Origin of the sequence: Nocardia sp. NPDC051981 (assembly GCF_040680715.1) — a bacterium.
Taxonomy (GTDB): Bacteria; Actinomycetota; Actinomycetes; order Mycobacteriales; family Mycobacteriaceae; genus Nocardia.
Window position 1 is genome coordinate 173,015 of sequence record NZ_JBFAXK010000014.1, and the last position, 47,510, is coordinate 220,524.

36 protein-coding genes and 1 tRNA gene (1 of these 37 cut by a window edge) are annotated in these 47,510 nt (G+C 69.0%); 20 read left to right on the top strand and 17 right to left on the bottom strand.

Annotated features, from left to right (window positions below; all coding sequences use genetic code 11):
• Window positions 1-346 carry the 3' end of a GTPase Era gene (gene era, locus AB0L60_RS24260; protein ID WP_364617722.1) on the top strand. The gene continues 608 nt to the left of window position 1, outside the view, so the window shows 346 of its 954 coding nt (coding positions 609-954); its start codon lies off the left edge, out of view; the stop codon is at window positions 344-346.
• Between the two features lie 191 nt (window positions 347-537).
• Here era and AB0L60_RS24265 read toward each other — a convergent pair whose 3' ends face one another.
• Window positions 538-1,953, bottom strand: a complete 1,416-nt coding sequence (locus AB0L60_RS24265) for an amidase (protein WP_364617724.1) — start codon at window positions 1,951-1,953, stop codon at window positions 538-540.
• 301 nt (window positions 1,954-2,254) lie between these two features.
• Here AB0L60_RS24265 and recO point away from each other — a divergent pair, with 301 nt between their 5' ends.
• Genes recO through AB0L60_RS24285 form a run of 4 tightly spaced genes read left to right on the top strand, consistent with a single transcriptional unit; the run spans window position 2,255 to window position 4,553 of the window.
• On the top strand, window positions 2,255-3,046 hold the full coding sequence (gene recO / locus AB0L60_RS24270) for a DNA repair protein RecO (protein WP_364617726.1): 792 nt from the start codon (window positions 2,255-2,257) through the stop codon (window positions 3,044-3,046).
• A gap of 16 nt (window positions 3,047-3,062) precedes the next feature.
• The gene (locus AB0L60_RS24275) at window positions 3,063-3,302 is read left to right on the top strand and encodes a hypothetical protein (protein WP_364617728.1); all 240 of its coding nucleotides are present in this window, start codon (window positions 3,063-3,065) and stop codon (window positions 3,300-3,302) included.
• A gap of 43 nt (window positions 3,303-3,345) precedes the next feature.
• Window positions 3,346-4,149 (top strand): isoprenyl transferase, encoded by an 804-nt coding sequence (locus AB0L60_RS24280; RefSeq protein WP_364617730.1) that lies wholly within the window; start codon window positions 3,346-3,348, stop codon window positions 4,147-4,149.
• Window positions 4,146-4,553: a hypothetical protein gene (locus AB0L60_RS24285; protein ID WP_364617732.1), complete on the top strand. Its 408-nt coding sequence runs from the start codon at window positions 4,146-4,148 to the stop codon at window positions 4,551-4,553. The genes AB0L60_RS24280 and AB0L60_RS24285 overlap by 4 nt, the downstream gene beginning before the upstream one ends.
• A gap of 29 nt (window positions 4,554-4,582) precedes the next feature.
• On the opposite strand, the gene AB0L60_RS24290 is transcribed toward AB0L60_RS24285, so the two are convergent.
• Window positions 4,583-5,215 (bottom strand): TetR/AcrR family transcriptional regulator, encoded by a 633-nt coding sequence (locus AB0L60_RS24290; RefSeq protein ID WP_364617734.1) that lies wholly within the window; start codon window positions 5,213-5,215, stop codon window positions 4,583-4,585.
• A gap of 101 nt (window positions 5,216-5,316) precedes the next feature.
• Between AB0L60_RS24290 and AB0L60_RS24295 the strand changes: the two genes are divergently transcribed.
• Window positions 5,317-6,282, top strand: a complete 966-nt coding sequence (locus AB0L60_RS24295; RefSeq protein WP_364617736.1) for a hypothetical protein — start codon at window positions 5,317-5,319, stop codon at window positions 6,280-6,282.
• A 70-nt stretch (window positions 6,283-6,352) separates the two neighbouring features.
• Here the strand turns inward: AB0L60_RS24295 and AB0L60_RS24300 are convergent, their stop codons facing one another.
• From AB0L60_RS24300 to AB0L60_RS24310, 3 genes are all read right to left on the bottom strand, one after another.
• The gene (locus tag AB0L60_RS24300) at window positions 6,353-6,763 is read right to left on the bottom strand and encodes a Fur family transcriptional regulator (RefSeq protein ID WP_354835448.1); all 411 of its coding nucleotides are present in this window, start codon (window positions 6,761-6,763) and stop codon (window positions 6,353-6,355) included.
• A gap of 3 nt (window positions 6,764-6,766) precedes the next feature.
• The gene (locus AB0L60_RS24305; protein ID WP_040861788.1) at window positions 6,767-7,162 is read right to left on the bottom strand and encodes a metalloregulator ArsR/SmtB family transcription factor; all 396 of its coding nucleotides are present in this window, start codon (window positions 7,160-7,162) and stop codon (window positions 6,767-6,769) included.
• 80 nt (window positions 7,163-7,242) lie between these two features.
• On the bottom strand, window positions 7,243-8,040 hold the full coding sequence (locus AB0L60_RS24310; protein ID WP_364617739.1) for a hypothetical protein: 798 nt from the start codon (window positions 8,038-8,040) through the stop codon (window positions 7,243-7,245).
• Between the two features lie 311 nt (window positions 8,041-8,351).
• Here AB0L60_RS24310 and AB0L60_RS24315 point away from each other — a divergent pair, with 311 nt between their 5' ends.
• The 6 genes from AB0L60_RS24315 (at window position 8,352) to AB0L60_RS24340 (ending at window position 27,484) form a co-directional block, all read left to right on the top strand.
• Window positions 8,352-9,743 (top strand): glycine--tRNA ligase, encoded by a 1,392-nt coding sequence (locus AB0L60_RS24315; protein ID WP_364617741.1) that lies wholly within the window; start codon window positions 8,352-8,354, stop codon window positions 9,741-9,743.
• Window positions 9,744-9,933: 190 nt separating this feature from the next.
• Window positions 9,934-10,644, top strand: a complete 711-nt coding sequence (locus AB0L60_RS24320; protein WP_364617743.1) for a DUF6875 domain-containing protein — start codon at window positions 9,934-9,936, stop codon at window positions 10,642-10,644.
• A 9-nt stretch (window positions 10,645-10,653) separates the two neighbouring features.
• The gene (locus AB0L60_RS24325) at window positions 10,654-24,051 is read left to right on the top strand and encodes an amino acid adenylation domain-containing protein (protein ID WP_364617745.1); all 13,398 of its coding nucleotides are present in this window, start codon (window positions 10,654-10,656) and stop codon (window positions 24,049-24,051) included.
• An 84-nt stretch (window positions 24,052-24,135) separates the two neighbouring features.
• Window positions 24,136-25,575, top strand: coding sequence for a molybdopterin-dependent oxidoreductase (locus AB0L60_RS24330; RefSeq protein ID WP_364617747.1), 1,440 nt, complete (start codon window positions 24,136-24,138; stop codon window positions 25,573-25,575).
• Between the two features lie 170 nt (window positions 25,576-25,745).
• Entirely contained in the window at window positions 25,746-26,882 is a 1,137-nt protein-coding gene (locus AB0L60_RS24335; protein WP_364617749.1) for a sensor histidine kinase, read from the top strand.
• The gene (locus AB0L60_RS24340; protein WP_364617751.1) at window positions 26,879-27,484 is read left to right on the top strand and encodes a response regulator transcription factor; all 606 of its coding nucleotides are present in this window, start codon (window positions 26,879-26,881) and stop codon (window positions 27,482-27,484) included. The genes AB0L60_RS24335 and AB0L60_RS24340 overlap by 4 nt, the downstream gene beginning before the upstream one ends.
• A 72-nt stretch (window positions 27,485-27,556) precedes the next feature.
• Here the strand turns inward: AB0L60_RS24340 and AB0L60_RS24345 are convergent, their stop codons facing one another.
• The gene (locus AB0L60_RS24345) at window positions 27,557-29,551 is read right to left on the bottom strand and encodes a TPM domain-containing protein (RefSeq protein WP_364617754.1); all 1,995 of its coding nucleotides are present in this window, start codon (window positions 29,549-29,551) and stop codon (window positions 27,557-27,559) included.
• Between the two features lie 78 nt (window positions 29,552-29,629).
• On the opposite strand from AB0L60_RS24345, the gene AB0L60_RS24350 reads away from it, so the two are divergent.
• The 4 genes from AB0L60_RS24350 (at window position 29,630) to AB0L60_RS24365 (ending at window position 33,011) form a co-directional block, all read left to right on the top strand.
• A complete protein-coding gene (locus AB0L60_RS24350) occupies window positions 29,630-30,307 on the top strand; it encodes an MBL fold metallo-hydrolase (RefSeq protein WP_364617756.1) in 678 nt (225 codons plus the stop codon).
• Between the two features lie 119 nt (window positions 30,308-30,426).
• Window positions 30,427-31,005 (top strand): YdcF family protein, encoded by a 579-nt coding sequence (locus AB0L60_RS24355; RefSeq protein ID WP_364617797.1) that lies wholly within the window; start codon window positions 30,427-30,429, stop codon window positions 31,003-31,005.
• A 3-nt stretch (window positions 31,006-31,008) separates the two neighbouring features.
• Window positions 31,009-32,277, top strand: a complete 1,269-nt coding sequence (locus tag AB0L60_RS24360) for a deoxyguanosinetriphosphate triphosphohydrolase (protein WP_364617758.1) — start codon at window positions 31,009-31,011, stop codon at window positions 32,275-32,277.
• Between the two features lie 5 nt (window positions 32,278-32,282).
• Window positions 32,283-33,011 carry a hypothetical protein gene (locus AB0L60_RS24365; protein ID WP_354835423.1) on the top strand — a complete coding sequence of 243 codons (729 nt, stop codon included), beginning with the start codon at window positions 32,283-32,285 and terminating at the stop codon, window positions 33,009-33,011.
• Between the two features lie 56 nt (window positions 33,012-33,067).
• On the opposite strand, the gene AB0L60_RS24370 is transcribed toward AB0L60_RS24365, so the two are convergent.
• The 3 genes from AB0L60_RS24370 to AB0L60_RS24380 are packed head-to-tail and all read right to left on the bottom strand — an operon-like array spanning window position 33,068 to window position 34,917.
• Window positions 33,068-33,748 (bottom strand): ABC transporter ATP-binding protein, encoded by a 681-nt coding sequence (locus AB0L60_RS24370; protein ID WP_364617760.1) that lies wholly within the window; start codon window positions 33,746-33,748, stop codon window positions 33,068-33,070.
• The gene (locus tag AB0L60_RS24375) at window positions 33,745-34,293 is read right to left on the bottom strand and encodes a biotin transporter BioY (RefSeq protein WP_364617762.1); all 549 of its coding nucleotides are present in this window, start codon (window positions 34,291-34,293) and stop codon (window positions 33,745-33,747) included. Before AB0L60_RS24375 ends, AB0L60_RS24370 begins: the two co-directional genes overlap by 4 nt.
• 33 nt (window positions 34,294-34,326) lie before the next feature.
• Entirely contained in the window at window positions 34,327-34,917 is a 591-nt protein-coding gene (locus tag AB0L60_RS24380) for an energy-coupling factor transporter transmembrane protein EcfT (RefSeq protein ID WP_364617764.1), read from the bottom strand.
• 252 nt (window positions 34,918-35,169) lie between these two features.
• On the opposite strand from AB0L60_RS24380, the gene dnaG reads away from it, so the two are divergent.
• The gene (dnaG, locus tag AB0L60_RS24385) at window positions 35,170-37,083 is read left to right on the top strand and encodes a DNA primase (RefSeq protein WP_364617766.1); all 1,914 of its coding nucleotides are present in this window, start codon (window positions 35,170-35,172) and stop codon (window positions 37,081-37,083) included.
• Window positions 37,084-37,207: 124 nt separating this feature from the next.
• On the opposite strand, the gene AB0L60_RS24390 is transcribed toward dnaG, so the two are convergent.
• Complete coding sequence (locus AB0L60_RS24390) at window positions 37,208-37,453, bottom strand: hypothetical protein (protein ID WP_354835413.1); 246 nt, start codon at window positions 37,451-37,453, stop codon at window positions 37,208-37,210.
• A gap of 175 nt (window positions 37,454-37,628) precedes the next feature.
• Here AB0L60_RS24390 and AB0L60_RS24395 point away from each other — a divergent pair.
• Window positions 37,629-37,701, top strand: a tRNA-Asn gene (locus AB0L60_RS24395).
• Between the two features lie 71 nt (window positions 37,702-37,772).
• On the opposite strand, the gene AB0L60_RS24400 is transcribed toward AB0L60_RS24395, so the two are convergent.
• The 4 genes from AB0L60_RS24400 to AB0L60_RS24415 all read right to left on the bottom strand — a co-directional run bounded on the left by AB0L60_RS24400 (window position 37,773) and on the right by AB0L60_RS24415 (window position 41,768).
• Window positions 37,773-38,183: a tyrosine-type recombinase/integrase gene (locus AB0L60_RS24400; protein WP_364617799.1), complete on the bottom strand. Its 411-nt coding sequence runs from the start codon at window positions 38,181-38,183 to the stop codon at window positions 37,773-37,775.
• Entirely contained in the window at window positions 38,128-38,352 is a 225-nt protein-coding gene (locus AB0L60_RS24405) for a hypothetical protein (RefSeq protein WP_364617769.1), read from the bottom strand. Before AB0L60_RS24405 ends, AB0L60_RS24400 begins: the two co-directional genes overlap by 56 nt.
• 1,282 nt (window positions 38,353-39,634) lie before the next feature.
• The gene (locus AB0L60_RS24410) at window positions 39,635-40,681 is read right to left on the bottom strand and encodes a hypothetical protein (RefSeq protein WP_364617771.1); all 1,047 of its coding nucleotides are present in this window, start codon (window positions 40,679-40,681) and stop codon (window positions 39,635-39,637) included.
• Window positions 40,682-41,258: 577 nt separating this feature from the next.
• Window positions 41,259-41,768, bottom strand: a complete 510-nt coding sequence (locus AB0L60_RS24415; protein ID WP_364617773.1) for a hypothetical protein — start codon at window positions 41,766-41,768, stop codon at window positions 41,259-41,261.
• Window positions 41,769-42,473: 705 nt separating this feature from the next.
• Here AB0L60_RS24415 and AB0L60_RS24420 point away from each other — a divergent pair.
• Together AB0L60_RS24420 and AB0L60_RS24425 are read left to right on the top strand one after the other, a co-directional pair.
• Window positions 42,474-43,058 (top strand): DUF1877 family protein, encoded by a 585-nt coding sequence (locus tag AB0L60_RS24420; RefSeq protein WP_364617775.1) that lies wholly within the window; start codon window positions 42,474-42,476, stop codon window positions 43,056-43,058.
• A 203-nt stretch (window positions 43,059-43,261) separates the two neighbouring features.
• A complete protein-coding gene (locus tag AB0L60_RS24425; RefSeq protein ID WP_364617777.1) occupies window positions 43,262-43,993 on the top strand; it encodes a hypothetical protein in 732 nt (243 codons plus the stop codon).
• A 276-nt stretch (window positions 43,994-44,269) separates the two neighbouring features.
• On the opposite strand, the gene AB0L60_RS24430 is transcribed toward AB0L60_RS24425, so the two are convergent.
• The 3 genes from AB0L60_RS24430 to AB0L60_RS24440 all read right to left on the bottom strand — a co-directional run bounded on the left by AB0L60_RS24430 (window position 44,270) and on the right by AB0L60_RS24440 (window position 47,407).
• The gene (locus tag AB0L60_RS24430; protein ID WP_364617779.1) at window positions 44,270-44,710 is read right to left on the bottom strand and encodes a hypothetical protein; all 441 of its coding nucleotides are present in this window, start codon (window positions 44,708-44,710) and stop codon (window positions 44,270-44,272) included.
• Window positions 44,711-45,149: 439 nt separating this feature from the next.
• Window positions 45,150-46,184: an NAD(P)-dependent alcohol dehydrogenase gene (locus AB0L60_RS24435; protein ID WP_364617781.1), complete on the bottom strand. Its 1,035-nt coding sequence runs from the start codon at window positions 46,182-46,184 to the stop codon at window positions 45,150-45,152.
• 641 nt (window positions 46,185-46,825) lie between these two features.
• Window positions 46,826-47,407 (bottom strand): hypothetical protein, encoded by a 582-nt coding sequence (locus AB0L60_RS24440; protein WP_364617783.1) that lies wholly within the window; start codon window positions 47,405-47,407, stop codon window positions 46,826-46,828.
• Window positions 47,408-47,510 lie beyond the last annotated feature (103 nt).

Genomic DNA, 47,510 nt, shown 5'->3' on the forward strand with positions numbered 1-47,510 from the left:
GCTCATTCGCGAGGCGGCCCTCGAGGGCGTCCGCGACGAGCTCCCGCACTCGCTGGCGGTGGTGATCGAGGAGGTCCTCGAGCGCGAGGAGAACGAGGATCAGGAGACCGACGGCCGCCGCTCCGCCGAGGGCATGCTCGACGTCCACGCCCTTCTCTACGTCGAACGCCCCAGCCAGAAGGCCATCATCATCGGCAAGGGCGGCGCCCGCCTCAAGGAGGTCGGCACCAACGCTCGCAAGCAGATCGAGCACATCCTCGGCACCCGCATCTACCTGCACCTGCACGTGAAGGTCGCCAAGGACTGGCAGCGCGACCCGAAGCAGCTCGGCAAGCTCGGCTTCTGACCTGCTGCCTGCCCGCGGCCACCTGGGCGGCCGCGGGCAGATTCAGCGGATCGCCCTGTGCTGTCGGCGATTTCGGCGTCGCCGCGGCGTGGGACCCGGCGTCGCCTGGGCGTATGTCCCTGTGGGGCGGACGCGTCGGCGCGTAGTCCAGGCCGTCAGTGCGTCGGACAGGGCCGCCTCCTGGCTGCCGGTCAGGGCTGGGGCCACCAGGGTGTCGGGCGGTTCTTGTGCCATTCCAGCTCCGATTCTAATTGGGCCGCAACGGAAACCAGGAGCGGTTCGGAGTTGGCGGGGCCCATGAGCTGGGAGCCGACGGGGAGGCCGGTGGCGGTGAAGCCGGAGGGGATGTTGACGGCGGGCCAGCCGACGACATTCCAGGGCCAGGTGTAGGGGCAGGCCGCGGTGATGAGTTCGTCGGTGGCCCAGCTGCCGATGTCGTCGATCTCGTGGACGCCCGGCGGCGGGGTGGCCGTGGTGGGGGCCAGCACCAGGTCGAAATCGTCGAAGATGCGGCCGGTTCGCAAGCGCAGCAGGGGTTCTGCGCGGCGGGCGGCGGACAGCAGCGGCGAGAGGATGCGGCCGACGGCGGCATTGTGGGTGGTGCGCGGATCCACCTGCGCGCCGGGGAGGCGGTCCAGCGCCTCGCGGATGCCGACCATGGAGCGCGGGAGGAAGGTCGCACCCATCAGCACGCCGTAGTGGACGTCGGCGACGGTGACCTCGTGACCGAGGCGGCGCAGCGTGGCGGCGGTGGCGTGCACCCGGGCCTCCACCTCGCGGTCGAGCGTGGTCCTGGTGGCGGTGAACGGGATTCGCAGGGAGAGCGCGATGCGCAGGCGGCCGGGATCGCGGCCGACGGCGTCGGAGACGCGCAGTGCGGTCGGGGTGTGCAGGTCGCCCGGATGAGGTCCGGCGGCGGCGTCCAGCAGGAGCGCCGCATCGGCGACGGTGCGGGCCAGCGGGCCGTTCACGGTGAGCCCGTAGAAGGCTTCCGGCAGCGGCCAGGTGGAGATGCGGCCGCGCTGCGGCTTGATGCCGACCAGGTTGTTCCAGGCGGCCGGGATGCGCACCGAGCCCGCGCCGTCGGATCCCAGTGCGGCGGGCACCAATCCGGCCGCCACCGCTGCGCCGGATCCACCGGACGACCCGCCCGGGGTGTGGCCGGCGCTCCAGGGATTCGTGGTGTGCCCGAAGGCGTCTCCGCTGGTGAACGGCAGCTGTCCGAGCTCGCAGGTATTGGTCTTGCCGACGATGACCGCCCCGGCCGCGCGCAGCCGCCGCACCGACTCCGCGTCCTCGGTCTTGGCGGGGAATTCGCCGCCGCAGCCGAAAGCCGTTGGGGTGCCGGTCAAGTCGGTGTCGTCCTTGATGGCCAGCGGCACTCCGAGCAGGGGCTCGCGGTGTCCGGCGGCGAGTTTGCGGTCGGCGTCGGCGGCCTCGGCGAGCGCTTCGGCCCGTCGCACGATCCGGAAGGCATTGAGCGTCCCCTGGCTGGCCTCGATCCGGTCGAGCGCCGCGCTGGTCGCCTCGACCGAGGTGAGTGTGCCTGCCGCCAGTGCCGCCGCGAGTTCCGCCAGCCCGAGTTCGCCAACCGACGCCAGTGTCATGTGAATCCCGTCTCTCCCGTACTCGGGAGTAACCTAGCGCGATTCTGGTCACACGTCCAACGTGTGGCGGCGTGATCGACCGGGCAGTGGCCGATCACGCCTCATCGGCGGCGAGGGCGCGGCCGATGCGTCCCACGGCGATCCACACCAGCGGTGTGCCGGTGTAGCGCATCCGACTCCTCGGTCCGAGGGTCGCGCTCAGCGTGCGTCGCGCGGCCAATCGCCGGCCAACGAACTTCTAATCGGCACACACCCGGTAACTCGTCGTGGTCCGGTCGGTCGCGCGTGCGAGACTGTTGCGGTGCGGTTGTATCGGGATCAGGCGGTGGTGCTGCGCCAGCACAAGCTGGGCGAGGCGGACCGCATCGTCACGCTGCTGACCCGCCAGCACGGCCTGGTGCGCGCGGTCGCCAAGGGTGTGCGGCGCACCCGCTCCAAGTTCGGGGCGCGGCTGGAACCGTTCGCCTACGTGGATGTGCAGCTGCATCCGGGCCGCAATCTCGACACCGTCACCCAGGTGCACACGGTCGAGACCTTCGCCGCCGACATCGTCGCCGACTACGGCCGCTACACCACCGCCTGTGCCGTGCTCGAGACCGCCGAGCGCCTGGCCGGCGAGGAGGGCGCACCCGCCGCCCGCCTGCACACCCTCACCGCCGGCGCGCTGCGCGCCATCGCGCTGGGCCGTCGTCCCCACGAACTGATCCTGGACGCATACCTGTTGCGCGCCATGGCTTTCGCCGGTTGGGCCCCCGCCCTCGACGACTGCGCCCGCTGCGCCACCCCCGGCCCGCACCGCGCCTTCCATGTGGCCGCGGGCGGCGCGGTGTGCGTGCATTGCCGTCCGCCCGGCGCGGCCACGCCCATGGTCGGCGTTCTCGACCACATGAGTGCTCTCAATCGGGGCGACTGGTCCGGCGTCGACGCCGTCTCCGACGCCATGCGACGCCAGGCCAGCGGTCTCATTGCCGCGCATCTGCAGTGGCACCTGGAACGGCAGCTGCGCACGCTGCCGCTCATCGAGCGCACCCGCCCGCACGAGGCCGTCGAGCGCGATGCGGTGGCCGGGCGTCCCCGTGCCGCCATCGGCTGATGCTGACACCCCCGCCATGGGCAACGCCCAGGCCCTGCCGAACGGCAATACCCTGGTCAGCTGGGGCATGACGCCCCGCATCTCGGAGTTCACCCCGAGCGGCGAGCTGGTCTACGACGCCGTCCTGCCCTTCGGGAGCTACCGCGCCTACCTCGACAGTCTCCCCAGCTGGCCGGCCAGGCGCTCGGCGGCGGGGAAATGCCGGTTTCCCTGCCGCCGTACGCCGTCCGGTGGAGGAAATGTGGAGGTCCAGTAGCAATGGTGTGGGCGCCGTCCGGCCGCACGGAGCGTCGGGCAGGATGGTGGTCGTGATCGGGAACCGGAAGTCATCGACTGAGCAGCGTGTTGTGCGGCCGCCGTCGCCGCATCCGTCGGGGGCGAAGCCGCCGGCGATTCCGGCGGAATTCGTGCCCAGGCATGTGGCGCTGGTGATGGACGGCAACGGCCGTTGGGCCCAGGAGCGCGGGCTGCCCCGCACCGCGGGCCACGAGCGCGGCGAGGCGGTGCTCATGGACACCGTCGAGGGCTGTATCGAGATGGGCGTGAAGTGGCTGTCGGCCTACGCTTTCTCCACCGAGAACTGGCGGCGCAGCCCCGACGAGGTGCGCTTCCTGATGGGCTTCAATCGCGATGTGATCCGCCGCCGCCGCGACGAGATGCACGAGATGGGTGTGCGGGTGCGCTGGGCCGGCCGCCGACCGCGCCTGTGGCGCAGCGTGATCAAGGAATTGGAGATCGCGGAGGAGCTCACCCGGGACAATACGGTGATGACCCTCACCATGTGCGTCAACTACGGCGGTCGTGCCGAGATCGCCGACGCCGCACGGGAAATCGCGCGCCGGGTGGCCGCCGGGGAACTCGATCCGGAGAAGATCACCGAGGCCACCGTGGCCCGCTACCTCGACGAACCCGATATGCCGGACGTGGACCTGTTTCTGCGTCCCTCGGGTGAACTGCGCACCTCCAACTTCCTGATCTGGCAGGCCGCGTACGCCGAATTCGTGTTCCAGGAAACGCTTTTCCCCGATTTCGACCGCCGCAACCTCTGGGACGCGTGCCTGGAGTACGCCAAGCGTGACCGTCGCTTCGGAGGCGTGAAATGACCGACCAGCTCACCCCCGCCGAGGCGCTCCAGGACCGCGCCCGCGCCCTGCTGCTGCGCTACGGCGTGGAGGTTCGCGAGGAGGACGGCGGCCTCGGCTTCGAGTACGAGGGCGCGCTGTGCTCGCTGCGCGGCGTCAACCTCTCGCCCGGCCTGGATGTGCTGGCGCTCATGTGCATCCTGGCCTGGGATCGTCCGGTGAAGCCGCAGCTGCACAAGCGGGTCGCCGAACGCAATGCCGCGCTCCAGTTCGGCACGCTCACCGTCGTGTCCCGCGAGAAGCTCGCGGACGTCATCCTGCGCTACACCTTCCCGGCCGCCGGACTCGAGGACGAGCCCCTGGCCACCATTCTGCTGCTGACCCTCTCCGGTGCGGGCCGGGCGCGCCAGGGCCTGCTGCCCTGACGCCGGTACCCGGTGCCGCCGGGATCGGTTCAGGCTCGGGCGGATTCGGCCGCGGCCTCGGCGGCGCGGCGGTAGTCGGGGAGGATCTCGGTGATGCCGTGCGCGAAGGTGTCGGGGTCGACGTCGCCGAGGATGAGGTGCTGCAGGATGAAGCCGGGTAGTAGGCCGAGGAAGATCTTGGCCACCGCGTCGGTGTCGGCGTCCGGGGGGAGCCAGCCGACGTCGCGCATGCGCTCGGCGTAGTCGAACCAGAGGCGGCGGATGCCGAGGATATTGGTGCGGACGTAGTCGGCGATATTGGCGTCTGTCAGGGCCAGCGACCATGCCTGCGGGATGATGCGGACCGGCCCGCCGGGGACGCTGAGCCGGACGATGGCCTCGCACATGATGCGCACCAGGTCCGGTGGCGTGGGGAGCGGATCGCTGTAGACGGCTTCGCTGAGGGCCGCGCGCAGGTCGACGGTGGCGTCGGTGGCGAGGTCCTTGATGATGTCGTCCTTGGACTTGAAGTACCGGTAGACCGCCCCGGCCGAGAGGCCGGATTCGGCGAAGACGTCCTGCATGGTGGTGGCGTGCAGTCCCTTGCGGGCGAAGCAGGACTGCGCGGCGTCGAGAATCTGCTGCCGACGGCGTTCCAGGTGTTCCTCGCTGACTCTGGGCATGGGCCCAAAGTAAAACGAATATCCGTTCTTGACAAGGGGACATTGGGGTGTCAGCCTTGTCCTCAATAAAAGAACGAACCTTCGCTTTCTTTGGATGTGTCATGAACACACTGCAGCGCTCCCTCGCCCTCGGTCTCGCCGCGGCCGCCATTCAGGCCCTGATGCTCATCGCCTTCGCCTGGCCCGCCGCCCGTGTCGCGCCCCGGGATCTGCCCATCGCCATCACCGGCCCGCAGGCCGCCGCGGTCGCGAAGCAGCTGACCGATCGCGAGCCCGGCGGCTTCGACATCCGCACCGTCGCAGACGAATCCACCGCTCGCGACGCCATCGAGCATCGAGATGTATACGGGGCCATCCTGACCGGTGGGCAGCCCCGGGTGCTGATCGCCTCGGCCGCGAGTCCGATTGTGGCCCAGCAGCTCTCGGCCTTCGCGCAGCAGCTGGACGGCGCGCAGGCGGCACCGGTGCAGGACGTGGTCGCCGCGGACGTGCACGATCCGCGCGGAAGCGGTTTCGGCGCAATGGTTCTCCCGCTGGTCATGTCCGGCCTGGCCGGTGGCGTGCTGCTGACCCTGCTGGTGCCGTCGCTGCGCGCCCGCGCTCTCGGTCTGGCCGTTTTCGCGATCGCCGGTGGGCTGCTGAGCATGTCGATCGTCCAGGGCTGGCTGGACCTGCTCCCCGGCGCGTACCTGGCCATGGCCTCGATCAGCGGCCTGGTCTCCCTGGCTGTCGCCGGCACCGTGGTCGGTCTGGCCGCCGTGCTCGGTCCGGCGGGCATCGGCCTGGGCGCGCTCACCATGCTGCTGGTCGGAAACCCCTTCTCCGGGGCCACCTCCGCGCCCGAGTTGCTGCCCAAGCCGTGGGGGGAGATCGGCCAGCTGCTGCCGCCCGGCGCTGCCGCCACCCTGCTCCGCTCGACGGCCTTCTTCGGTGACGCCCCCATCGCGGGCCCGCTCACGGTCCTGCTGTGCTGGGCCGCAGCCGGTCTCGCCCTGCTCGGTGTGGGGATCGCCCGCACTCGGCGGACCGTCCCGGCTCTCGCCCCGGAATTGGTGCCCGCGGCCTGAACTCACCGCCCGGACAGCAAAAGCCGCGCGCCCCTCGCTCGATGAACAAGGGGCGCGCGACTTCTGGCTGTCAGCTCTTGTGGCAGCAGTTCTGGCAGGTGCCGAAGATCTCCATGGTGTGGCTGATATCGGTGAACCCGTGCTCGGTGGCGATCGAGTCCGCCCAGGCCTCCACGGTCGGCCCCTCCACCTCGACGGTCCGGCCGCACTGGCGGCAGACCAGATGATGGTGGTGCCCGGTGGAGCACTGCCGGTACACCGATTCCCCGGTGTCGGTGCGCAGCACGTCGACCATCCCGGCGTCGGCGAGCGACTGCAGGGTGCGGTACACCGTGGTCAGCCCGATGCCCTCACCGCGCTTGCGAAGTTCGTCGTGCAGCTCCTGTGCGGAGCGGAATTCGTCGATGTCCGCGAGCAGGGCGGCGATGGCACTGCGCTGACGGGTGCTGCGGACCCCGACGGTCTTCTCGCTTGTTCCCACGGATCACCCTTCCTCGGCGTGTGCGACCGCGTCGATGACTATGTGCGCGAGATGTTCGTCGACCAGTTCGTAGATGACCTCGCGGCCGGTGCGCTCACCGCGCACCACCCCGGCGGACTTGAGGATGCGCAGGTGCTGGCTGATCAGCGGCTGGGTCACTCCGAGGGTATCGACCAGTTCGTGCACGCAGCGCGGTGACTCGCGGAGCTGGAGCACGATGGCGATGCGGACGGGCGCCGCCAGTGCGCGCAATAGTTCTCCGGCGGAGTCCAGAATGGTGCGCGACGGCACGGCCGGCGGCTGGGGCGACCGGTAGGGGTACGGGTCGTGGGGGATCGCGGCCGGGGTCTCCGTCGCGACGTGCGAGCGCCGCAGGGGCGCGCCGCTGTCCGTGGTCATCGAACCAACTCCTTATTGGAAACCGATGCCATTCTTATATGCACGGGTGCGCATGTCAAACAGGGAGTCGGCGCGTCGGGTCAGCAATTGCTTTGCTGCGAAATCGGGACCGAGGGGTCGAAATAGTACTCGGGATGATGCGGATCCGGGGCGTAGGCCGGACGCGCATTGCTGTAGTTGGGCGCCAGGAAACCCTGGTCGTAGACGGCGCAGTTGACCGAATAGGCGAAGCCCTGGATGTCGCCGAACCACATACCCTGCGAGTCCTGGTCGTAGGACGAGTCCTCGACCCAGTCGAATTCGACCTCGTGCCGCGCCACCGCGACGATGTCCATGGCCGTGTAGTCCCCGCCGGTGGGTGCGGCGAAGGCGTACGCGATCAGATAGTTGGTGTGAATCGCCAACTCGCCCTTGTCGTTCAGTGCGGCCGTCATGGTGCCGGCGACCCGCGGCGACACCGGCAGCAACGGATAGCCGGGTGCCAGTTTCGTCGTGACCCACCAGGTGTGCGCCTCGTTCCCGGGCGTCAGCTTCGCCCGTATCTTCTCGGCCTGGTGTGGCGCCAGCAGCGTCAGAACCGGTTGGGCGTCATAGGTTTCCAGGACGTGCTGGTCGAGGCGGGCCGCCACGATCAATTGCTTGGCACGATCCATGGCAGCCGCCACGGTCTCGGCGGAGTAGCGGCCGACCGCCGCGGCGGGTGGCGGCTGGATTCCCGCCGCGCCCTCCTGCCAGACGGCGGCGGGGGTGTTGTCGAAGGGATGCTTCGGGTCCACGCGCGCGATCTGGTTCACCGTCGGTGGCGCGCCCGTGCTCGCGGCGGGCTTGGCCTGGAGGTAGTTGAGCAGATAGCTCGCGCCGAACAGGAGCGCGGCCATGATCGCGATCGTCAGCACAAGCGGGCTCGGGAGCCAAGTGGGATAGGTACGCCGCGCGCGTCGTCCCGGGCGGCCGTCGTCGTACTGCCCGGAGGGATAGTTCTGCATGTGCCCCGCCCCTGTTCGATTGTGGATCGCCGCGACGCCGGGCCCGCAGGGCCGACCGGTGTCGTTCGTCCACTATCGCGCGGTAGTGATCACGGCAGCATCCCCAGCTTGTAGGGGCAGTGGGTGCAAAGTCGATTGCCCGCGACCGATAGGCTGCTCTCAATCCTTTGCAATCTTCCGGACACGGATGGAGAACTGTTCAAGTGGCACCCAAGTCGAAGGTGGACACCGTCGCCAATCTCGCCAAGCGTCGGGGTCTCGTGTACCCGAGCGGTGAGATTTACGGCGGAACGAGGTCGGCCTGGGACTACGGTCCGCTGGGCGTCGAACTCAAGGAGAACATCAAGCGGCAGTGGTGGCGGTCCATGGTGACCAGCCGTGACGACGTGGTCGGCCTGGACTCGTCGATCATCCTGCCGCGTCCGGTGTGGGTGGCCTCGGGCCACGTCGCGGTGTTCAACGACCCGCTGGTGGAATGCCTCAACTGCCACAAGCGGCACCGGCAGGACCACCTGCAGGAGGCGTACGCCGAGAAGAACAAGATCGACAACCCGGACTCGGTGTCCATGGAGCTCGTGGTGTGCCCCGACTGCGGCACCGTGGGCAAGTGGACCGAGCCCAAGGACTTCAACATGATGCTGAAGACCTACCTGGGCCCGGTCGAATCCGAAGAAGGCATGCACTACCTGCGCCCGGAGACCGCGCAGGGCATCTTCGTGAACTACAAGAACGTCGAGACCACCGCGCGCAAGAAGCCGCCGTTCGGCATCGCGCAGATCGGTAAGTCGTTCCGCAACGAGATCACCCCGGGCAACTTCATCTTCCGTACCCGCGAGTTCGAGCAGATGGAGATGGAGTTCTTCGTCAAGCCGGGCGAGGACGAGCAGTGGCACCAGTACTGGATCGACACCCGCCTCGCCTGGTACACCGACCTGGGCATCGACCCGGAGAACCTGCGGCTGTTCGAGCACCCGAAGGACAAGCTCTCGCACTACTCCACCCGCACGGTGGACATCGAGTACCGCTTCCGCTTCCAGGGCTCGGAGTGGGGTGAGCTCGAGGGCGTCGCCAACCGTACCGACTTCGACCTGAAGACCCATTCCGAGCATTCCGGCACGGATCTGAGCTTCTTCGATCAGAACACCAACGAGCGCTTCATCCCGTTCGTGATCGAGCCGGCGGCCGGTCTGACCCGCTCGCTGATGGCCTTCCTGGTCGACGCGTACCACGAGGAGCAGGTGCCGACGGCCAAGGGCACCATGGAGACTCGCACCACCCTGCGCCTGGATCCGCGCCTGGCGCCCGTCAAGGCGGCTGTCCTGCCGTTGTCGCGCAACGCGGACCTGTCGCCGAAGGCCAAGGACCTGGCCGCGCAGCTGCGCCGGAACTGGAACGTGGACTTCGACGACGCCGGGGCGATCGGCCGCCGCTACCGCCGTCAGGACGAGATCGGCACCCCGTTCTGCATCACGGTCGACTTCGACACGCTGGAGGACCAGGCCGTCACCGTGCGTGAACGGGACTCGATGGCCCAGCAGCGCATCGCTCTCGACCAGGTGGAGGGCTACCTGGCGGCGCGCCTCGTCGGCGCCTGATCCCAGGTTCACAGGAAAGACCGGTCAATGCCTGACCGGTCTTTTCTTTATTCCATTGCCCCCGAAATCCGGGGCGGCGTCTCGAAATTGGGTAACCGACTACTCACGTTAACGGCCCATGACCGGAGCACTATTTAAGGATGTGGGCAACGGCGCATCTCTGCCGTAGCTCGATCATCCGAGGTGAGTCATGAGCGAGCGTGTTATCGGCCCCCGCTCGGGGCTGCAATGGGTCTCATTGGGGGACACCGGATCATCGTGCCCTGCCGCCCGATCCACGGTGGCGGCATTTCGATCATGGGCCGAGTCCTATCTGACCCAACCCAGTGACGAACTGGGCCGCGACGGGCCGGTCTGCCCGTATGTACGACCGGCCATGCGGCGAGATCTGATGTGGCTGGCGCAGGTTCCAGCGGTGGAGCCGCGGCCGACGTGGGTGCGCGCGGTCATCCGTGACGCGCTGGAGGTCTATTCCGGACTGCCCACGGGGAACGGCAGTTCCACCTCCGTGCTGCGCGCATTGATCACCGTATTCCCGAATTTGACGGATTGTTCGCTGATCGATGAGATCCACGACGAATTCAAGACCAAATTCGTGGAACGCGGCATCATGCTCGGGCAATTCTATCCGGGCTGTGACCAGGCGGGCCTGTGGAACAAGGATTTCCGGCCGTTGGACGCACCGATGCCGATGTTGGTGGTGCGCAGCATGATGACGACCGATTTTCCGTTCCTGCTCGACAGACCGGAGTGGGCCGACGCCTTCGTGCGCAAGTTCGCGCCGGGGCTGCCCGCGCACGTGCGCTCGGTCATGGTGGAGCGCTTGACATCTCATCCCGCCCTGGTGCCCGCCTACGAGTTGGGCGCCGACGACGACGCATCCTGCTCGGCCGGCAGTTAGGTAGTTCTTATGACGCGTGAGATCGCGGCGGATCGGACCGCCACCGTCTTCCCGCTCTCCCCGGCTCAGCTGGGGATGTTCTATGCGCAGCAACTGGATCCGGCGGTACCGCTGTCGGAGGCCCAGTACATCGAGATGCGCGGACCGCTGGATATCGCGGTGCTGCGGCTCGTGGGGGCGCAGGCGGCGCGGGAATTCGGTTCCGGTGTCCTGCGATTCGTCGAGATCGAGGATCGGCCGTATCAGGTGGTCGATACCGAACTGGACGCCACGGTCGGCTTCCTGGACTTCCGGGACCGACCGAACCCGGTTGCGGACGCGTTGGAGTGGATGCGCGCGGATGTGGCGGCGCCGATCGAGCTGTTCGGTGCACAGGCTGGGGTATCCACCGTGATCCGGGTCGGCGAGTCCCATCACCTGTGGTACACCAGAGCACACCACCTCCTCATCGATGGATTCGGCTCGATGACCATGCTGTATCGGGTCGCCGAGCTGTACAACGCCGCGGTGCGCGGGCAAACGGCGCCTCCCGGCACCGCGGCCTCGCTGCTGGACGTGCACGAGTCGGAGATGGCGTACCGGGAATCGAGCCGGTACGCCACCGACGAGCGCTACTGGCGCGAGGTCACCGCGGGCATGCCCGACCGGTGCAGCCTGGCCGGGGCCACCGCGCCCGCGAGCGCGCTGGCCCGTGAGGCGCGCGCCCAGCTGGGGGAGCGGACGGCCGAGCGGCTGACGAGCGCGGCCCGCCGTTTCGACACCAGTGCGGCGGGCGTGGTGATGGCCGCGGTCGCGCTGTACTACGCCCGGCTCACGGCCACCGAGGACGTGGTCCTGAGCCTGCCCGTGTCCGGCCGCACCACCGCGGTGCTGCGGCGTTCCGGCGGCATGATCGCCAATGTGGTGCCGCTGCGGGTGCCGGTGCCGCGCGCGGGACGGGTGGGGGAGGTCCTGGATGCCGTGCGGGTGGCGGCATCGGGGGCCTTGCGGCATCAGCGCTTCCGCCACGAGGACATGCGGGACGAGGGCGACCGGGACGAGTTCGGGCGCGGCATGACCGGGCCGGTCATCAACATCATGATGTTCCCGGCCGGGATCGACTTCGAGGGCGTGGATTCGAGCCTGCACGTGGTGACCTCGGGCCCGATCGAGGACCTGTTCGTCAACTTCTACCAGCACGGTGCGGGCGCGCCGATCCATGTCGACTTCGCCGCGAATCCGCGCCTGTACGACGAGGATTCGCTGAACCGGCATCACCGGCGGTTCCTCGCCGTGCTGGATTCGCTGCTGGAGGCGGAAGCCGGAACACCGGTCGCGGCACTGGATTACACGGTGCCGGACGAGCAGCCGATGCTGGCGGGCGCGCACGGGCCGGCGGCGCCACAGCCGCGGCTGCTGCCGGAGATCCTGGCGGACGGCCTGCGCCGCGCCGGACCCGAGACGGTCGCCGTCATGGGCCGCGACCGGCGGCTGACCTACGGTGAGCTGGACGCGCTGTCGAATCGGCTGGCGCGCCGGATTGTGCGGGCGGGCGCCGCCGAATCCGGTTCCGGGATACCGGAGGCCGCGGCCGTCGGACCGGAATCGACCGTGCTGCTGGCGCTCCCCCGTTCGATCGAGGCGATGGTCGCACTGTGGGCGGTGGCCAAGACCGGCGCGGCGTTCGTGCCGCTGGGTATCGCGCTGCCCACCGACCGCATGGCCCGCATTGCCGCCGACGCGGGCGCGACGATCGGCCTGACCCTCGCGGAATCGACTGCCGCGCTCCCGGATTCGGTCCACTGGATCACCCTCGACGACCTGCTCGACGAGGACGTGGCGCCGGCCGATCCGCCGCTCACCGCCGAGGAGGTGCGCGGGCGGCCGCGGGCCGGCAATCCGGCATACGTGGTGTTCACCTCCGGATCGACCGGGGTGCCCAAGGGCGTGGCGGTGACCCATGCCGGATTGGCCGGGCTGGCCGCGGCGATCGTGGCGGCGTACCGGGTCGCGCCCGGTGCGCGGGTCCTGCAGTGCCTGAACCCGAGTTTCGATGCGTCGGTGCTGGAATGGCTGATGGCGTTCGCATCGGGCACGACCCTGGTGGTGGCCGAATCGGATCCGGTGGTCGGCGCCGAATTGGCCGGGCTGGTACGGGATTTCGGCATCACCCAGGTTTGTTCGACGCCCGCGGTGCTGTCCACGCTGGAGCCGGACGCGCTCGACGGGGTGCGCGCGGTGTCGTCGGGCGGGGAGCCGACGCCGCCGGATATCGTGGCGCGCTTCGGGATCGGGCGGGAGCTGCTGAATTCGTACGGTCCCAGCGAGACCACGGTGGCCGTCACCTACACCCGAGGGCTGGAGCCGGGCGTGAATGCCGGGCTCGGCGACCCCATTCCGGGCGTCGGGATGCTGGTGCTGGATCGCTGGCTGCGGCCGGTCCCGATCGGGGTGGCCGGGGAGCTGTACGTGACCGGGCCGGGGGTGGCGCGCGGGTACGTCGGCCGTCCCGGGCTGACCGCCGAGAGTTTCGTGCCCGCCCCCTCGGGTCCGGCGGGGGCCCGCATGTACCGCACCGGAGATTTGGTGCGCTGGACCGAGAGCGGCGTGCTCGAGTACGTGGGTCGCAGCGACTTCCAGGTGAAGCTGCGCGGTATGCGGATCGAGCTGGGTGAGATCGACGCCGTGCTCAACGCGCACTCGTCGGTGGAGATCGCGGTCACGGTGGCGCGGCCCGGTCCCGGCGGCGGCACCGTGCTGGCCGCGTATGTGGTTCCGCACGCCGGTCAGGTGATCACCGAGCCCGAGCTGCTCGACCACGCCACCCACCGCCTCCCGCCGTACATGGTGCCCGCGACCGTCACGGTGCTGGGCGCGTTGCCACTCACCGCCAATGGCAAGGTGGATCGCCGGGCGCTGCCGGAACCCGTGGTGGCGCAACAGATGTCGGGTCGCGCGCCCGCCACCGACACCGAACGCCTGCTCTGCAGCCTGTTCGCGGAGGTTCTCGGGACCGAGGCCGGCCCGGACACCTCGTTCTTCGCCCTGGGCGGCGATTCGATCATGGCGATCACGCTGGTGTCGCGCGCTCGCGCCGCGGGCCTGGTCTTCTCCGCCCGTGAGGTTTTCGAGCACCGCACCCCGGCCGCCCTGGCGGCCGTGGTCACCCGGCTGGAGGACCGTCCGCGGCGGCTGCCCGAACTGGCGGGCGGTGGCGTCGGCCGCCTGCCGCTGACCCCGATCGCGGCCTGGCTGCTCGGCCGTCCCGGCTGGCGGCATTTCGCCCAGTCCATGGTGGTCCAGGTGCCGGCCGGGGTCGAACTCCCGGTGCTGCTGCGCGCCGTCCAGGCGCTGCTCGACCGTCACGATGTGCTGCGCGCCCGCCTGGTCGACACCGACGACGGGCTCCGCCTCGACGTTCCGCCGGCCGATGACATCGAGGCGGCGACGCTGCTGACACACTTCGAGTGGACGGCGGCCGAGGTCTCCGGGGCGGCGGTCGACCGAGCGCTGACGGATGCCGCCGGTCGGTTGGATCCGCGTGCTGGTGTGATGATCGCACTGAACTGGCTGGACGCCGGTCCGGCGCGACCGGGCCGGTTGGCGATCGCGCTGCACCACCTGGCCTGTGACGCGGTCTCGTGGCGAATTCTGCTGCCCGACTTGATGTCCGCCTGGACGCAGGCCGCGGCGGGGACGAAACCCGAGCTGCGGGAGACCGGGACCTCGATGCGCACCTGGGCGTATGCACTGGAGGCGCTGGCGTCACCGGACATTCCGAGGGCGCCGGCCGATGACTCGGCCGTCGTCGAATCGCCCTGGCCGGTCAGCGAACTCGGGTACTGGCGTGACGTGCTGGCCCCGGATGGCCTGATCGGGCGGCGCCGGCTGGACGTGGCGGTGGACACCCATCGGACCGCCCGGCGGATCGATATCGAGGTGCCGGGCGAGGTGTCGGCGGCGCTCATCGCCCGGCTCGCGGGCACCTACCGCTGCGGCGTCGAGGATGCGCTGCTGGCGGCCCTCGCGCTGGCGCTGGCACGCTGGCGGGACGGGCAGGATGCGGTCGCCGCCGGCACCGTGGTCACGGTCGAACGGCACGGCCGCGATGAGGCCGCGGTGCCCGGGGCGGACCTGTCGCGGACGGTCGGCTGGTTCACCACGCAGGTGCCCGTGCGGCTGGGACCCGTTGCCGTGGATGGGGATTCGGGCGCGGACGGCGTGGACAGCGCGTTGAAGACGGTCAAGGAGCAGCTGCGGGCCGTGCCGCGGGGCGGTTTCGGCTACGGGCTGCTGCGCTACCTGAACACACGGACGGCCTCGGAGCTCGCGGCACTGCCGGATCCGCAGATCGGATTCAACTACCTCGGGCAGATTCCCGAGCTCGCCGCGGGCGATTGGCTGCCGGTCGCGATGGGGGACCGGCTGGGCGGGCACGCGGATCCGGATATGCCGCTGGCGGCGGTCATCTCGGTGGACGCGGTCACGCTGGAGTCGGAGGGCGGGCCGCGAATCCGGGCGGTGTGGCAGTTCGCCGGCCACGCGGTCGCGGCCGGGGACGTGGAAGCGCTGGCGCGGGAATGGCTTTCGGCCGTCGGTGAGATCGCCGAGCTGGTGCGACGACCCGACGCCGGTGGCCTCACCCCTGCCGATCTACCGCTGCTGACCGTCGCGCAGCCGGAGATCGAGTCGTGGGAACGGGCTTTCGGCCGTCTGACCGATGCCTGGCCGCTGACGCCGCTGCAGCGCGGCCTGCTGTTCCAGGCGCAACTGGCCGCGGGCGGCCCGGACGGCTACTCGGTGCAGGCGATCATCGATGTCGAGGCCGACCTCGATCGCGACCGGCTGACGGCCGCCGCCGAGGCACTGGTCCGCCGCCACGATGTGCTGCGGGCCGGGTTCCTGGCCTCGGATACCGGTGCGGTGCAGGTGATTCCGGCCGAGGTCGCGGTGCCCTGCGCCTATCGGGAGGCGGTCGGCGCCACGCCGGCGGAGCTCGACGAGATCGCGGCGGCCGAACTGCGTGAGCCGTTCTCGGTCGACCACCCGCCCCTGATCCGATTCCTGTGTATCGCGGCGGGGGAGCGGCGCTTCCGGCTGGTCATCACCAACCACCACCTGATCCTCGACGGCTGGTCCATGCCGATGCTGTTCGCGGAACTCATCGCCCTCTACGAAACCTCCGGCGAAGATACCGGATTCGCGACCCCGGCCCCCTTCCGTACGCACCTGGAGTGGCTGGCCACCCGCGACGACAACCTGGCCCGGGAAGCCTGGGCGCAGTCCCTGTCCGGCCTCGACGGCCCGACCCTGATCGCCCCGGCCGCGCCGCGCGCCGACGCCGCGACCGTCCCGGTCGCCCACGAGGTGCCCCTGCCCGACGGCCTCCCGGACGCCCTGCGCCGCACGGCCGCGGCCTGCCAGGTCACCGTCAACACCCTCGTGCAGGTGGCCTGGGCGCTGCTGCTGGCCGAGCAGACCGGCGGCTCCGACATCGTCTTCGGCGCCACGGTGTCCGGCCGCCCGCCGGAACTGGCCGGCGCCGAGCGCATGGTCGGCATGCTGGTCAACACCGTCCCGGTCCGCATCGCCCTGGACCCGGCCGAATCGATCGCCGACCTGCTCACCCGCGTGCAGCGCGAGCAGGCCGCCCTGGCCGACCATCAGCACCTGGGCCTCGACGAGATCCAGGCCGCCACCGGCCTGGGCCCGCTCTTCGACACCGCCACCGTCTTCGAGTCCTACCCGGTGGACGCCGCGACACTCACCGCCGCCACCCGCCAGGCCGACCTCACCGTCACGTCCCTGCGCGCCCAGGACGGCACCCACTACCCCCTCTCGCTGGCCGCCTATGCCAACAACGGCCTCCGCCTCGAACTGACCCGCTCCCCACACTATTTCGATGCCTCCGAGGCCGATGCGCTGGCAGCGGCGCTGTCCCGCCTGCTGACCGACCTCACCGGCGACTCGCGCCGCCGCGCCGCCGGACTGCGCGGCACGGACCCCGACGCGCTGGTCTCGATCCGACCCGGGGCCGAGTCCCGCGAGGTACGACTCCTCCCGGATCTGCTGTCCGCCAACGGATATCCGGACACACCGGCGATCGTCAGCGCAGCCTCACCGGCTGCCGAGCTGACCTACGCCGCGCTGGCAGCCGCGTCGAATCGATTGGCTCGCAGGCTGATCGAAGCCGGTGCCGGGCCCGAACGTGCGGTGCTGGTGGCTCTGCCGCGGTCGGTGATGTCGATGGTCGCGGTGTGGGCCATTGCGAAGACCGGGGCGGCGTTCGTGCCGGTGGATGTCACGCAGCCGGCGGCGCGGACGAGCGCCATCGCCTCGGAATGCGATGCGGTGCTGGGGATCACCTCGGATCAGGTGACGGATCTGCCCGGCGACGTGGCTTGGCTGCGCCTGGACAGCGACGCGTTGGTCGCCGAGTGCGCGGCGATGTCCGCCGAACCGGTCACCGATGCCGACCGGCTCGCGCCCCTGCGCCCGGAGCATGCGGCCTACGTGGTGTTCACCTCCGGGTCCACGGGCACGCCGAAGGGTGTCGTGGTCTCGCACACCGGGCTGGCCAATATGGCGGCGGCCATGGCGGAACGCGGTGGCATCGATCGCGATTCGCGCGTGATGCACTGCCTCAACCCGGCTTTCGACGCGGCCATGCTGGTGTGGATGTCCGCGTTCGCCGCCGGCGCGACGCTGGTCGTCGCACCGCCGGAGGCCAGTGCGGGTGCGGAGCTGGCGGCCGCCGTCCGCGCGGGCGCCGCCACCCACCTGACCTGTACGCCGAGCGTGCTCGCGACCCTCGATGCCGCGGACCTGCACGGTGTGCGGACGGTCGTCATGGGTGGCGAACCCTGCCCGCCCGCGCTGGTGACACGCCTGGGCCGGGGTCGCGCGTTCGTGAATTCCTATGGCCCGGCGGAGACCACGATCGCCGCGAGCTTCGGCGACCCGATGACGGCCGGCACCTCGACCCTGCTCGGCGATCCGGTGCCGGGGACGACCCTGCTCGTGCTGGACGCCTGGCTGCGGCCGGTACCGCCGGGCGCGGTCGGCGAACTGTATGTGCGCGGTGCGGGGCTGGCGCGCGGCTATGCCGGTCGCGCAGCGCTTTCCGCGAGCCGGTTCGTCGCCGACCCGTTCACCGCCGGGCAGCGCATGTACCGCACCGGCGATCTGATGCGCTGCACCGCGGACGGTTTCGAGTACGCCGGTCGCAGCGACTTCCAGGTGAAGATCCGCGGCATCCGGGTGGAGCCGGGGGAGGTCGACGCCGTCCTGCTGACGCATCCGGGCATCGAGGCGGCGGTGACCGTCGCCCGGCGCAATCCCGCCGGCGCGATGACGCTGTGCTCGTATGTCGCGCTGTCGGATCCGGCCTCGGTGCCGGAGCTGCTGGCCTGGGCTTCCAGCCGGCTGCCGCGCTACCTGATGCCCGCCGGCCTGCAGGTGCTGCCGGAGCTGCCGCTGACGGCGAGCGGCAAGGTGGACCTGCGCGCTCTGCCCGAACCCCAGCTGGCCCAGGCCGAATACGTCGTCCCGGCAGGTGCCGAGGTGGCCATCGCCGAGACCTACGCCGAGGTGCTGGGGCTGGATCGCGTCGGTGCTCGCGACGACTTCTTCGCGCTCGGCGGCGATTCGCTCATCGCGACGCGCGTCGCCGCCCGTCTCACCGCGCACCTGGGCCGCACCGTTCCGGTGCGTCTGCTCTTCGAGGCCCCGGTGGTTTCCGACCTGGCCGTGCGGCTGTCGGCCGCCGAGATCGACACCGCCGCACCCGCTCTCACCCGGACCGAGCGCCCCGACCTGGTCCCGCTCTCCCCGGCCCAGCAGCGCATGTGGTTCGTCAACCGCTACGATCCGGCCTCCCCGGCCTACAACGTGCCGGTGGCGCTGCGTCTTTCGGGCCACCTGGACCAGGACGCCCTGCGTGCCGCGCTGCGGGATGTGCTGGCCCGCCACGAGACGCTGCGCACGGTCTATCCCGATATCGACGGCGTCGGCATGCAGCGGGTGCTCTCCGCCGCGGACGTCCCGCTCCACCTCGACCCGGTGCCGGTGTCCCTCGACCGGCTACCCGAGGTCGTCGCGGACACCATCGGCCGTGGGTTCGATGTCACCGCGGCGGTCCCGCTCCGGGTCCGGGTGTTCGTCGTCGCCGACCGCGAAATCAGCTCGGCCGCAGGTTGTTACGGCCCGCGCGCTACGACGGACGGCCAGTTCGAAGAGCACGTGGTCGTGTTGGTCGCGCATCACATCGCGATGGACGGTTTCTCGATGGCCCCGCTGACCCGCGATGTGGCCGCCGCCTATGCGGTGCGAGCCGCCGGGCAGGCGCCGGCGTGGGAGCCGCTGCCGGTCCAGTACGCGGATTACACGCTGTGGCAGCGGGATCGGCTCGGCTCCGAGGCGGACACGGACTCGCTGGCGGCCCGGCAGCTCGAATACTGGTCGGACACCCTAGCCGGGGTGCCGGATCACCTGGAGCTGCCGACGGATCGGCCGCGTCCGGCCCGCGCCTCGCATCGGGCGGCCGAATGCACCGCCCGCGTGGACCGGGATCTGACCGCCGCGATCGACCGCTGCGCCCGCGCGCATCGGGCGACCCCGTTCATGGTGGTGCACGCCGCGCTGGCCGTGCTGCTGTCCCGCCTCGGCGGCACCCCGGACGTGGTGGTCGGCACCCCGGTCGCGGGGCGCGGCGTGCGCGAACTCGACGACCTGGTCGGCATGTTCGTGAACACGCTGGTGCTGCGTACCGGTATTCGCCCGGAGGAGGGTTTCGCCGCGCTGCTCGATCGGGTGCGGGATACCGATCTCGCCGCCTTCGAGCACGCGGACGTGCCGTTCGAGCGGCTCGTGGAGGTGCTGGCCCCGGCCCGGTCGGAGTCCCGGCACCCGCTCGTCCAGGTCATGCTGGTATTCCAGAACCTGGCCATGCCGGAGCTCCAGCTGCCCGGGCTGACCGTGTCCCCGCTCGAACTGCCGCAGACCAACAGCCGTTTCGACCTGAGTCTCACGGTCATCGGCGACGCCGACGGCATGGAACTGCGGTGCTGCTACGCCACCGACCTCTTCGATGCGTCGACCATGGCGGACTTCACCGGCCGGCTGGTGCGCGTACTGGCCGAGATCACGGCCGGACCCACCCGCCCGGTCGGCGATCTCGACCTGCTCACCGCGGCGGAACACGAGCGGCTGCACGCGGCCGCCGAACCCGTCGCGTCCCCGCGCGTGCTGGCCGACCTCATGGCCGACGCGGTCGCGGCGAACCCGGACGGCCTCGCCGTCATCTGCGGGGACCGCCGGCTCACCTACCGTGAGCTCGACGCCCGGGCCGAGCAGCTGGCGCGGCGGCTGACCGCGGCCGGCGCCGGACCGGAAACACTGGTGGCCGTGGGCATTCCGCGGTCCATCGAATCGGTGCTGGCGGTCTGGGCCGTCGCGCGGGCCGGGGCGGCCTTCGTCCCGGTGGATCCGGCCTATCCGCCGGATCGGATCGCCCGGATCATCGACGTTTCGGGGGTATGTCTCGGTCTCACCGTGCGCGCGCAGTGGGACCGACTTCCGGGCACGGTGGAATGGTGGTGCCTGGACGACCGCGATGCGGAGGAGTATCCGGTCGCGGTTCATGAAATCAGCAGGAACACAGCCCATCCGGCGTACGTCATCTTCACCTCGGGATCGACGGGCGCGCCCAAGGGGGTTGTGGTCTCCCACGCGGGGCTGGCGAATCTCGCTGCCGCGCAGCGGGACCGGGACGCACTCACCTCGGATTCCCGGGTCCTGCACGTGGCGTCGCCGAGTTTCGACGCCTCCGTCGTGGAACTGCTGATGGCGGTGGGCGCGGCCGCCACGCTGGTGATCGCGCCCCCCACCGTCTTCGCCGGACCCGAGCTGGGCGAACTGCTGTCACGCGAACGGGTTTCGCACATCGCGCTCACGCCCTCGGCGCTGTCGACCGTGGATCCGTCCGGCCTGGACGATCTGCGCCTGATCGTCACCGGCGGCGAACCCTGCCCGCCGGAACTGGTGGCCGCGTGGGCGGCCGAGGGCCGCAACCACTTCAACGACTACGGGCCGACCGAGGCCACGGTGACGGCCGCCGGCGCGCCCGTGCATCCCGGTGCGCCGATCACCATCGGCCGGGCCGCACCCGGCATGCGGGCCCTCGTTCTCGACGACCGGCTGCGCCCGGTTCCGGACGGCGTGGTCGGCGAACTGTATCTCGCGGGAGTCGGCTTGGCGCGTGGCTATTTCGACCGCTACGACCTGACCGCAGCCCGGTTCGTGGCCGACCCGCACGGCCCGGCCGGCCGGCGCATGTACCGCACCGGCGACCTGGTGCGGCGACGCGACGGGAACCTGGAATACCTGGGCCGCACCGACACCCAGGTCAAACTGCGCGGCCTGCGCATCGAGCTGGGCGATGTCGAGGCGGCGCTGACCGCGGAGTCCACGGTCGCGCGCGCGGTCGCGGTGGTCCGCGACGACGGGCGCGGCGGCATGCTCGCCGCCTACGTGGTCGCCGCGGACGGCACGGAACCCGAACCGGTGGCTCTGAAGAGGGCTGCCGCGCAACGACTCCCGTCCTACATGGTGCCCTCCGCCATCACGGTGCTGCCCGATCTGCCGCGCACCGTCAACGGCAAATTGGACCTCGATGCCCTGCCTGCACCGCAGCTGGTGGCAGGGGAGCAGCGACCGCCCGAGGGGTCCGTCGAGACGGCGGTGGCGGCGGCCTTCGCCGAGGTCCTCGGCGTCGATCAGGTCTGGCGTGACGACGATTTCTTCGCCCTCGGTGGCAATTCGCTCATCGCCACCCGGGTGGTGGCGCGGCTCGGCGCGGCGCTCGACACGGCCGTCCCGGTGCGCGCCCTGTTCGACGCCCCGACGGTGGCCGAGCTGGCGGCGCTGGTCGCCTCCGGTGGCGCGTCGGATCGTCCGCGCCCGGGACCGCGCCCGCGCCCGGAGCGCATCCCGTTGTCGGCGGCACAGCAGCGCATGTGGTTCCTGAACCGCTACGACCCCGCCTCGCCGCTCTACAACATCCCGGGAGCGTTCGAAATCACCGGCGCACTGGATATTTCGGTGCTGCGTGAGGCGCTGGACGATGTCATCGCCAGGCACGAGACACTGCGCACCATCTACCCGGTGGGGCCGGACGGGCGTCCATACCAGCAGATCCTGCCCGCGACAGCGGGTTCGCTGCAGATCACCGAACTCGAGGTGGCGGAGACGGATATCGCGGCGGCCCTGATCACCCAGTTGTCCCGCGGCTTCGACATCACCCGCGAGACGCCGCTGCGGGTCTGCGTGCTCCGCGTCGCGCCGGACCGTGCGGTGCTGGCCATGGCCGTGCACCACATCGCGGCGGACGGCTGGTCCATGGCCCCGCTGGCCCGGGATGTCATGTACGCCTTCGTCGCTCGCTCGACCGGGGTGGCGCCCGAGTGGATTCCGCTCCCGCTGCAATACGCCGACTACGCGCTGTGGCAGCACGAACTGCTCGGCTCCGACCGCGATCCCGACAGCCTGGCCAGCCGTCAGCTGGAGTTCTGGCGCACCACCCTGGCCGGTGTGCCCGAGGTCCACGCGCTGCCCACCGACCGCCCGCGCCCGGAGGCTCCCTCCGGGGCCGGCGACCGCGTCGAATTCACCGTTCCCGCACCGGTCCACGACCGCATTCAGGTACTCGCCCGCAACCACGGCGCCAGCCCGTTCATGGTGGTGCACGCCGCGCTGGCCGTCCTGCTGGGGCGGCTGTCCGGCCGCACCGACGTCGCCATCGGCTCGGTGGTCGCGGGCCGCGGCGACGGCGAATTCGACGACCTGGTCGGCATGTTCGTCAATACCGTGGTGCTGCGCTCGCAGCTCGATCCCGCCGCCGGTTTCGCCGACACCCTCGACGCCGTGCGGCAGGCCGACCTGGCCGTATACGGCAACATGGACCTGCCGTTCGAGCGGCTGGTGGAGGCGCTGGCCCCGGCCCGCTCCACCGCGCACCACCCGTTGTTCCAGGTGCTGCTCGCCTTCCAGAACCTGCAGACCGAGGCAACCACGCTGCCCGGCTTGGAGATTCGACCCTTGGAAGCGCCCGCGCCCGGATCCAAGTTCGATCTGGAATGGATGCTGGCCGAGCAGTTCGGGGCCGCGGGGGAACCGGCGGGGATCACCGCCTCCCTCACCTTCACCACCGACCTCTTCGATCGCGGCACCGCCGCCACCATGGTGGACGGCTTCCTCGCGCTGCTGGACGCGGCGACCGCCGCCCCGGCGGCGGCGATCGGCACACTCGACGTGACGCCCGCCGGGGGCACCCCGGTGCCCACGCTCACCGTGCATCCCCTCGACGAAGCCACCGTCGTGGCGAATCCGCAGCCCGCCCTGGCCCGCCGGGCCTACCGCGCGCCGCGGACCGACGCCGAACGCACCCTCGTCGACGCCTTCGAAACCGTGCTGGAATCCCCGCGAATCGGCGTGGACGACAACTTCTTCGATATCGGCGGCAACTCCATGGGCGCGGTCCGCCTGGTCACCCTGGTGCGCGAACACACCGGCATCCCCATGCCCCTGCAGTGGATGTTCCTCGACCCGACGCCCGCCGCGCTGGCGGAGCGCCTGGTCGAGGCCGCCGACCAGCCGGGGGTGGAGGCGTCCATGCGGGTGCTGCTGCCGATGCGCCCGCAAGGCGACGCACCGGCCCTGTTCTGCGTGCACCCGGCCATCGGACTGGCCTGGTGCTACGGCGGACTGGTGCAGTACATCGACGGTGACCGCCCGATCTACGGCATCCAGTCGCCGGGCGTCACCGACGGCGGCACCGCCGACCGCACCGTGCGCGAGCTGGCCGTCCGGTATGTCGAGGAGATCCTGCACGTCCAGCCCGAGGGCCCGTACCACCTGCTCGGGTACTCGGCGGGCGGGCCGCTGGCGCACGCCATGGCCGTCGAATTGCGCCACCGCGGTGCGGAGGTGCCAGCGCTGGTCATGATCGACGCGCGCGCCGACGTCGTGGTGCCCGACGACAGCGCCCTCCCGCCACTATCGATGCTGCTGGCCGAATTCGGCGGCATCGACATCCCGCCGGAGCTCGAGCACCTCACGCCCGCTCAGGCGGCGGATCTGCTGGCCGCGTCCGGAATCACCTTCACCGCAACCGATCTGGAGAACTCCTACAGCGATCTGCAACACCTGCTGCGCCAGATCGCGGCCCACGAGCACGAGGTCTTCGACGGCGACCTGCTCTTCTTCGCCGCCGCCCACAACCCGGACCCGATCCCGAACATCACCACCTGGCGGCCGTATATCGGCGGCAGCATCCAGGATCGGCCGCTCCCGTACCGCCACAACGAGATGATCACCGCCGAGGCGCTGGCCGTCATCGGACCCCTCGTGGACGCCTACCTGCGGCGGTGATGCCGCGCAAAGCGCGCGATCTCGCGCCGCGGCTGGGGAAGAATGGGCGCTGGAAACCCGGTCGGCTACGGAAGGTTCGGGCAAGTGTCGGTGAACGGGAAACGGCGGCTGCTGGGCGCGGCGGCGGTGGGGCTGGGTGCGCTCGGCGCGGGCGAGTTGCTCGCCGCGGCCAGGGGCGGGTCCGTGCTCGACGGAATCGGGCGGCTGGCGGCCGACTACGCGCCCGTGCCGGTGGTCGAGACCATGGTGGCGCAGGCCGGGGAGCACGACAAGGAGATGACCCGGCTCGGCGTGGCCCTCGGCGGCGTCGCCGCGGCTTCCGCAATGGCGCTGCTGCCGCCGCGGCTGCGGACCCTCGCGGCGGTGGCCTTCGGCGCGGGAACGGCGGCCGCCGCACTGCGCAGCGCCAACCGGTCGGTGCCCGGCGCGGCCGGTGGCGTGGCCGCGGCGGCGCTCCTGCGCGCGGGACTGCGCGGCTCCACCGGACCCCGTCACGGATTGCTGTGGGCGGCAGCGGGAACCGGCATGCTCACCGCTGCCGAGGTGCTGGTGCGCCGCGAGGATCTGCGATACCGCGAGGTGGCGCGGCGGTCCGGGTCGTGGGGTGCGCACGTGCCCGTCCCCGAGGACGGCCTGGGGCTGGAACCGGGACTGTCGCCCCTGATCACACCCGCGGGCAAATTCTATGTGGCGGACGTGAATTCGCGGCCGCCGCGCATCGACCCCGCCCAGTGGCGGCTGGCCATCGGCGGCCGGGTGGCCCATCACCTGCGGCTGTCGCTGGCCGATCTGGCCGAGCAGGCCGTGGAATTCGATGCCGTCATGGTGTGCGTGCACAATACGGCCGGCTCGGGCCGCTGCGGCAATGCCCGCTGGTTCGGTGTCCCGCTGACCGCGCTGCTCGACCACGCCGTCCCCGAAGCCGGGGCGACCCGGCTGGTCACCCGCGCCGCCGACGGCTACACCATCTCGCTGCCGCTGGAACCGCTGCGCACCGGCGAATGGCCCGGCTACCTGGTCATCGGCATGAACGGCGAACCGCTGCCGCCCGAACACGGCTTCCCCGCACGGGTTTTCGTGCCCGGCATCTACGGGCAGTACTCCGGGGCGAAGTGGATCACCGAGCTCGAACTCGCCGACGACACCCATGTCGACTACTGGTGCAAGCGCGGCTGGCCGGTCGAGCCGCTGTGGGTGCGCCCGCAGGCCCGCATCGACGTGGCCACCTGCGGCGGCACGAATTCCGGCAAGTTCACGGTCGCCGGCGTGGCCTGGGCCCCGCCCCACGGGGTCGCGGGCGTCGAGATCCGCATCGACGAAACCGAATGGCTCCCGGTCGAACTCGGCTCCGAACTGGCGCCGGCCGCCTGGCGGCGCTGGCGCACCCTCGTCGATCTCCCGCCGGGCGCCCACACCATCCAGGCCCGCGTGATCAGCCGCTCCGGCGAGGTCCAGGACCCGGCCGAACGTCCGCCCTTCCCGTTCGGCCCGGGCGGCCTGCACACGGTCACGGTCACCGCCTAGTCCACCGCGGGCACCGGCCATGACATCTGTCATGGCCGAGGAGTGACGTCCGCGTGGTGTGGAGCGGCTCCGCGGACCACGGCGGCCCGGACACGGAGCGAGCCGTCCGCGGCACAGGCGGTCCGCGACTGTCGCCGCGACCGATCCTGTTCGGTGTAGCGTCCGGCTCTGTGGACGCGGAGGAAGAGGGCATTCGGCGACGGCGGCGGTTCGGGTCGCTGTTCGCGGCGGTGTGGGCGGTGTATCTGATCGAGCCGCTGCGACGGGGCTGCGAGCTGGAGAACCCGGTGGCCCGGGCGTACACGCTCGCGGTGATCGTGGCCTTCGGCGCCTGCTACATCTGGTCCTACTGGACGCTGGTGCGGGGCAGCCGGCCGGTGGGCGCGGCATGGCCGCCCGACCCCGGGCTGCGGACGGTCCTGATTCCCCTGGTCGCACAGACGGCGCTGATCCTGGCGGCCGCGGTCACACTGCACTCCTCGGTGCTGAGCATGAGCGTCTACCTCGCCTCCTACATCGGCTTCAGCGCGCCGGTCCGGTTGGCCATCCCGCTGGAGCTGGCGCTGATCGTGGCGTTCGGGGTGGCACCGCAGCTGGTCACCGGCCGGCCACCGGAATGGGGGCTCATCCAGTCGATCGCATTGGCGGGCTTCGCCGTCGGCGGGATTCGCGTGATCCTGGTGCGCAATCACCAGCTGTACCTGGCCCGCAAGCAGCTCACCGAGCTGGCCGTGGCGGAGGAACGGCTGCGGGTCGGGCGTGACGTGCACGACATCCTCGGCCACTCGCTGACCGTCATCACGGTGAAAACCGAACTGGCGCAACGACTTGTCGATCTCGACCCGGACCGGGCGAAAACCGAGATGGCCGATGTCGAGCGGCTGGCCCGGGAGGCGCTCGCCGGGGTGCGCACCACCGTCGGTGGCCTGCGTGAGGTGTCGCTGGCGGGTGAGCTGGCCAATGCCCGCACCGCGCTGCGCGCTGCCGAGATCGCGGCCGAGCTACCGGATTCCGACGATCTGCCGATCCGCCACAGCGTGGTGTTCGGCTGGGTGCTGCGCGAATCCGTGACCAATGTGGTGCGGCACAGCGGCGCCGCCCACTGCCGGGTGCGGGTCACCCCCACCAGCATCGAGGTGTCCGACGACGGTGTCGGCATGAGCGATTCGGCGCGCACCGGCTCCGGCCTGGCCGGCCTGCGCGAGCGGGTGCAGGCCACCGGCGGCACCTTCACCCTCGCCAACCGGCCGGAGGGCGGATTGCGGGTGCTGGCAAGCTTTCCGGCGACCATCAAGGAGCCGGAATGATCAAACTGCTGCTCGCCGACGACCAGGCCCTGGTGCGCGGCGCCCTCGCCGCGCTGCTCAGCCTCGAGCCCGATCTCGAGGTGGTCGCCGAGGTGGGGCGGGGTGACGAGGTCCTCGCGGCCGTCGCACGCACCGCCCCCGACGTGGCCCTGCTGGACGTGGAAATGCCCGGCCAGGACGGCATTTCGGCCGCGGCACAGGTGCACGCGGCCCACCCCGAAGTCCGCATCCTCATGGTCACCACCTTCGGCCGCCCCGGCTACCTCCGCCGCGCCATCGATGCCGGAGCCTCGGGCTTCGTCGTCAAGGACACGCCCGCTCGGGAATTGGCCGATGCCGTGCGCCGCGTCCACATGGGCCTGCGCGTCGTCGACCCCGCCCTCGCCACCGAAACCCTCACCGCCGGAACCTCACCCCTGACCGCCCGCGAACGCGAGGTCCTCGCCGCCGCGGCCAACGGCGCCACCGCCGGCGCGATAGCCAGACAACTCCACCTGTCCGAAGGCACAGTCCGCAACCACCTCTCCTCCGCAATAGGCAAAACCGGCACCCGAACCCGCGCCGAAGCAGTCCGCGCCGCCGAACGCCTCGGCTGGCTCTGACTCGCGCTCGCCCCGCGTCGAAGACCGCGTACGGGCGCATCAGTCGGCGTCTGCGGCCGGATCGATCGAACCTCAGAACCTCCCGCCGCGGCTGATGCGGCGGGAGCCGTCGGAGCCGCCGAAGGAGCCGGGGCCGTAGCTGCTGCCCCCACCGCCGAAACCTCCTCCGCCGCGGCGGTATTCGTTGCCCATGCCGCGGAGCATGCCGTCGATGAGGATGCCGCCGAGGATGGCGCCGGTCTGGGAGCCGGAGCTGACGCGCTGCTGCTGGGCCTGCCAGTCGCGGACGGCGGCCTGGGCGGTGTGCAGGGCGCGGGCGCCGAGTTCGGCTGCGCGCTGGGCGGATTGCAGTGCGCGCTCCGGGTCGGCGGGTGCGAGCCGCTCGGCCTGCTCGAGGCTGCGCTGGGCCTCGGCGAGGCGGGTACGGGGTTCGGCGTCCACGCCGCCGCGGCGGGTGCTGATGAAGTCGGCCGCCGCATTGACCTGGCTGCGGGCGGCCGTGAGGGTCTGGTCGAGGCGGCGGCGCAGGTCGTCGGCGGCCCGCTTGCGGTCGGTGGCGGACGCGATGGCCTGATCGAGGGCGGCGTCGGCGGCGATGGCCTGCCGGAAGACGCCGAGCGGGTTGGTGGCGGCGTCGGCGGTGGCCTGATCCAGCGCGGTGCGGGCAGCCGCTGTGACGCTGGGCAATTCGGTCCCGCCGTGTTCGGAGAGTCCGGCCGCGGTGGTGAGGTCGCGGCGCAGTTCCTCGATGATCGCGGGTAATCCGGCGCGGGCCTGGTCGATATCGACGGCGGCGGTGTCGACCGCGTCGAGCAGCGTGCGCGCGGCGTCCACGGCGGATTCGGCGGTGCGGATGTCCGCGACCGCCGCGCCTTGCTGGCCGACGGGTTTGGCGACCGCGGCCCGGCCGTCCTCGATCGTCTTCTCCGCGAAGCCGATTCGCTCCTGCGCCATGCTCACGTTGTCGCGGATCGGCGCGAGCACCGAGGCGGGGTGGCCGGCCACCAGCTGAGCGAGCGTGGCCCGCGATTTCGGCAGCCGCGCGGTCAGCTCCACCATGGCCCGGGTAAGCGCGTCCAGCCGCTCCCCGGCATTGATGAGCAGATCGCGCATGGCGTCGAATTCGCCGACCTTGGCGTCGAGTTCCCGATTCGCGCTGCCGCAGCTGCTGATCAGCTCGACCAGCATGCGCTGCTGCTGGTCGGGCGTTTCGGGAATGTCGTCGTCGAGTTGCTGGCGAATCGAGAAGGCCTTGGCCAGCGCGTTCTTCGCGCCCGTGAGCGCGGCGGTGAACGGCGCGGTGGCGGTGGTCCCGAATTCGTCGGTGGCCAGCCGTAATTCCTCGGTGCTGGTGCGAATGGCGTTGTCGGTGTCGACGAGGGTTTCCTTGGACAGCGCGTCCAGGACCACGAGGGGGAGGGCTTCCAAGGCCGCGGTATCGGTCGGATCGGTCTTGCGAGCCGACTCCATCACCGAGCGTTCGCGCCGCGTCCTGCGCCGCCGTGACCACAGCCACACACCCAGCACCGCCAGCACCACCGCCAGCGCCAGGATCAGCAGCGGCCAGAGACCGACACCACCGGGCCCGCTCATGGCGCGCGACAGCCCGCTCGCCGCCGCCAGCCCGGCCCCTGCCCAATCCCCGGCCCGCAGCTTGGGTTCGACCTGGTCGATCAGCAGCTTGTCCAGGTCCTTGTCGCTGACCGACTTGGGCAGCGTCCCCGTGAACGCGTAGGCCCGATCGTCCACGGCCACCGACAGCAGCACATCCCGATCCCCGAACCCGGACAGCGCCGCGGTCTGCTCACCCCACGAATGTGAGTCCATCCCATTGAAATTGCGCACGTAGACGACCCACAGTCGCTCGTGGTCGCGCGAGTACAGCGAGTCGATGGCCTGCTGCAGTTCCGCGGTCTGCCCCGGATCGAGCGCGCCGGCATTGTCGGTCACATAGCCGGGCAACCGCAGCGGCGCGTCGGCCGTGGCCGGTGCGGCCCGCCCGCCGACGAGGACCGAGGCCAGGAGCAAGCCGATCACGAGGAGGAACAGCTGCTTCGATCGCCGCATGCTCCGAATCTAACTCTGGAACGCTGAGGGTCGGTTTCTTCTGCACACTGTGTCGAGGGCCATGACTACGATCGGGGAGTGATCACGATCGATTCGCCCTACACGGGACACGTCTCGCCCGGCTCCAACCCGCAGCAGCGCGAGGTGCCGGGTGCGCGCATCGTGAAAATGTCGGTGGGCGCCATGGACAACAACACCTATCTGGTGCAGTGCGCCGCCACCGGCGCGACGCTGCTCATCGATGCCGCCAATGAAGCGGACCGGATCCTCGAGCTCATCGGGCAGGAGGCGCCGGGCCGGGTGGAACTCATCGTCACCACGCATCAGCACCGGGACCACTGGATCGCGCTGCCGGATGTCGTGAAGGCGACCGAGTCTCCCACCGCCGCCCACGCGCTGGACGCCGACCCGCTGCCCGTCACCCCGGCCCGGCTGCTCGCGGACGGCGACCGTGTCCAGGTCGGTGAGCTGGAGCTGGAAGCCATCCACCTGAGCGGGCACACGCCCGGCTCGGTCGCGCTGGCGCTCACCGACGGTGCGGGCCGCACGCACCTCTTCACCGGTGATTCGCTGTTCCCGGGCGGCGTCGGCCGCACCCTCTCGCCGGAGCAGTTCGCCTCGCTGCTCGGCGATGTCGAGACCAAGCTTTTCGGCCGCTACCCGGACGACACCGCGGTGTACCCGGGCCACGGCGACGACACCACCCTCGGAGTGGAGCGCCCGCAGTTGCCCGAGTGGCGGCGACGCGGTTGGTGAAACTCCGGAACCGCCCGACCGAACCGGACTTTCTGGTCCGGGACATCGCCTCCGTCAACCCCCCGGGCGGACACGGTGTGCTGCGCTGGGCCCGGCGACTGCTGATCGGCACGCTGCTCATGGGCGTCCTGGTGGTGGGCGGTACCGCCGTGCGGGTCTGGCAGGTGGCCCGCATCGACGACTACACGCCCGCCGACGCCATCGTGGTGCTGGGCGCGGCCCAGTACGACGGCACGCCGTCGTCGGTGTTCGAGGCGCGACTGGACCAGGCGTACAAGCTGTTCCGCAAGCAGATCGCGCCCATGATCGTCACCGTGGGCGGCAAGCAGGTCGGTGACAACTACACCGAGGCGGCGTCGGGCAAGAACTATCTGAAAGACCGTGGCGTGCCGGAGGATCGGATCCTGGCCGTCGAAACCGGTTCCGACACTCTGCAGAGCGTGGAGGCGGTGTCGAGAGCGCTACGGGCGCGTGGCAAGTCGTCGGTGGTGCTGGTCAGCGACCCCTGGCATTCACTGCGCACCCGCACCATGATGCGTGATGCCGGGCTGGCCGCCTGGACCGCGCCCACCCGCACCGGCCCGGCGGTGTACACCCGGGAATCGCAGGCGCACGGCATCTTCCGGGAGACCTTCGCCCTGCTCTGGTACCAGCTGACCCATTTCTCGGCGGATTTCAAATACACGGCGGATCAGTGAGCGATGAACGCACGTATCGACTATGACGGTGTGTACTCCGAGGCCGATCGGGAGCGCATGGTGCCCGAAACCGAGCGGACCGCGGGACTGAGCTGGTCGCCGTGCCCGGCCCGGCGCAGTGAATTCGCGCGGGATCGGGCGCGGGTACTGCATTCCGCGGCGCTGCGACGGCTGGCGGACAAGACGCAGGTGATGGGGCCACGCGACGGGGACACCCCGCGCACGCGGCTGACCCATTCGCTGGAGGTCGCCCAGATCGGCCGCAGCATCGCCGACAGCCTGGGCTGTGATCCCGATCTGGTGGATCTGGCCGGGATGGCGCACGACATCGGGCATCCGCCCTACGGCCACAATGGCGAACAGGCGCTCGACCAATTCGCCGACGCGCACGGCGGTTTCGAGGGCAATGCGCAGAACCTGCGCATCCTCACCCGGCTGGAGCCGAAGGTCATCGACGATCAGGGCGTCAGCTTCGGGCTCAACCCGACCCGGGCCGCGCTGGACGCTGTCATCAAATACCCCTGGGGCAGAATGGGTCCCCGCTCCAAGTTCGGTGCGTACGGCATCGACATGGACCGCCTGGACTGGGTCCGCAAGGGCGCCCCGGATCGCCGCCAGTGCCTGGAATCGCAGATCATGGACTGGTCCGACGATGTCGCGTACTCGGTGCACGATGTCGAGGACGGGGTGATCGTGGGCCGCATCGATCTGCGGGCGCTCGCCGACCCGGTCGAACAGGTCGCGCTCGCGGAACTCGGTGCGCGCCAGCATCCTTCGCTGGCGCTGGAGGAGCTGGTCGCCGCCGCGCAGCGGCTCTCGGAGATGCCGGTGGTCTCCGCCGCCACCGAATACGACGGCTCCCTGCGCGCCTCCGTGGCCCTGAAACGACTGACCAGCGACCTGGTGGGCCGTTTCGCCACCGCCGCGGTCGAGGCCACCCGCGCCGCCTGGGGCGGCCGCCAATTGTCGCGCTACACCGCCGATCTGGAGGTGCCGCGCATCGCGGCCGCCGAGGTCGCGGTGCTCAAGACCATGGCGCTGCGCTACGTGCTCTCCGACCCCATCCACCGGGTGCGCCAGGCCGGGCAGCGCGAACGCATCCTGCTGGTCGCCAACCGGCTGCTGGAAGCCGCCCCGCACGGGCTGGACCGGCTGTTGCTGCCGTGGTGGGAGGCAGCCGTCGACGACACCGCACGGGTGCGGGTGATCGTCGACCAGATCGCGTCCTACACCGAGAGCCGCCTGGAACGGGTCGCCGCCGCGATACCCTGAATCCGGTGGAACCGGCGGCAGGGGGCGCGATGACCCGCGAGGTGGACGGCATAGTCGACCTGGATCGGTACCCGCTGGACCGGAGGTCGGTGGCACGGCTGCGCGAGGTGATCGAGCGGGCGCAGGCGGACTTCCTGGTCAGCGGTGTCACTGTGCTGCCCGAATTCCTGCGCCCCGCCGCGGTGACCGAGATGGCGGCCGATGTGCTCTCCGACGGGCTGGGCGACGCCATGCGGTTCGAGTACACGGTCGCGTGCGACCGGATTCCGGATTCCTCGCCGCTGAAGGCGCTCTACCACTGGGAACCATTGCGGGAGTTCGTGTCCCACCTGGTGGGGGAGCAGGCGTACCGCTCGGCCGACGAGCTGGGGGCCATGACGGTGCAGATCCACGAGAACGGGGATGTGCAGGACTGGCACTACGACATGTCCGATTACACGGTGATGCTGCACATCGTCGCGCCGGAGCGGGGTGGGGCGCTCGAATACATTCCGCTGCCCGGGGCTTTCATCGAGCGCGGGGGCGGGCTGCCCATGCGGCACCGGCACATGGTGAAGATGCTGCCGACGGTGCCGGGGACGCTGGTGCTGCACGCCGGGCGGCGATCACGGCACAGGGTGACACCGGTACAGGGGGAGATTCCGCGGGTGAGTGTGCACATGGCGTTCAATTCACGGCCGGGGCAACGGCTCAATGCCCATGTGCGGCGGCATCTGTTCGGGCGCGAGGAGTGATACCGCCCATCGTGGGCGCGGGCCCGGGCCGGCTCCGAATCGGAAGATTCCGCTGATCAATTCGCGGCGTGCATGGCCACATAGTGCGCGATGCATTCGCCCGGCGGGCCGTCGGCCACGATGCGGCCCTCGTCGAAGACCAGCACCCGGTCGAAGTCGGCGAGCAGGTCCAGATCGTGCGAGACCACGATCAGCTGCTGCGGAAGTTCGTGCAGCAGACGGGAGATGCGGCGGGTGTTGCGCAGGTCGAGCAGCGTGGTGGGCTCGTCGAACACCACGTACTTCGGTCCCACCGACAGCACCGCGGCGATCGCGAGCAGCTGCTTCTGCCCGCCGCTGAGCAAATGCGCCGGGTGGTCGCGGAATTCGGTGAGGCCGTATTCGGCCAGGGTCGCGCTGACACGGTCCGGGATCTCGGACTTGGCGACGCCGTGGTGCTTGAACCCGAAGGCCAGATCCTCGGCGACGGTCGGCATGACGATCTGCACATCCGGATCCTGGAAGACGAATCCGACCAGTTTGCGAACGGCCCTGCCCTGCTTGCGGGTATCGAGCCCGTCGACCCGCACCCGCCCGTCGGTGGGCACCTGCAGCCCGTTGAGCAATCGCGCGAACGTGGACTTGCCGGACCCGTTGGAGCCGATGACGGCAATCCGGTTCTCGCTCAGGCGCAGATCGAGGTCGCGCAGCACCGCGCGCTCCCCGAACCGATGCGAGACGCCGTCGAGTTCGATCATGCCCGCGCCGGAATCATCGGATACGCCTTGCGGACCGCCACCGCGGCCAGCGAGCCGACCACGGTCTTGACCACATCGCCCGGCAGGAACGCCACCGAGGTGGTGATCGCCTTGCCCAGCGCGATGTGCGCGGCGGCGGCCATCCACGGAATGCCGATGACGTACAGCACGATCGCGCCGCCCAGGAAGTTGATCAGCAGGGCGATGGGCAGGTTGTAGTACCGCCACAGGCGTTCGGTGAGTAGCCCGATCACCAGTGCGCCGATCGGATAGGCGATCACGAAGCCACCCGTCGGGCCCATGATCACCGACAGCCCGCCGCGTCCGCCCGGCAGCACCGGCAGGCCGGCGAAGACCAGCACATCGAACAGCAGGATGGCCAGCGCACCGCGCTTGGCGCCCAGAATCGACCCGGCCAGGATGACGCCCAGGGTTTGCGAGGTGAACGGCGCGAAGGCTCCCGGCAGCTGAATGAGCGGGAAGAATCCCAAAACCACCATGATTGCCGCGAACAGCGCGATCCGCGCCAAATCCCTACTACGCACCGAGGCATCCTAAATGGCCGCGGTTCGGACCCTTCAGTCCAGGCCGCGGGCGTCCAGTGCCTCGCCGACCCCGTCGGCCATGCGGAGTGTGCGGATCAGTAGCGGGACCAGGAAGACCGTGCTGCGCTCGATGCCGCGGGCGCGCTGCGCCGAGCGCACGAGTTCGGCCTGGTCACGGATGACGGGGATGAATCGGATGGTCATGGCGACCAGCAGGCCCACGCGCTCGGGGTGGACGCCCAGCGGCCGCAGCGGACCGAGCGCCCGCTCGATGGTCTCGACCATGGCCGAGGTGCGTGTGGTGAGTGTCACCAGATTGGCCAGCAGGACCAGCGTGAGCAGTCGCTCACCGACCAGGACCGCGGTGTGCCAGTCCGAGAAGATCACCTGCGCGACCACGATCAATACGAGAAACGGTGCCAGCCCGAGTACCTGCCGGCCGGTCGTCCGCCACGGAATCCGCGCGACCGCATACAAACCCAGCACCACCGCCAGCGCGACCCCCACCCACACGATCGACGGCACGAAGAACAACGCCGTCCCCGCGACCGCCAGCACCAGCACCTTCACCCCGGCGGGCACGGCGTGCACCGGCGTATTGGCATCGTGATAGAGGCTGAGCACCGATAGATCCTCGCAGCCCGGTCCCATGGTTCGTCGTTGGGGACGCCCCGACTGATTTCGCTGCGAGTGGGGTAACTCGTCGGGTACGTCCGAAATTTTCGTCGTACCTGACCGCCTGCACGCGTGTGGAACCGGCAACGGCTCCTAGCTGTGCGCTGAAGTTTCGGGTAGGCGCGGGAGCGCGCTGAAGTTTCGGGGAGGCGGGATTGTGCGCCGAATCGCGGGGAGGCGGGGGAGCGCTAGACTCGCTCCGTGGCAGGCCGACTTCCTGACCGCGATATCGCGGCGATTCGTGAACGTGTCCGGATCGAGGATGTCGTAGGTGAGTATGTCACTCTCAAGCGCGCCGGCGCCGACTCCATGAAGGGCCTGTGCCCCTTCCACGACGAGCGGTCCCCGTCCTTCCATGTGCGCCCCAATCACGGCGTCTTCCACTGCTTCGGCTGCGGTGAGGGTGGCGACGCCTTCGCCTTCCTGCAGAAGATCGAGCACGTCGGTTTCGTCGAGGCGGTCGAGCAGCTGGCCGACCGCATCGGCTACAAGATCAACTACGAGGGCGGCGGCACCTCCGTGCAGCGCGACCGCGGCACCCGCTCCCGCCTGGTCGCCGCCAATGCCGCCGCGCACGAGTTCTACGTTTCCCAGCTCGGCGAGCCCAGCGCGGAAGCGGCCCGCAAGTACCTCACCGACCGCAACTTCGACCACAACGCCGCCCGCCAGTTCGGCTGCGGCTACGCCCCCGGTGGCTGGGACACCCTCACGAAACACCTGCTGCGCAAGGGTTTCGACTTCAAGGAGCTGGAGGCCGCGGGCCTGTCCAAGCAGGGCCAGCGCGGCCCCATGGACCGTTTCAACCGCCGCCTGCTGTGGCCCATCCGCAATCTCGGCGGCGAGGTCATCGGTTTCGGCGCGCGCCGCCTGTACGACGACGACACCATGACCGCCAAGTACATCAACACCTCGGAAACGTTGCTGTACAAGAAGTCTCAGGTGCTGTTCGGCCTCGATCACGCCAAGCGTGAGATCGCCAAGGGCCATCAGGCCGTCGTCGTCGAGGGCTACACCGACGTCATGGCCATGCACATGGCGGGCGTCAAGACCGCTGTCGCCTCCTGCGGCACCGCCTTCGGCGACGAGCACCTCGCGATCCTGCGTCGCCTGCTCATGGACGACAACTTCTGGCGCGGCGAGATCATCTACACCTTCGACGGCGACGAGGCGGGCCAGGCCGCCGCCCTGAAGGCCTTCTCCGGCGACCAGAAACTGGCGGGCCAGACCTACATCGCCGTGGCCCCCGACGGCCTCGACCCCTGCGAACTGCGCCAGCGCAATGGCGACGGCGCGGTCCGCGACCTGGTCGCCCGTCGAGTCCCGTTGTACGAGTTCGTTATCCGCGGCCTGCTCGCCGAACATAATCTGGATTCCCCCGAGGGGCAGGTCGAGGCGCTGCGCCGCGCCGTTCCCGTCGTCTCCCAGATCAAGGACTTCGCCCTCCGCAAGGCGTACGCCACCAAACTGGCCGGCTGGGTCGGCTGGGACGACATCCAGCAGGTCGTGCGCCGCGTCGGCGATGAAGCCCGCAAGGGCGCCCGCACCGGCGCCAAACCCGGCATCCCCGAACGTCAAGCGCGCCAAGAGGTCACCGAGCACCCCGCCGCCCGCCCCAACCCCCACGACCCGACTTTGCTCCCGCAGCGCCAAACCCTGGCCGCCGCACTGCAATACCCCGCCTTCGCGGGCCCCGTCTTCGATGCCCTGGAGCCGGAAGCCTTCACCCAGCCCGCCTACATCGCGGTCCGCGCCGCCATCGCCGAGGCCGGTGGCACCGCCAGCGGTCTGACCGGCGCGGAATGGGTCGCCGCGGTCGCCGACAACACCGAAGACCTCACCCTGCGGGCCCTGGTCTCCGAACTGGCCGCCGAACCGCTCCCGGTGAAGTCCGCCGACGACATCCCCCGCTTCGTCACCGGCGTCCTGGCCCGCACGCAGGAGTCCTGGGTCGGCCGCCAGATCGCCGAACTGAAGTCCAAGCTCCAGCGAATCTCCTCGACCGAACAGCCCGACGGCTACATGGCCCTGTTCGGCGACCTGGTCGCCCTGGAGCAGTACCGGAAGAGCCTGCTGACCCAGGCCATGGGCAACTCGGGCGACTTCGTAAGCAGCTGACCCCGGTGGCAGGCGGCGAAGCCCGCCGCCGGTGCCCTTCCGGGCGCGCTGACAAGCCCGCCGACTCTGGATCAGCAGGCTTCCGGTTCGAATCTCAGCTGGGGTGGGGCAACGCCCCAATCCCTCAGCGCCGCAGCTGATCCTGCGGCACGAGGATGGTGGTGCGCTCGTCCAGCGGCACCATCGGTTCCAGCTTCGGCTGGGTGCTCAGCTTGTCCGCGAGCTTCTGCCGCCCCATCATCACGACCTTCCGTGTGACAGGGCTCTCGCTGATCGCGCGGGTCGTCTTACTGATCTGCTCATACCGAGCCCGCCCGGCCTTAGCGCCCAGCACATACCCGGCCGCAACACCGATGATCAACCGCAGCATCCCGAGAAGCTCCTCCCATAGACCAGCCTGCCCCACATCCTGCCCGACCCCACCCCCACCTGTCGATCCGGCACCCCACCCACATCCCCGCAGGTAGAGCGGCGATTTGGGAACTGTACAACCGATACGCTAAAGTTTTCCCCGGCCGGTCCGAGAGGGCCAGCCAGGGAAACAATCCCCTATAGCTCAATTGGCAGAGCAGCCGACTGTTAATCGGCAGGTTTCTGGTTCGAGTCCAGATGGGGGAGCCGAAAAGGCCCCTGACCTTGGTGAAAATATCACCGGTCGGGGGCCGAATTCGTTCCGAGACCCGAAAGCCTCAACTAAGTCTCACAAAAGTCGAGACCCGCCCTTTTCCGTCATGACCTTGGTCGGCGCTGGCGCCCGGGTCGCCCATGACCAGCTCATGCAGGATCGTGGCGGCGTGATGGTGATCCCTGCCCCGCGCCATGTACTTGCGCTGGGTCATCGCGGGGTCGGCGTGCTGGAGCACATCGGCCACCACCTGCGCCGAGAGTCCCGCATCGTCGAGTGCCACCGCCATGAATGTGCGGAAGGTGTACGGCACCAAGTCGTCCGGAAGTCCCAGCGCCTCGCGTACCCGCCGCCATTGATGGTCCGCATTCACCGGGTCGCGCAATGTCCAGTCGAACGACGGAAAGATCAGACCAACCTCATAGTCGTCGGACGGGGGATTGTCGCGCTTTCGCTCCTGAAGCCCAGCGGCGATCGAGAATGTCCACGGCGAACTGCGGAAGTGCGATCGTGCCCTGCGGGTTCTTCGGGTCGTCGTCCTTCACCATGCGGACAAGACCCTCGCCCTTGGCGCGCACGACTTTGCCGAGCGTGCGGATCTCCTTCTTCTTGCGGTGATAGTCCGGCCAGGCCAGCCCGAGCACCTGACTCGGACTGTCCGGTGGCCAGCTCCAACGCCACCAGGTCCGCGAGGTCGGCACCCTCGCAGTACTCGGCCACGGTCGGCGGTGTGCAGGAACGGATTCCGCGCGCCTTCTCGGCCTTGGTGAGCTTGCGCGGGTACAGCACCGTGGGCCAGTACACCGAGGTGAGGACGAACCGCAGATCTACCAGTCGGCAGATTGGTCCCGGTTCGGCGTCGACGACCGCGAGATCGTCGAGAGCGACAAGCTGTCCCCATGCTCGTCGCGATTGATCAGAGCCTCACGCGGTAAAACCGATGCTGATGGGTACGGTCACGATGGTCTACAAAGCCGACGGCAGGCTCGAGAGGGTACGCGCCGGTGCCTTCTTTACGCGAGAGAGCAATCGGCGGGACGGGGCTCGGTGGGGCAAGGCAACAACGTGCCGTCCCAACCCGATGTCCACGTAGCAATGCGGCAGTCGCCGCGCCGATTCCCGATGCCGGACCGGTAACCACATAAGTACGTGCAGCGGTCCCTGCCTGCGATGTCATCGCGGCGCCCCTTCTCATCACCCAACCGGCACCGCGCACCCAAACCTCATCGATGCCGGAACAACCCCAACACCCTATGCAGGCGCCGCCACTGCGGACATCCGGAGAAACCCTGATCCCCTGCGCCCCGAACATCCTCTCCTGCCGCATACCGCGCTGACCGAATCAGCCAGCTCGGCACCTCGGAAGATCAACGGGGCGCCATCTCGGGCGACTGACCGACCGCTGGAAGTGCACGGTAATGCCGAGTTGCGGATGACGGTCCAATCTCGCACTATCGGCTGTCGAACCGCAGTTTCGCGTGAATTCCTCAGCCGTAGTGCGCGCTTAGAACGGTTGCACTGCGATCGGTCCGCGCGTGGCAGTGCACTCTCCTGCTGCATACCGCGCTGACCGAACCGGCCAGCGCGGGGTGCCGGCGGCCGGAACCTGTTGCGGTGCAGAACGTCCGCTATTGCCGATGACCGTGTGCAGAACGCAGACGTGCTGGCGTTGGTTACGGTGGCCAAATCCCTGACAACGCAGCGGATCAGCAATCGGTGGAACACATCGAGGGCGTTGGCTGGCCTGAGCCAGCCTCGACCGAGGTCGGATCCACCGTTAATCCGAAACTCCCCCGTACGGCGTTAGAAGGCCAATATCAGCGCAGTAATGCGAGATCAGGCCGGATGATCTCGCCGCGATGTCTTGTGCCGGCCTTCGGCGTCGGCTCTACCGATCATCTCGACACGGTGGTTGTGGGACGCGGATCAGCAGTGTTCGTATTGACGTACGTAGGGCTGCGACTCCGGTAAGACGTTGTATCCGGGTGTCTGGCAGCCGCCGACCACGACCTCGAAAAAGGGGCCCCTGGAGTAGTAGACGGGGCCGTTGGGCGTGTGGATCGTGTAGTCGACCACCGCGCCGGAGCCTGCCAGGTAGGGAAGATGCAGATCGGCGAGTTGCGTGGTCTGCGCGGCGCTGAATTCCGTACCCACGGGAGGGAATACGGTGACGCCCAGTGTCCGGCCTTCCAAGGGCGGGTCGTAGACCGACACTTGAGCGAAGAACGGGATGGGTTGATCGGTCAGGAACCACTGCCACAGGTCGAGTTCGTCATTGGACGGGAAGCGAGGGGTGGGCTCTTGGGGGGTGACGCGATCATGGGGCCATGGATACGACCCGGGGAACCGTGCCGAATGATTGGGGAACCCACGCCCCCGCTCATGAACGGTGGATACGATCCACTGGTTGGACGCCAGTTCGGGGAAGTCCCGGATGATTCGGCGCATCGCCGCGATGGCGCGGTGAGGTTCGCTCTCGGAGCCTGCCCGGATGTCGATGGTGTTGGTTATGCGGCTCGCGTCGCCGCCGCTCGAGTCCCAGTGCACTTCGGTACCAGCGGCCCATAGTCGCGCCCAGTTGTTTGCGGCGTTCGCTTCCGTGCTCACGTCACGGCCGAAAAGCCAGTACGCGTAATAGGAGTCCGCCATCCGGTCGATGGTGACCGCTGTCGGGTCGCCATGGAAACGGCGCGGAAGCTGTTGAGCGCCCATGGCACTCACCACAGACGCGGCGTCGGCCGGTGTGGCGTCGTCGCGAAGCCGCACGTCGAGTTTGGCGTTGAAGTGTCTGCCCTTGTAGTGCTCGAACCGGTGTGACGCGTCTGTCACCCCTGGAAGGGCCCGGATGGCCGTCTCGATTTTGCGTGACCAGCTGTCACGCTCGGCCTGGTCGCGTCCATGTCCGAAATAGCCACATCCGGTCAGCAGGACAGCCGCCAGCAGCAACACGAGGATGGGCACGGTAGAGCGCATAACGTTGATCTTGCCAGCAATTGGCGTCGTCGCGGAGCCGCCGACGCGCCCCAGTTCTGCGGCCGGATTGCGAGAGTTTCGACGCAGCTGGGGAACTGCGGTGGCGTAACGGGCGGGGGCGAGCGACGGAATGGACGGCCCGACCCGACGATCGCCACGCCTCGCCCGCCCTCCCGCCCCAGCTATTTGCAGACTGCCATCGCTCGGTCCAATTTCCTTGGGGAGATACTGATTTGAGTGTTCATCCGCATCTCCGCGGCCGCACTAGCTCGTCTTCGCGGGAACGGCTTGGACCTTCCTCCGCGCATCGGGTTCCCTCGTCGATGAGTTCGTCCTGATGCTGGATGTCCCGGCCCGGCTGGTATCTGGCTGTGGGTGCGCTCCGTCGATCAGAAGAAATGATCAAGGCCGACGCCCTGTAATGCCGCATACCGCGCTGACCGAACCGTCCAGCGAGGGTGCCCGCGGTGAGATCGACGGCGGCCCAGCGATATCCGCTCATGCCGAATTGAGTGTGTCGGTGGCTACCGGCCACGCAGTCGAGTCGTTGCTCGAGCGAATCCGGATGAGCTGTGGGTCAGAGACGGGCAGGTCTCAGCGGCTCAATGACCTGGGCCTCGGAGCGCTCGCGCAGCTTGAGAAGCGCCTCGTCAAGGCTTGAGCCGAGCAGGTGGAGGGTGTTCATGCCGCGCGATTCCCACACCGGAAACTCCTCGTCGGCATTGCGGCTTGCGACGTCCCAGAGGAGAAGGTCGCCATTCTCGCTCCAGCCGAAGACTTCGAGTCGTTCGGCGAGGTCCCAGCTACCGTCGGGCTTGATCATCCAGTCGAATTCCTCCTCTTCGCCGTCGCGGAAGACCGTGTGGAAGTGCTCGGTGAGGTTCGCTGCACGGGCCCGCCCGTCTGCGAAACCGGGTTGGACGGGCGGGTAGATGAGCCACAGGCCGAACGTGCGGGCCCAGCCGCAGGAGCGAACAAACTCGCGGTAGCTCTGGGGGTACCCGCCGCCGTCCGGGAAACGGAACGAATCGAGTGCCTCGAAGTCAATATGCTCGAACGAGGGAGATTCAGGCGCGGGGACACTCATGACTCGATTATGGTCGGGTTGCTGGAGCCACCTTCACCTGTCAGGTCGACTCACCGGACAAAGTCCGGACCAACCTCCCTGGACATCACAACTAGTCATCGCTGTCCAGTGTGAGCACCGTTGGCTCCCCGAACGTTCTCATCTGCCGCATACCGCGCTGACCGAACCGGCCAGCGCGGCGGGGCGGAAGATCAAGTGGCGGTGTCGGCCTGAGGTCGTCCGAACGTCCTGCACTGCCGAGAGTCGCATGTTCGTGGCGGCCACGGCACGGTCGGTATTACCCGCTGTGACCCGGAACGCGATGATCGAACGATGCTGTCCTACCAGTGCGCGTTCTGTGATGATGCGGTCCACGAGAGAGTGTCGATCTTCGTGTTCTGAAGGTCTCGGCCGCCGAGATAGAAGGCGTCCAAGAGCTTTTCGTCCACAGGCGCTGTCTGGTCGCTGCGCTGCGTCCCGCGTTCCCCCTCGGCCCAGTTCTCGAACCTACAGCCGCAGACCAGCACTGAGCCAAATCGCGGGTGCGGCCCGGCGACCACGACACGAACGTCCTCAACTGCCGCATACCGCGCTGACCGCACCGGCCAGCGCGAGGCATCGGAAGATCAACGGGCCGTGCGGATCCGACGCCGACGGAACGTCCGCAACTGCCGATTCCAGGAGGCTGTGCCGAGCCGCGGTGACAGCGAAATCTACGATCTCGAGATGGCCCTCGATGCTTGTTACCAAGCAATTCCATACGAACCGCTGCTGGAGCGCGCGATACAGGATCGCGATGCCGCCGAGGGCGCTATCCAGTTCTTCGACACCTTGGCCACCGACGACATTTCGAACTACTTGGATGAGCCGATCTGCCTCGAGCTGGCACCGGTCGCTCGTCAGATCGTGACCGAGCGGCCCGGCATTCTGGACCGGAGACTCTCCACGCGCGGATGGGACGCGGCGTATTGGTTGCTCGCGCCCAACCGCCGGAACCAGCAAGAGCAAGATCCGACCGGATTGGCCGAGATCGCAGTGTTTGGAGCCGAGCCCTTCGCTTCGGGCGCGACTGCAACACAAGGGTTTCCGCTCCGGTTTGTCCGGCCGCCTACTGCGCGGACCGTAGCCGAATACATCGAGAGCAGCCTAGACAGCGCTGCACGGCTCTTCGACGCTGAAGCCATGAAAGCCTCCAGTGTCTACAAAGGTCCGTGGGATCGCGATCACCTGCTCGATCTGCTGGCCAAGTATGCACAGTTGTATCGACTCGCAGCCGACCTGGACGAATGCGTGCTGGTAGTGCTCGACTGAACCCGCGCGGCTCAAACATCCGCTCATGGCTCATACCGCGCTGACCGAACCGGCCAGCGCCGGGTATCAGAAGGTCAACTGGCCGTGCGGATCCGACGCCGGCGGAACGTCCGCTAGTGCCGATTATTGTGTGGTGGACGCTGATCAGCTCTGGGATCATCGGGTCGACGTTCGACATCAGTGCCGGTGGGAGGAAATCGCGGATGACCACAGCGCGGCGATTCTGGATCGAATTCGACCCGCGAGAGTGCAGCGACGCCCGGTTCTGGCGGGGTGTCGGTGTGACCGGCTTCGACGTGCGGGATTGCTTGTCGATGGTCGCCGATCTGTTCCCAGATGGACTGTTGCCACCCGTGCACCGAATTACCGTCGACGTCTCGCTGGCCGAGCCACTACCGGTGAATCCCCGCTATCTCGGCGTTTCAGTGTGGCGCGGGGTCTGGTACCCAGCCGTGAACCTCGGAATCGGGCCGACCCACGACATCGACCGACGGGGAGCACCCTGCGACTACCCGACGCCAGTCGCCGCGTCACACCGCCGACTGCGGGCTAACGCGAATCCGCGCCCGAAAACCACATGGTGGGACGAAATCCCGCATATCGATGGCCTGCTGTGGCCGCTGAGGGACATGCACCGCGCAGAGCGTGGCCGTGGAATGCGGGATTACGCCCCGGTGCTGCGCCGCGCCTGCGCCGCGGATCCGACCTACGGGGCCCTGGTGCGCGAAGCCCTCGACTTCATGATCGGCTGGCGGCCGACACCGGACGAATGGTTCGATCCGACCGAAACCAGGTTCACCGACCAGCGCGAGCTCGACGAGTACCTGCGAGCCTTCCGCGACTACCTGTTCGGCAACCGCCCGAACCCGATCCACCCTCCCGGCGGCGAACTGCTCGCACCCGACGAGCAACTACGACTTCCCGGGAGCGAATAAAACCCCCTCAGGCACAGGGCATTCCGTGATCGCAGCTGAGCGTGACCCGATCAGGGCAGCACGCGACGCGGCTCGAGACATTCGCTCATGCCGCTGACCGCGCTGACCGAACCGGCCAGAGCGCCGTGCCGGAAGATCAACGGGCAGAGCGTCTCACGGCCGCCGGCAGTGCGCGCTCATGCCGATGAGCGACCGCCGAGGAGATCGGCCGGTGAGTCATCCGCGATCGCGGAGTTCGATTGCCTGCTGGCACGCTGCGGTGAGAGGTCGGGGTGCTCACTGCTTGGCGATCCCCAACAAGGGAAGATCCAACGGCCGGTTGCCCGTCCGCGCATTCCACGCTTTGTACACAAGCCGATCGGGGCTGGGAACGTGGAACGCGTCCCGCAGGCCAACGATCACCATGGTGGCCAACTTTGGACCGGCCACCGGCTGCACCGCCCGAGGCACCTGGAACCACCAGTTTTCCCAGTCGATGTCAGGAGGATGCCAGCCTGCGCGCAGTGCGAGCTGATGCCCGGGATTGTGCAGGCCGGCGTTACGGTCCAGGTCGGCGTATGCGCCGAGTTCGGCGTGCAGCTTATTTTCGGACTGAGCGAATTGGGCGAAGCCGGGCTGAGCGTCGGGTTCGTCGGTATCGATCAGAAGGATCGCCCCGTCGGGGAGGACGGCAAATTGGTAGCCGAGTCCACACGCGAATTCGTCCCAGCTGGTCACAGCAGCCCCCTTGTCCAGTCGTTCCGGCCGTCTCGTCCTCGATCGCAAATAGCGCGTTGGCCTGAAGTCCAGCCCGGCATCGAGTCTCCGATACGTCACGAGTTGTGATGTGCCGCAAAGACTACGAGCCTCCACTGACACTCAGCGCCTAGCCGACCTCGCAGGGGCATCGTGCTGAAGACCGCCGGAGTCAAAATGTCCGGAACTGCCGCATACCGTGCTGACCGAACCGGCCAGCGCAGCGCGCCGGCGGCCGGAACCTGGTGCGGTGCAGAACATCCGCTACTAGCCGATTTCAGTGCACCGAGCCTGCGCCGCGCGAACATGGGGTTGTTCTGTCCGTGCCGGTGTCCATTCCGCAGGCGCCTGTCCGGAGCGGGAATTGCACAACTCTGCCAGACCGGGCACAGCAGTGACGGATCGATCAGCGCTGCCCGCCTCAGTCGTGGCTGATGACGACCTTTCCGAAACCGCCTCCGGACTCGATGTAACTCAGTGCGTCGGGAACCTGATCGAAGGTGAACACCCGATCGATCACCGGACGCAGCCGGTGATACGTGATCGCCTGTGTGAGGGCCTCGAAATGTGCCCGGCTGCCGGTGGCGATCCGCCGCAACACCGCACCGGTGTTGAACAACAGCTCCGGATCGATCGGCTCGGCGCCTTCGTCGCCGGACAGCCAGTAGCCGATCACCGCGATCTCGCCACCGAGAGCGGCAGCGCGGATCGACTTCCACAGCGGCCCCGCACTATCGATGATCCGATCCGCACCGGCTCCTCCGGTGGCTTCCCGCACAGCGGTGTACCAGTCGGGCGTCCGGCGGTAGTCGATGACCTCGTCGACGCCCAGTTTGCGCAACCGGTCCGCCTTCACGTCGCTGGACGTCGTCGCGATCACCCGCGCTCCTGCTGCGACGGCCAACTGCGCACTGAACAGCGACACCGACCCCGAGCCGAGCGTCAGCACCGTCTGGCCCGGACGCAGCGGCGCACCGGCGGTGAGCGCATGCCACGCGGTGACAGCTGCCAATGGCAGCGCGGCGGCCTCCTGATACGACAGATATTCGGGAATCCGAACCAGCCCTTGTTCTTCCAGCACCGCGTACTCGGTGAGCACACCGTCGATCATGGTGCCCAGTTGCGCAGCGGCATCGCGTCGGAACGGCCCGTCGACCCAGCGCGGAAACACCGTGGCGGCCACCCGATCTCCCGTCGCGAACCGCGTGACATCCGCGCCGACCTTGACCACCTCCCCGACGCCCTCGCATCCGGGGACGATACCCGGCGTGATCGGCAGCGGGTAGTTGCCGGCAAGTACCAGCAGGTCTCGATAGCCCAGTGCGTTCGCGTGTATCCGCACCAGTACCTGACCCCGGTCGGGACTGGGCACCTCACGCCGCTGCAGCGTCAACCCATCCAGCCCGCGTCCGGGCTCGAGCCGGTAGTTACGCATCCGAGTCGACTCTGCACTCACTGTCCCGTTCCTTTCGACGAACTTGCCCTGGACAACCCTGCGCCGCAGCACCCGCACCCGACAATTCCCCGCAGGGTATGAACGGGGCCCGTTCGAGGTCTAGACCGGAGCTTCGGCGGGGAAGTATGAGCAAGACGAACCACTGATGGTTTCGACGAAGATGGCTCGAGCGTGCTCGTTCGCAAGAAAGTCTCGACAAAGAGGTGTGGCATCCTGATTGTGTCGAGTTGTCTCAGGTGTGCGAGGGTCTTCGTGAAGTCACCAATCCTGTTGGCGGGCATCGGGTTCTAGCCAGCCTTGACTTCCACTAGTTGCATGAGATGGTCAACTGCTCAATCAGTTGGCAGGTTTCTGGTTCGAGTCCAGATGGGGGAGCTCAAAAACCCTCGATCGGTTTCCGATCGAGGGTTTTTTGTTTGTTCGACGGTGATGGGGCGGTTGCTGTCCGGCAATGCGCCATTGCGGGGAGCGCACCATCGGGCATGTGGACCGACTGCGCCGTGCGCGAGAATTGTTGTCGGCCAAGGGATACGACACCAGCAAAACCCGAGATGTTGCGGGAGCGCGAGACGACAGTGGCTGGACGCGGCCTTCGCGCGACAAGGGGGAACATGACGGCGTATCTGCCGCGGAATGGGGGTTCAGCCGACCGGGAGTTTCACCACCGCATTGGGGCCGCGGTCGGTGACGTATACGTTGTCCGCCGTGTCGACCGCCATACCCTGGGGGTCTTTGAGCCCGGTGAACGGCAATGTGGTCGGCGTCGTCGCGCCCGCCGCCAACCTCGCCACCGATTCGTTACCCCAGTCGACGACATACACGTCTCCCGCCCTGTCGACCGCCACACCCCGCGGGTCTTTGAGCCCGGTGAACGGCAACGTGGTCGGTGCCGACGCGCCCGCCGCCAACCTCAACACCCGCTCGGTGCCCAATTCGGTGACGTATACGTTGCCCGCCGTGTCGACCGCTACGCCCTGGGGATCTTGGAGCCCGGTGAACGGCAGCGTCGTCGGTGCCGGCGCGCCCGCCGCCAACCTCACCACCCGATCATTGGCCCGGTCGGCGACGTACACGTCTCCCGCCGTATCGACCGCCACGCCCCGGGGATCTTTGAGCCCGGTGAACGGCAGTGTGGTCGGTGCCGGCGCGCCCGCCGCCAACCTCACCACCCGATTGTTACTCGTGTCGGTGACGTATATGTTGCCCGCCGGGTCGACCGCCACACCCTGGGTGGACCGCCCCGGCTTTGGATGAGACCGAACTACCGATTCTTGTGCTTCATGCTGCCGTCAGTTGCTGACCGCGGCCTTCCCAGAAGACCCGCTC

What these genes read in the sequence shown, in the direction of transcription:
- AB0L60_RS24370 (WP_364617760.1), bottom strand. Translation starts at nt 33,748, where the DNA reads ATGATCGAACTCGACGGCGTCTCGCATCGGTTCGGGGAGCGCGCGGTG.
- AB0L60_RS24295 (WP_364617736.1), top strand. Translation starts at nt 5,317, where the DNA reads ATGAACACACTGCAGCGCTCCCTCGCCCTCGGTCTCGCCGCGGCCGCC.
- AB0L60_RS24325 (WP_364617745.1), top strand. Translation starts at nt 10,654, where the DNA reads ATGACGCGTGAGATCGCGGCGGATCGGACCGCCACCGTCTTCCCGCTC.
- AB0L60_RS24280 (WP_364617730.1), top strand. Translation starts at nt 3,346, where the DNA reads ATGGTGGTCGTGATCGGGAACCGGAAGTCATCGACTGAGCAGCGTGTT.
- AB0L60_RS24265 (WP_364617724.1), bottom strand. Translation starts at nt 1,953, where the DNA reads ATGACACTGGCGTCGGTTGGCGAACTCGGGCTGGCGGAACTCGCGGCG.
- AB0L60_RS24415 (WP_364617773.1), bottom strand. Translation starts at nt 41,768, where the DNA reads ATGAGTGTCCCCGCGCCTGAATCTCCCTCGTTCGAGCATATTGACTTC.
- AB0L60_RS24290 (WP_364617734.1), bottom strand. Translation starts at nt 5,215, where the DNA reads ATGCCCAGAGTCAGCGAGGAACACCTGGAACGCCGTCGGCAGCAGATT.
- AB0L60_RS24340 (WP_364617751.1), top strand. Translation starts at nt 26,879, where the DNA reads ATGATCAAACTGCTGCTCGCCGACGACCAGGCCCTGGTGCGCGGCGCC.
- AB0L60_RS24420 (WP_364617775.1), top strand. Translation starts at nt 42,474, where the DNA reads ATGGCCCTCGATGCTTGTTACCAAGCAATTCCATACGAACCGCTGCTG.
- AB0L60_RS24390 (WP_354835413.1), bottom strand. Translation starts at nt 37,453, where the DNA reads ATGCTGCGGTTGATCATCGGTGTTGCGGCCGGGTATGTGCTGGGCGCT.
- AB0L60_RS24425 (WP_364617777.1), top strand. Translation starts at nt 43,262, where the DNA reads ATGACCACAGCGCGGCGATTCTGGATCGAATTCGACCCGCGAGAGTGC.
- AB0L60_RS24310 (WP_364617739.1), bottom strand. Translation starts at nt 8,040, where the DNA reads ATGGCCGCGCTCCTGTTCGGCGCGAGCTATCTGCTCAACTACCTCCAG.
- AB0L60_RS24305 (WP_040861788.1), bottom strand. Translation starts at nt 7,162, where the DNA reads ATGACCACGGACAGCGGCGCGCCCCTGCGGCGCTCGCACGTCGCGACG.
- AB0L60_RS24285 (WP_364617732.1), top strand. Translation starts at nt 4,146, where the DNA reads ATGACCGACCAGCTCACCCCCGCCGAGGCGCTCCAGGACCGCGCCCGC.
- AB0L60_RS24410 (WP_364617771.1), bottom strand. Translation starts at nt 40,681, where the DNA reads ATGCGCTCTACCGTGCCCATCCTCGTGTTGCTGCTGGCGGCTGTCCTG.
- AB0L60_RS24320 (WP_364617743.1), top strand. Translation starts at nt 9,934, where the DNA reads ATGAGCGAGCGTGTTATCGGCCCCCGCTCGGGGCTGCAATGGGTCTCA.
- AB0L60_RS24355 (WP_364617797.1), top strand. Translation starts at nt 30,427, where the DNA reads ATGGGCGTCCTGGTGGTGGGCGGTACCGCCGTGCGGGTCTGGCAGGTG.
- AB0L60_RS24275 (WP_364617728.1), top strand. Translation starts at nt 3,063, where the DNA reads ATGGGCAACGCCCAGGCCCTGCCGAACGGCAATACCCTGGTCAGCTGG.
- AB0L60_RS24345 (WP_364617754.1), bottom strand. Translation starts at nt 29,551, where the DNA reads ATGCGGCGATCGAAGCAGCTGTTCCTCCTCGTGATCGGCTTGCTCCTG.
- AB0L60_RS24360 (WP_364617758.1), top strand. Translation starts at nt 31,009, where the DNA reads ATGAACGCACGTATCGACTATGACGGTGTGTACTCCGAGGCCGATCGG.